Consider the following 43,982-nt stretch of genomic DNA (forward strand, 5'->3'; position numbering starts at 1 on the left):
ACCATATAGACCATCATGTCACCTAACTGAAGCCATTTCACTAGACGGTCCATGATCCATTTCCGGAGTTTGAAAAAAAATCGGGCTCCGGGGCGCGATGTCATCCCACTTCCGTAAGTGAACGAAACTGGGTGAAAATAACCTAAAGACAAAAGCAGGTTTTTTAAACCTTGGTAGGAATAATAATATAAGTGTTCGGGAACATTCAAATACCTCCACTTAAGTCCGGCCAGTTTAGCAAGTAGACCGTACCGGCAAGTAGAGAGGATAAGAACTCCTCCTGGTTTTAAATGGCTCTTAATTTTTTCCAAAGTTTCTTTTGGCCTGTGCAGGTGTTCAATAGTAGCCCAAAGAGTGATGACATCAAACTGGTTTTGGAAGTTCCCATCCCAATCCAGAAAGTTCTCTTGAAAGATATTAAGTTTTAAAGTTTCGCGTGCAAAACGAACGGGACCATCCGCGATTTCAATTCCATACGCATCATAACCCCGATCTTTCTGATAAGCCACAAAGTAACCTGCAGCACAGCCAATGTCCAAAGAAGAAAGTTTTGTTGCCGGAGGTAACTCACTAATTCTCTTTTTTTCCCAGGAAAAAAAATCCAAATCATTTAGGTTGAGTTGAAAAACCCGAGATATCTCGGTACGCAATTTGTCGGAGTAATAATTGTCATACCCACGTTCTGTCCTTTGGGTAAAATAAGAATCATCATAGTATTTTTTTACGTCAAGGAAAGTTGGTTGTGGGTTTACTTGCACAAGCCCACAAAACTCACAAGAAACGATAGAAAAAGACTCACCCAGTGGGCTTTCTTTGGTATAAATGGGACGGAAGCGATTTTGGCCACAGGTATTGCAGGGGATTAGTTCCACAGAATATCTATCGGACAGTTTTGGCAAAAACGGAAGTAGTTAGGAATCGAACCAAGTGGAGAAAAAAAGCCAAAGCACAAAGGACAAGGATGATACTGGAAGAAGTAGGAAAGTAAATCAGTTCTCCATTTCGTTCGATTCCAACGAGGGAGATGAGAAAACCGGAAATGGTAGCAAATACAGAAAACAAAACACAAACAATGGTAAGAAGTTTTAAAGAACGGATGAGAGGAAGGAGTGCAAAAACTGGCAAAATCAAATGGGCAATGCTATAAAAAGTTCCGAGTAAGTTCACTGCCACAGTAAGGGAAGCCGCAAGGATGATATAAAATAGTAAGTCAAAAGGAAGAGGATTTCCTACTTGGATTTTGTATTCGTCCCGATCAAAACTGATAAAAAGAAATCTTCTAAAGAAACTTAAATAGAGAATAAAAAAGAAAACAGCGATATAAATTCCAAACGAATCAGCCCGCACTTGGGATGTTAAAATATCCCCAAAAAAAGCGGCCATCAAGTGGTTCTGGACATTCCCACCCAGAGCCAACATGACTTGCGAGGCAGCGGAAAAAAATACAAAGAGAATGCCGAGGATGACCTCTTCTTTCATCCCACGAAGTTTTCTTACATACAAAAGCGGAAATACCAAAATGCAAGAAAATACAATAGGAAAAATTTCTCCTGGCCACTCCATAAACAAGGATAATGCGACAGAAAAAGTAACCGCTTGAGAAAGGGTCACTCCAAAGAATGTCATTCCTCGCAATACAATTAAAATGCCAAGAACCGAGAGAAGTGCCCCGACAAGGCTACCCACTACCATCTGTGGTAAAAATAAAGTCCAACTAGAAAGAATATTAGTCATGGTGGTGGCAGTTAGGAGGCCGTTCTCCACTAGTGATATTGTAGAGTTTTCCTTCGTCTATTTCAAAAACTTCGTCAAACCCAAATCCCCAATCATGTTCCAAACTATGAGTGATAAAAAATAGGGAGCGATTTCCTTCACGCAGGTATTCGGACAAAACTGTTTGGAAAAGTTCTCTGGCATTGTGATCCAAAGAATCCATAGGTTCATCCAAAAATATTAAATTGGCCTTGGTGAGAAGGGAACGAAGGATAAGAACTTTTTGTAATTGTCCCCCACTACAAAGAGAAATTTGTTTTTTTAAAATAGAACTAACGCCCGTTCGCTCAATCAGTGCCATGTCTTCTTCAGAAAATTTCTTTTTAGGAAAAAAACTAAGCCCAATGTTTTTAGGCATAAGGAGTACATCTAACACGCGCAAAGGGAATTCCAAAGACATCCGTTTTGCTTGGGGAACGTAGGATGTTGTGATTTCTTTGGAAAAAGAAATAGATCCCGAAAGTGGAGGTAAAAGATCGGTTAAGGTTCGAAAGAGTGTGGTTTTCCCAGCACCATTTCCGCCCACAAGGGCATAGGTTTTACCGGAATAGATATGCAAATGGATGTCGGATACCACAGGAAATTCCTTTCGGTAACCCACAGATAAAGCATCAGTATGGATAAAGGTTTTGAAACCTTCTACGCTATTTGGTTTTGTCGCTTGCATCACGTATTTTTTGTAACATCAACCGGAGTGTGTCTTCGTAAGTAAGCGCTTCAGGGCTACCACCTACAGAAACCGGCAATGTGACAACCACAGAACCTGGTACTTTTGAGGACACATACTCTGCATACTTTGGATTATGATAGGGACCAATCAAGATAATTTTTATCTTTTCTGCTGTCATATAACTGATGACCTGGTCCATATAACGGACAGAAGGTGGGACACCAGGCCGTTCCTCTATGGTTAAGTTAGCATTGAATTTAAAACGAGAGGCGAGATATACAAATTGGTCATGAAAAACGGCCACTTTTAGTCCAAAGTAAGGTTCCATCTTTTTCATTTCTTCTTTAGTGAGTTGGATGAGACGTTTTTTGAAAGTATTAAAATTCCCTTCGTAGTATTCCCCGTTCAAAGGATCCACACGAGTCAGAGCATTTTTTATATTTTGAGCCATTTGGATGGCATTGATCGGATCATTCCAATAATGCGGGTTTCCATAGATATGCATATCCCCCATGGAACGATCCATCATCACCGTAGGTTCGCCGAGGATTTTCACTCCAAAGGAAGTATCACAATACCCAGGTTGTCCTTTTTGGATTTTGATATTGCGGGATTGTTGTTGGAGATAAGGAATCCACCCAATTTCTAAATCAAGGCCAATCACACAAAGAACATCAGCTTCACTCAGTTTCACAAGAAAGTCTGGCCTTGTCATGACAAAGTGCGGATCATCGGTTCCTCGAATCATTCCGGAAACATCAGCTCTGTCCCCTGCGACTTGTTCGGCAATGTATTTGATATCAGGAAGACTTGTGACGAGCGATACTTTTGCTGAGAGGGTTTGCGTAAAAACTACCTGCAAAAAAACGATAATCACCAATGGAAATATCTGTTTCTTAAAAACTGTTTGCGACATGACTTGCCTCTTTTGTCTTAATAACTATGGGCTGGATGAGAGCCAAGAACTGCAACTGTTTGGATATAAAAACGATACTCTCTCGTTTCTTCCTGAGAAGTTCGTGAGTAGTCTTGGATAAATCTTCTTTCCACAGACCCTCTCACCTTTCCAAATTCAGAACTATGAAATGTCATCTGTAATGACTGCGCCTCAATGGCATTTTTAGCAGGATCCCCATTTTTATCAACAAGGGACTTATCTGTAAAATAGTCATACCTAACTCCAACAGACCATAATTGATGGAATTTAAAATCCAAAAATGCGTATGCTCCCCATTGGTCCTTAGTTGGAGATTTAAACTTTTGAAATGTAACTGGATCCATGTTAGAAGGAAAAACTTCTTGTTGGTACCAACCTTCTCCCATTAACATAATTTCACTTAAGTTAGAACGGTTCCAACGTAACACGGCATCCATCCCATAAAGTAACCTTTGGTTTTTTCTTTCTGTCGTAGGTTCAAATCGAATTCCAGAAAATCCAAATTGGGTTCCCCAGTTGTTACCAAAATAATAAAAATGTTTTAAATGGGCATACATTAAAGGATTATTTTTTTGTGTCCCGCCATCGTGAGAGTGACCCCACTTTCTTCCATTAGTTGCACCTAACACAAGTTCTTGTGTGATAAACTTCCAAGGAAAAAGAATACTGAACTCGGCCCCAGTATCTATTGCTGATTCCCAACCGATAAATTTTTCATGAACAATGGGGGTCATCGTGAAGGCACGATCATGGGCATGGATTTTATTCAACCGGCCCACATCAATAAACATCTGCCCTGCTTTGAGAGAGGTATTAAAAGGTAAAAAAGGAAACTGAACCCAAGCCTCGTGGACTTCAAAATTGTATTTACCGTTTTCGCCGTGGGCTGCTCCCACAAAAGTTCCGCGCATCCACTGGTCCACTGCCCCGTTAAACCCGAATTCGGCGGTGCGAATGTCTAGTTGGTTGTCGATCCTCTCTCCAGTGCCTCGGGGTTTGTTCCGATCCCAAGCACCCACAATGTCAATGGCGGCGTAAGCATCCATCATCAAGTTTTGTGCAGACCTGTTGATCTGCTGGTTTGACTGGACAGGAGAAGAAATACCTCGACTGCCTTCTGTTCCCTTTTCTCGTTTCTCTTGGTCTTGTAAATCCTTCTCTAAATCCGCTTCCCAATCAGAACTAGAAACATTAGATTTAGAGCCAGGATTCGTATTCTTCTTGTTAGTCGAGTCAGAGTCATCCAGTTCCTTTTCCCAAGTTGAGGACTGGGCAAAAAGAAAAGCTGATAACAAGAGGGAGAGAAAAATTCCCCCCATTTGGATTTTAGAAAAACGATATTTCTGTTTCACGTTCTTTTATTTAGTCTCTACTGAATCGAATTATTTAATCCAAGCACGGATGTATAAATGGTGATTGATTGGATTACAGCCTTATTGATTTTTACGCCAATACGTCCATCCGTAATACCACCAGTAATCGTTGCATCTTCTTGTTCAAATTCATAAGTGGAACGATTTGCTAAATTACATGGAATAGACCATCCAAAAATATGACCATTGGAATTTTCCTTATGCACTTCCAAACAGACAGTTTTAGGAACTCCGACAGAAGAACTCCAAGGACTACTAGGAGTTGTAAGGAAAGGAGCCGCAACCGCTCCATCCAACCATTGCGCTACAGTAGGAGACAATTGCACTCCTGGACCGCCAAAACTAGGGGTGGTTTGGATCATAGCATCCACTGTAGAATCCTCTTGGTTCATGATGTAAGTAATTTCTATTCCCGCTTTAGAGTCATTTCCCGTTGCAGAAAGACTAGAAGCATTCGTTACAATTGTTGATCCAGCACTTGTTCCTTGTAATCCACCGCCAAAGGTGACCCCATTGGCGGTAAAACCAAAGGCTCGTAGTGTGGTAGCAACATCGCCAGAACATCCCGTAAAAGTATACCGTGTTCCATTTCCTGAAGCGTCGGAGACCGCAGTAGAACCGCAGCCAGGGGCAACAAATAATGCAGCTAACAACGCGTTGGTGTTATCCTTCTTTTTTTTTGACTGAAAGAGTTCAGCACAATTCATTACAGAGAGAAGGATGGTAGAAAAAAAGAAAAGTTTAGCAAATTTCATAAATACCTCTGTGGAACAATCATTTGCAACACTGTTGCAAATGCAACCACGTTTCATTTAAAAAATAGGTTTTCTGCGTTTTGGTGGAGAATTTTTTGTTTGGCCGAGTCGCTGATCGGTAAATCCAAAAAACGAGTGATGGGATGGTTTAGGTTGTAAGGGATGTTAGGAAAATCCGATCCAAAATAAATTTGGTCTTTGTAGGTTTCTAAATAGGAAACAGATCTGTCTATATCCTCCGCTTTCCCAGTCGCAAGGAAGTCCACAAAGACCATTGTGGTATCAAGGCCCAAATTGGGATAAGTATCAAGTAACGAAGCATAGGCGGATATCTCACTTGCTCCCATGTGAGCTACAATGACTTTTAACTTTGGATAGGTTTCTAGGAATGGTTTGAAGAACTCGATTCCTGTGAACTCACCTGGAAGTGGTGCGGTTCCTGAATGAATGAGAATAGGAATTTGTTTCTCTTGCAAATAGAGAAAGGTATCAGCCAGTTCTGGCCGGCTCAAATTGAGTTTGGAGACTTCGCAGTGGAGTTTAAAACCAAGGAATCCATATTCTTCTACAGCTTTCTTTACATAGGCAAGGACACCCTCTTCTGGATAAAAAGTCCCAAAGGGAATCGCCCCTTTCCAATTCTTATAATTGGTATAGGTCCAATCATTTAAAGAAGAAGCCATACCAGTTTTATGTGCATAGTTCAGAGTGGTGAAACGTTGGATCCCATTATGATGGAGGCGCTCCACCCTTTCCGCTTCGGGCAGTCTGTAGCCTATGGCCCAGTTCACATTGTCAAACCAACGCCAAATCAGTTTCATCACAGTCTCAGGAAAAAAATGAGTGTGGATATCAAAGATATAAGGAATTCCTAAATCACGAATCCGACTTAAGTGGTCGGGTGTTTCCGAATCCAGAATGGAGGGATAAGAATCTCCCCTCCAGGAAAAGGGAGAAGAGATCCGAGTGTCAGGTTGGTTCGAAGATTCAGGTCCCTCTCCTTCTCCCATAAAACAAGCGTAACAGGGAAGAAGAGGAGAAGGATCTACTGGTTTATGCAGTGACGGGAGCTTTTTTCTTTCCACGAATCTTTGTTAGGTTCGCTGCAAGAATAGCAGAACTGTCAAGGATGTAGGCGTCAGTGATAGACTTACGATAGTTTCTTCTTTCTACCTTAGAGCGGCCAATACTTCTTTCGAGTAACAAACTATTGTGGAAACGTGCTGCCGATTCAACCACTTCAAAAGCCAACTCTTCTCGAAGTGGTGTGGAATCAATTTCCGCAAACTCTGCCACAACCGATTCAAATTGTTTGAATAGGTCGTTTAAACCTTGGCTGGAAGCAAACGTTGCCATTTCCGATTTCAAGTATTCACGGTAGATTCCCGTTTCTGTCATTCCAGAAACAATTCCACCAATACAAGCAACGGTTTGGAGTTGCGTGGTTCCTTCGTAAATATTGGTGATTCGCACATCACGATACAAACGTGCTACATCATAATCTTCCGTGTAACCCGATCCGCCATGGATTTGCATCGAATCATAAGCAACAAGGTTTGCCATTTCTGTGATGTAGTATTTAGAAAGTGGTGTGAAAAGTGAGGCAAGTTTTTCCCACTTTTTGAAGGTTTCGTCTTTTTTGATTTCCTTCTCTGCGAGGCCTTTCATCTTTCCTCGTTCTTCTTTCCAACGATACTGATCCACAGCGTAACTTGCTTCATATAAAATACAACGCATCGCAGCCACTTCTCGTTCCATTCTTTCCAACATCTTTTTCACTGCTGTGATGTTGTTTATAGTTTTACCAAATTGAACTCTTTCTTCTGCATACTTTTTTCCTTCGAAGTAAGCAGCAGTAGCAATTCCCATAGCTTGCGCAGCAATATTGAGGCGAGCTTGGTTCATCATGGCCATAGAGTATTTTACAAGGCCTTTCCCTTCTTCCCCAATAAGAGTTCCTGGGCTGTTTTCAAAAACCACTTCACAAGTCGGAGAACAATGAAGTCCCATTTTCTTTTCAATGGATGCAACAAATACATCTTTAGAGTGAACTAAAAAGAAAGAAAGTCCGCGGGCTCCACTAGTTGTGGTTCCTGTTCTTGCGAGTGTTAAAATAATAGAAGGTGCTGATCCAAATCCACAAGCATGAGTGATGAAACGTTTCGTTCCTGTGATCTTCCAAGTTCCATCTTCGCCTTTGATTGCTTTGGTTTGTAAGTTAGGCAGGTCAGATCCGTAGTTTGGTTCTGTGAGTGCCATAGCCCCACAAAGTTCACCGGCAGCCATCTTAGGAACAAATTCATGAATCATTTCTTCTGTTCCAAATCGTTCTACTGTTTCTGCGAGGTTCATACATCCCAGAGTGATCGCAAGAGATCCATCTCCCCGAGATACACATTCAGATAACATCGATTGTACGACAGAAGGAAGACCAAGCCCACCATAATGTCTGTGGATTCCGTAAGGAAGTAGGCCCGCCGATTTGATTTTTTCAACCACATCCAACATTACTTTTGGAAATCCGACTTGCCCGTCTTTGTATTTGAGTCCCTCTTCGTCCATTTGTTTAGAAATTTGAGAGATATCGTTTCCGGCAATATCCCCACCGGCTTCTAAAGTGGATCGGTAAAATTCAATGGCATCTTCATAGTTTCCGGGAGCAAAGGCGAGTTCTTCCTTTCCCGATTTTTGGTATTCTGCAAAGTCTTCGAAACCTTGTTCGTATTGGTCTACCACCTCGTTCCAAGGGGTAAGAGAATCAAAATGATCAATAAGGTCATCGTTATCGTTAAAATAGTTATTGGAAATCATACAGTCGCTCCTTAAGCAGGACTTTCACTCAAAGATCAAACTAGGGAAAAGAATTACAAATAATTTTCCCACCTTCCCCTCTGAACGAAACCTGGGCTTGTTAAGTTAATGGTGTTAGACAAGGACTAACGGATCCGGTTGGCGAGAGTTTGGATGTCCTCAATATGTTCGGCAAGAACTCTAGTATTCTCTGCCACCACTTGAACGGCATCTTCTATACTTTGTGCTGCCCGCATCACTTCCTGGTTTCCCAGTGACTGTTCATTAGCAATCGTTTCCAGTTGAGAAGAAAGCTCTTTTAATTCTTTTTGTGATTCTACAACTCTAGCATTTAATCTTTGCAAGTCGACAAACTTCTCATTAAAATGAATGACCTTATTTTGGATATTTGTCATTTCCTTTTGTTGGTTCTGAGCTAGTTCATTTGCTTCTTTCGCCGAAGTATTTCCTTTTAGTAAATCCGATTTTGATTTGAGAATGGTCTTTGAAATGATACTAGCGTTTGATGCTGAATTGTCTGCAAGTTTAGCAACCTCTTGGGCCACAACAGCAAACCCACGACCATGTTCCCCTGCTCTTGCCGCTTCAATGGATGCATTAAGAGCAAGCAAATTGGTTTGGTCAGCAATCTCTTTCATAATTTGGTTTACGTCTTCTACCTTTTGAAAACTGGAACTCACTTCGCTCAAAATAGAATTTAAGTTTTCCATGGAGTTTGTCACCAAATTACTAAAGTGAGAAGATTCATTAATTTGCGAAGAAATGGTATCAATCTCAACGCGCACTGATTTTACAATTCCCTCTAAGGTTTGGCTTTCTTCATTTAATGTTTCAATTCGATTGTATTGGTCTTTGACAAAGGAAACAGAATTCTCTGTGGATTGCGAAATCTCAGTTAAGGAAGCGGAGATTTCTTCAATGGAAGCCGCTTGGTTTTGGACAAGGCCATTCAAATCATCGGCAAATAATTTGAGGGATGCCACAGATTGGTTCAAACTTTCTCCCGTCTCCACCATGGCTTCTTTTTGTTTTTCCATTACTTTTGAATGTTCTTCTGAAGTGTTTTTTCCGCGAACAGCTTCATCACGAATGGAAGTTAAGAGTCCTACCATTTTGGCGATTGCAACGGAGGCCATCACAAGAAAAAATACTTTTACAATTTCTACAGGTAAAGAAATCGCATAAGCAAGTTTATGTGTATCATTTCGATCCACATATTCCATACCCGCAATCCCAGAAAGAACTAAGGAACCAATTTGTACAAAAACAAGCATTCCTCCCAAAACATAGGTTTGGCGGGAGGAAAAGAGAAACCCAGAATAAAGTAAAATAAAAAAGGAGATGATATAGTTTACTCCATCCTTTAAGGCAGAAGAAGCAATATCCAGATCAATGATGCTTTGTCCCCAAGTATTAGAACCGATGAGAATGATATCTATAAAAACAAACCAAAAAGCATGCGGGTCTTTCCCTTTTTTTAAAAGGATAAATTGTGTAAGTGCTACCATTCCATAAAAGAAAGTGGTGAAGAGCATCATAATGAGTTGGTCTTTATGGAGAGAACCCAAACTCCCGAGAATTCCTAAAATAAAAATCACAAGAAGTGTAGAACGGATAGAATTGATGGTCTTTGTGGCCTTCAGGTAGTAGGGATCCAATTGCATATCGAAAGAATTTGAACTTAGTTCATAGAATGCAAGGATTTCCTCATCTTTTTGGGGTAAAGTCCTAGTTTAAACCCAGCCAGCAAATGCAACAAAATTGCGTTTAATTATTGACAGGATTTCTCTCCCGAAACAAATGCAACTATATTGCATTAAGGAAATCCTATGACAGAAAAAATACCTGTGACCGTGCTCTCTGGTTTTTTAGGAGCCGGGAAAACTACCCTCTTAAACCACATCCTTTCCAACAGAGAAGGATTACGCGTGGCCGTCATCGTAAACGATATGAGCGAAATCAATATCGATGCGCGGCTTGTTGCTTCCGGCGGCAGCTTAAGTCGTACCAATGAAAAATTAGTAGAAATGTCGAATGGTTGCATTTGTTGCACACTTCGCGAAGACCTACTCATTGAGATCACCAAACTTGCCAAAGATGGAAAGTATGATTCCATCCTTATTGAATCCACTGGAATTTCCGAACCTCTACCCATCGCTGAGACATTTACCTTTGCTGACGAATCGGGTGTGAGTTTGTCTGATCTTGTCCGATTGGATTCTATGATTACGGTTGTGGATGCCGTAAATTTTTTAAAAGACTTTCAAAGCCTAGACTCTCTAAGCGAACGGGAATTAGGTGCCGGAGAGGAAGATGAAAGGGACATTGTGGACTTACTTGTGGACCAAGTTGAGTTTAGCGATACCATCATAGTAAACAAAATCAGTCTGTTGTCAGAAGAAAAAAAGAATCGTCTCCTGACCATTTTACGATCCTTAAATGCAGAGGCTGAGATCATCACAACAGATTACAGCAAAGTTCCTTTGGCAAAAGTTTTAAATACGGGTCGGTTTGATTTTGATAAAGCAAGCCAGTCTCCTTTATGGCTAAAGGAACTCCGCGGAGAACATACACCCGAAACAGAAGAATATGGAATCAAAAGTTTTGTGTATGGAAACAGACGCCCCATGCATCCAGAAAGATTTTATCAGTGGTTACATTCTGAAAAACCCGGTGTGGTTCGAGCTAAAGGGTTTGTTTGGCTTGCAAGTAAAATGGACTGGGTTCTACTCTACTCCCAAGCCGGGAACTTATCATCCTATAAACCAGAAGGGTATTGGTGGGCAAGCATTCCTGATGAGGACATTCCGGATGATCCCGATGTGTTAGAAAATCTGCAAGCCCATTGGTTGGAACCCTGGGGAGACAGACGCCAAGAGATTGTTCTCATTGGAAGAGATATGGATGAGAAAAAAATCCGAGCCTCTCTCGACAAATGCCTGCTAAATGATAATGAATACAAAGCTGGGCCGGAAGGTTGGGCATCTCTCGAAGATCCATTTCCTGATTGGGAATGAGTATAAGTTAAGCGACCGCTGCTTTTAATGCAGCGATGTCAATTTTACGCATCTTCAGCATTGCTTCTTGGGCTCGTTCTGCCTTTTCTGGGTCTGGATGCGAAATCAGTTGCAAAAGGATTTTTGGTGTGACCTGCCACCACATACCAAATTTGTCCTGTAGCCAACCGCACATACTTTCTTTACCACCGTCAGCAAGAAGACCATTCCAGTAATAATCGACTTCCTTTTGTGTCTCAACGCTAATCATAAAAGAGACACCCCAACTGAATTGAAACCCAGGTCCTCCATTAAAGGCAAAAAACTTTTGCCCATTCAAAATGAATTCCGCCTGTGTGGGATTCACGACTAGAAATTTAGATTTTTTGAAAATGGATTTATAGAATTTGGCAACTTCTTCGATGTTCGCATTGAACATCAGAAAGGGAGTGATGCTTTGAGTAGGCGAACCAATATATTCCACTTTTTTCACACCAGGATTTGGCTTTTTCGAACTAGATTTCTTTTTTGCAACGGCCATGGTCATCTCCCTTTTTTCGAACTGATTTTACGGTGTCCACTCAACTGACTCAAGACAAGAATAAGTTTTTTCCTTAAGTCAGTTTTTCGTAATGAAGAGTAATTTCCCGATAGAAATCATATATCTTTTGTTGCATAAAGATACAGCTGCAAAGTATAATTTAGTTTGGTAGATAGGGACCACCCGTCTCCCCCCATCCCCATTGGGGCATAGGTTCGTTTGTATCCATGGGATTGTCGATAAGCTGTGAATTAATGACGGCAAGCCTTGTCCCCCATTCTACGTATCCAACAAATGCAGAACGAAACTCAGGATCACTTTTGAGACCAACTTCATCAGCAGTTTGTAAAAGTAGATGAACCCAACGTTGCCTCATCTCTTCCGTTAACATTTTGCCAATGTGTTTTCCGATCATAAGAGAATGGCTTCCCCCATCATTAGAAGTATAAAATGGACCGCCTCCAAAAACCTCTGCGACAAAATGCGATACATGTTGGATATGTTCCGGTGACATATTTCCGAACACATTCCCGAGTAATTCGTCTTTCAAAACTTTGTCATAAAACTGAGTGAACAAAACATCAAAAGTTTTTATATCGCCTGCCCATTCGTATAACGTTGGTATTTTTTTCATAAATTCCCTTTTTACAGATATTTATCATTCAATGTATTCTATTTTTCGAAACGAATTTCTAAATAATAATTCTAAATTAGCAATAGCTTATGAATTCGTCTGTTTCTGGGCCTTCGATAAATTTTCAAAACCTGTGAATCCTAGGACGAAAACTGCAAAAACAACCAACAAGAAACCAGTAATGTTCATAATGTTTGTGTCGATAGAGTCAGAAGTAAATACGATATCGATGGTTCCGTGAAAGAGAGCCACCATTAAGATACTTCCGCGTGAAGAATTATAAAGCCAGGTCAAAAGAATGGCACCGGTAAACAAGGACATAAACCATCCTATGATTCCAAATAACTCCATTGCCATAAAACCAGGTCTATACAAAAAAAGCGGAGCATGCCACAAAGCCCATAAAAAGGTAAGGATCACAGTTGAATAAAATGCATTCCAATTTTTTTGTAACTTCGGTAAGGCGTATCCCCTCCATCCGGTTTCTTCCCCAAATCCATAGACAATGGTATTGTATAAAAAGAAGGAAACAAAACCAAACTGAGGGAACTCGCTACTCATTCCTAATCCATCGAAACTAAACTTTGAGTTCATAAAATAATTGATGATGGTTGCTAATAAAAGAAGTAGGAAGGGACTAAAAACCGCTATCAAATACCAAAACCAATGCACCTTCCACTGAAACATTCGTAAAAGTAAATTTTTTACACCAACATTTCCATGTTCTAGTTTGTTTAAAATAAACGCAGCAGACAAGGGCCCAAATGCTCCCCATGCATGATGAAAAGGCAATACAGGTAAAAAATGAATCCCAAACTTTGGCAAATACAAAGGAAGCCAAATGGTCCAAGAGACCAGATATGCTAAACAAAAGTATAACACTAACGATCTATAATATTCCTTCATGCGATCCTAATTGTTACAAAACAAAACCATTCCTAAAAATTATAATTTTCCCTTCGCCCAATGATTCCAATCCTTTGCTGTACGAAACTTTTGCCCTGTTACAGCGGTTAATGCATAGTAGCTAAGTTTACGTTTTTCGGAATCATCTCCGTTAGCAAATGTCAATAAAAGAGGAATGGATTTTTTATCTTTGCGTTTGGCAATTTCTTCCATAGCGGGCCGGTATACGTCCGCATCCTTAGACTTTGTTGCTTCTTCGATGATGAGGCGGGCTTCTTCTGTGGGAATCAAAGCCACTGTGGATAGAATTTGCGGAGCCATTTTGGGTCTTTCGGAAAGTAGTTCTTTTAGTTTAGGCAAACTCGATGGATCCGCAATCGAACCAAGGGCTTCCAAAGCATAAACCATAAGTTTTGCATCTCCCATGTCCAAAGCCTTGATCAAATCAGGAACGGCTTCTTTGGCACCAAGAATTCCGAGGGCCCAAGCAGAACCATAAGGTCCCTCTTTCGCACCTGACAATAAAACCTTTCTAAGTACGGGAACTGAAGTTTTATCACCAATCCAACCGAGAGCTTCTGCAAAACTATCTCGTTCTGGAGTGGATTCTTTTTCTAATAACTCTTCAATGCGAAGTCTTGCTTCTTTAAACCTTTGGCGGCCAACAATCTTTGCGGCACTCCCCCAGTTTTTTGTATCCTTTCCATTTAACAACCCGAAGGCTAACTCTGCCGCTTCTTTGGATGGAATCGAACAGAGGACATCTGTAACATAGAGTTTGGTTTCTGGGTCATTTGACTGTAAGGCTTGGAATACTTTGGGAACAACTGATGGATTCCCAATTTCAATCAGAGCCATCGATGCATTTTCTTTTCCTTTACTGTAAGGAAGGTTTAGTGCTTTCACAAGTACATCATTTGCCTTTTTTGCTTTGATTCTTCCAAGAGCAAGGTATGCCGCTGCAAGGGTTGGAGATTCGTCTTGTGTTTGAGTGAGTCGGAGTAAATAAGATTCAGACGCCGAAATTTTTAGTTTTCCAAGTGCCATGGCGTAGGTTTTGTCTTTTTCCCGATCTTTATTTTTCGATGCTAAATTTAAAATTTGAGAACCGACTGCGTTGGCACCAATTTGTACCAAGGCATCCACAACTTGTAAGCGAAGGGTTGCATTTGCATCATCTAACAAAGGATAAATTCGGTTTCCCACTGATGGATCTTTCAAACGAGTCAGCGCATCCAAATAAACATCCTTTGGATTTTCGGTATCGGACCACATCAAATTGGCAATTGCCGTAGCAGACGATTTGTCCTTTAGGTCTCCAAGCGCAATGGCAGCACCTGCTCGAACCCCAGGTTCCTTATCAGATAAAAGTTTTTTTAATTTAGGTATGGCTGATCTTTCTTCCCGACTCCCCAACTGTACTGCCGCTTGGGAGCGAGTAAAGGAATCAGTAGAATTCAGGTTTTCCAACAGTTCTTTTGTGGTTTGTTCTTCTGACACAATTTCCTCTGTGGAACCTGAATCTTCCTTCGGGGGAACGGGATCACAATTTAAAATGAGAGTAAGGGCGAAAAAAAAAGGAACCAAAAACAAATACTTTTGCATGCCAGACAAATTTATAAATTTAAAAATCTGCCTACAAGTTTTAATTCAAAAGAATCGATCGATTTTTTTTCTCTCGATTCCGCCCATATATTTTTTAATATAGATCCTTACAAAGATTGTAAAAAACGAACGAGACTATTTCTTTCGGATTCACTTAAAGCAAGAAAATAGTTTTTACTTTTCTCTGCTTCTCCCCCATGCCAAAGGATCGCTTCTTCCAGTGTCCTCGCTCTTCCATCGTGCAAATACCTGGCCTTCACATTGACAGTTTCCAATAATCCAATTCCCCAAAGTGGGGCAGTCCTCCATTCGCTTTCCGTGGCCAATCCATCTCCCTTTCCATCCGACAAACCTTCTCCCATATCGTGCAAAAGTAAATCGGTGTAAGGGCGAATCGTCTGATTAGAAAGTTGGGTATAGGCTGCATTATTAGAGGTTACCATTTTTTGCGTATGACATTTGTTACACCCGGCAAAGAAAAATTGTTTTTTTCCTGCCAAAATTCCTTCCACTTTTGCGTTCCGCCGAACTGGTACGGCAACCAGTTGCATATACTTTGTAATGGCCACGATTTTCTCTTCCGAAACTTCCGGGTTACCACCACCTACTGCATTGGAACATGCCGTCTGATTTGCACTGCAGTTTTCGTTAAAAAACATAGGGCTAGAAATCCCAATGTCACCCGAAAAAGCGGCAGAGTTCTGACGTTTGAGATTTGGTGCATTTGCCTTCCAACCAAATCGACCCATCAACTTTCCACTTCCAGAGAGATCAAAAATAGAATTGGCTCTACCAGAGATTCCATCTCCATCTAAATCACCTGGATCAGCAAAAGAGAGGATTTGATCCTCCGAAACTGCTTCCAATAACCCAAGTCCAATGACTTGTTGTGTGATTCTAATCGATGTTTTGTGATCAGATGCAAAGGCACCATAACCAAGTGCGCTAAATACTAATTTCGGTTTTCGAAGTGAATAAGGTAAACCATCGTTAAAATTACCAGCGATAATATCATATTCTATATGTACATTTCCCTCAGCAGTAACACCAGCAATAGAATTCGGTTGAAATTGTGTTCCATAAACAGGTTCTGGATCATTCCCCTTACTACCAACACCTAATCGAACCAAGGTGGAAACCAATCGATCTCCATCATCTTCCAATACTCTTCCATTTCCCGCATGACATCCTAAACAAGAGTTGGTATGAAAAAAAGGACCAAGCCCATCGCGGTCAGGCAAAGTGGACGACTGGCCTGGTGCCCATGGAACTTCAAAAACCGCTTGTCCCACTGTGAAATCCGAAATGGTTGTTAAAGGAGAATTTTTTCCAAACTGAAGAAAGGCACGTGCATCAGTTACAAAACTAGTCATTGCCTTTCCGCCAGAAAGTTCCTCTCCTTCTTCGTATTCCCAAGGGAATCGTTCTGATTGATGCAACCCAAGTAAGGCAAAACATGAACCATCATCACAAAGTTTTTTCTCTTTCGGACACTCTAAAGCTGAAGTTATGTTTCCAACTTCGGGAAAAGTAAACCCAGTAGAACAAACGTTTGTTTCCACGAATGCACATCCATACATGGAAAAAACGAAAACTAACAAAAAAATATTTCTCATCTAAATGAATTAAACCAATATAAATACTACTTAGGAATCGTGAGGAAAATTGGTGTTGTTGCCGCCCAAGTTTCTTGGAGATCCGATCGGCCAACAGAACCTTTGAAGTTCCAACCCCATCCATACAATGATCCTGATTTGAGAATGGCAAAATTATGCAATGCCCCACACCCGAAGTATTGGATATCTTTAACACCCACAACAATGTCTCCTGGTGTATAAAGTTTTGCAGGGGTAGTAAGACCAGTTCCTAAATTTCCGCTGGCGTTGGCTCCCCAACCTTTCACAGTCCCATCACTTAAGATGGCAAAACTTTGAGTACCATTGGCCCAAACAGAAACTACATTATAAAGGCCAGTCACCAATGTCGGCGTTGCCACAGGGCTTGGTGAACCACTGCCACCAGTCCCTAACTGACCACTGGCAGCTAGACCCCAAGAGTAAACAGTACCGTCACTTTTTAAGGCGAGTATATGGTCTCTTCCGTTTGCAATATGGATGATTCCTGAGAGTGATAAAACTTTTTTAGGAGTCGAGTTAACTTCTGAGGCTGTTCCCAAAGTTCCATCCCCCAAGTTTCCATATTGGTCTCTACCCCAAACATAAACATCACCTGACTTAGTTAAGGCGGCAGTATGTTCTGATCCTGCAATGACTTGAATGATGTCGGTAGGAAGCCCCGTCACAGTTACAGGATTTGCAGAATAAGTTCCTGCTCCCCCAGTTCCATTTCCCAATTGGCCAACAGAGTTAGAACCAAAGGTAACAACAGTTCCATCTGATTTTAAAACCACAGCATGATCATAACCATAAGTTCCCATTACAGCACCACTAATTCCAGGAACTTTACGAGGAGGGTTTCTTGGTCCGGCATCAGAAGTAGAAGCCTGTAAATCCCCTGTATTTCCCATACCTAATTGGCCACTGCTATTAGCTCCCCAAGTCCAAACGCTTCCATCATCTGTGATTGCTAGGGAGTTGTTTTGGTTAAACCCGATCGAGGATACATTGGAGATCGTTGATAACTTGGTAATTGTAGGATTCGTAAGGTCTCCGGTGGATGTTCCAGAACCCAATTGGCCATAATTATTTCTACCCCAAGTATAAAGACTTCCATTCACCACATAACCAGAGTGAGATCCTCCAGCAGTAATCCGATTTCCAAAATAAGTGAGGATGGTTTTCTTTGCAGAAACTCCCGATTCATTTTTGCAATGGATTTGGATTTTATTGGCACCTAATAATGGTTTTATAGAAATCGATGGATTGGATTCGCCTTTATTTACTTGGAAATTTTGTTTCTCCATTTTGTTTTGCAAAACCTGACAAGTTAAAGAATCCGTTGTTTTGACATTTACAGCCAAATCATAAGTTTTAATAATACTTCCATCTTTTGGTGAGAGAATTTCAAACTTTGACCCAACATCTCGTTGGTTCGCCAGCGAAACAAGAAAGATCGTATCTGTTAGGTGAGAGATATCCTCAATGGAAGGTTCCAAATTTTCCGAAGAGGCAATTTTAAATGTTCCAAGCAACTTACCAGTGTTATCCTTCACAGAAATATCAAAAGTACCATTTCCGAGAGGGAGTTGCCAAGTTCCCGTTTCCGTAGTTGTAGCAAGAGCTTTCGAGGAAGCACTTTTGAAACTGGCTGCCACCTCCAGCTCCAAACTGGCATTTGGAATAGGATTACCTGCCCCATCCGTAAGTGTTCCCGATAGGTTTGAGGAATTTTGGACAAACCCTAGGAGAGCAAGTCCACTGGTGTCTTCCGACTTTGGTTTACAAAGAGAAAGAAAGCCGAATACGGTCACGATGAGTAGGAATGTTTTGAGGATTTTTCTGTTTCTGTTCATGGATTTTCTTCTTATTCGAGTCAGACCCATAGATGATAACGAGTCTCATTTTCATCTATTTTTTGAACGTTGTTCCTGTCAAGCACAGAGAGAAATTTCTAACAGAAGAAGGTTTTGGGGATGGGCAAAAAAAAGAGGACAAACTGTCCTCTTTGGCGGAAACTAAGGCCGAATGGCAAAAGGAAATAACTATGAATTAGGAACCTGACTTCTCACTTCTTTTAAACTCGCGAGTTCCTTTTTCCAAAGACTAAGGTCTTTTTCGGCAGATTGTTTTACTTCCCCAGAGGGATGTTTGTTTTCCATCCAATACTCAACCATCTGAATTCTCGACTCTAACTCATTGATTTTAAAATCAAAGTAGGCTTTTTGAGTTTTTACAGAGGGTCTTTCCTTGGCTCCAGGCTCTTCTGCCGAAGGTTTGTCTGCCCATTTCTCTTTGGAAATGGATGCAGAAAAACTTGCATCCATCGCAGTAAAAGAATCTAACATTTCGAGTTGTTCTTTTTCTTCCACTTCCGACATACGGGTTCTGATTTCACGAGGAATGTAGAAATTCTTTGGATATTTCGCCGCAAAATCTCTCCATTCTTCTTTGATCTCTTCCTTACGATTTGGTTTTTTCTCCAAAGCAAACGGCCAAAGTATCTCAGCCTGTGCCAATTCCAATTCTTCTGGATTGGGAGCGTCGGCAAACTCTGGATCGTCAAACAACGATTTAGCGTGACTTTCTGAATTCCCGAAATCGGAATCGACGACATCTGCCTGTTTATTTGTTTTATGTGAAGAAAACTTCCATACAACAAAGGAAAACAATACTAACAGAAATCCACAAACCGAAATGATACCTATAAACCGTTTACTCATCGTTTAACCTCTTATGTAAAGATTGACACTACCCAAGAAATCGCCTGACCAAAGATATTTTCTGTCAGGAATTTTTTCAAATCCACTGGATTTCTATTAAGGGTGTCATAATACCAAGCAGTGTATTCACTTACTTGCGGAATTGAATATCCATAACGAGTATTAATCGCTTTGATCAATTCATTTGCAAAGAGAGAATGTCCATACATGTTAGGGTGAACACCATCTAAACCAAAAACTCCCGGTTGGTTGGGAAGTGGCCAATTAGCTCTTGCGTTTCCTGGAGACCAACCATCAGCACTACGAATAGGTCTTCCATTTTCTTTTAAATCATCAAAAATCACACGCAAATCGGCTACTGCAAAACGCATAGTAGCAGCTTGTGCTTTGATTTCGTTGTTTAACATATTTAAGAAAGTAGAAATAGTAGCGATCTCACTTGCATCAAGAACTTGATTCGGATCGGAAACGGAATTTCTAAAGAATGCTTTGAGTCCAGTGTAGTTTGCACGTCCATTTGGATCGTTATATTTTTCAAGGAAAGCAATCGCAGTTACGTTGGGAACTGTAAATAGAACTCCCCCTTGTAAACTCCCCATAACAGACATTCTACGGAAAAATTCACGAATGTCTCTTTTAAATCTAGTTTCATCCAAACAGTCAGTGGATGTATGAAGTGCAGTACAAAGAACGTGGTTTGCTCCAGCCGATCCAAATAGGAAGGTTGGTTTTACTTTTTCCATAACTTGTGCTTGTGTTCCCGCATCACGAAGTCCAAATCTATGGAACTTGTCTGGTTCTTGACAATCAGCAACAGTCACCCAACGGTAAGTATACCAATACCATTTTGCCCAGTACCATTCTTTGGCTTGTTTGGTAGCATTGATGTCTTCACACTTACCTGAAGTTTTGAGAAGAGTTGTGTATTCTGCTCCGGTAATCCCTGCATGTGTTGGCAAAGATACAGTAGATGCATTTCCACCGATGATACTCTCAGCGATACAGAAAATACCGCAATCCCACTTGAGTACATCTTCAAGGTTTACGAATGGTCCTTTCAGAACATTGTAAGAGATAGAAGCTCCTGCTTGTTTACTGACAAGAACGGGATAAGCCCAGTCTTGTGTTTTTTTCTCAACCGTAACACCAAAGAAACCTTGGCTCAGGGAATCCCCTACGGCACCCACACGTTGGAACATTTGGCTTTGGGTTTGTGCAGAGAGAGACCCTGCGAAAACCAAGGACAATGCTAGCCCGAATATTTTATTTGCGTTCATATTTCCTCCCAATCGAAACATTTTTAACATATTTTAAACAATTGCCATAGATTTGTGGCTTTTTGAACGAGTGTCAAATAATTTATTTCCGAACCACTGAGATTTTTTGAACGAAGTTCATTGAATGATCAGAAATTCGGTTCCTGATATATATCAACCAAAACCTAAATAAAACCATTTGCCGGGAAAAGAGCCTCGAAGAACGTTGTTTAAACAATAATGAGAACTAATCTCATTCGCAAGGAGAACTTCCCTCAATGATATCGATGCGAATTCTTACCTCCGTACTAGCCCTCGGCCTTTTGCTGAGTGAATGTACTCCCAAAACCGATGATTCTGAGAAAAATCTATTGGCGGCGGCCTTAGCCCTAGCGGCAAATGCTCCAAGCCAGTCGGCATTTTTAGATACCTACTCTCAAATTGCCTTCCAAAACTATAGTGATGCCTATACAGATGTGGTGGCCCTCCGAGATAAGGTAACTGCCCTCACAACCACCCCAACTGCGGCTAATCTACTGGCAGCAAGAACGGAATGGAGAAAGGCCAGACGTAGTTATTTACAAACGGAAGTCTTTCGTTTTAGCAAAGGCCCCATCGACAACCCAGCACTGACAAACGGAGTGGAATTGGAACCACTTATGAATGCTTGGCCCTTAGATGAAGGGTACATTGATACAGTGATTCTTGCAAACGCAATCACGAAACAAGGGTTAATTGATGCCAACGGAGGAGAGTGTACTGGTGGAACTTGCCCCGATGGTGATACAGCAAAAAATATTTCTGTGGGTTGGCATGCCATTGAATATCTGCTATGGGGAGCTGATACAGCTGGCAATACAACACCGGGAACATCCATTACGGATGCTAACTTTGCTACAGCCAATGGAAGCGGAAGTGCCGCTGCAAAACGGTCTGCTTATCTATTGTATGCCACAGAAATTCTGGAATCTCATCTCCTTCAGTTAAAGAATGCTTGGGATCCTTCGCATTCCACTTCCTATGTTTCCAAGTTCAAAGCAAGTTCCACATCCTTTGAAAATATCATTCGTGGGATTGCCAGATTTTCTGGTGGCGAATGGGGTGGCGAAAGGATGACCGGAGTGTTTGGTGGTGAACAGGAAGAAGAACATTCGTGTTTCTCCGACAATACCAAAGCTGATTTTTACTATGATGCCAAAGGATTGGATAATCTATTTCATGGTTCTTATACTGGTTCTAAAACCATTAGCGGTTATGGGTTAAAAAATTTACTAGGTGGTGAGTCAAATTACATCGGTGAACGGATTGTCACAGCAGAACGATTTTGCCTAAATGAATTCCAAGAGACGGTTTCCTTAAATCAAACTTGTAACAGTTCCATCATAGCGAGTCGTTTTGATACAATGATTGCGACGGTCAATTCGACACAAAGTGCGGACTATAAAATTTTCCGATATGATATCCAACCAGCGGTTCAAGAAATTGCAAAAGCTCTCCAAAGGTCTGCTGCTAATTTTGGATTCTCCATTGGAGATGACGGTTTAGTTCTTCAATAGAAAAATATATAAAAATGAAATCAAAACACCTTATCCTACTGACGATTTTCTTTCTCGTTATCAATTGCAAAAAAAAATCGAATGATGACGCCACTACTGCCCTAATCCTTGCTGCCATTTTATCCTCTTCCTCCTGTTCTTCGGGAGATTTTTTAAATGATCCCTGTGAACAATACAGTGGTGGAGAAACTACCACCTTTGACTCAACAGAGTCTGCCTTTGATTTAGAAGCCGCCAATGTGGTTGATTCAAAACGCTCCATCGACTTCCAAGATGGAAACGCTAACTTCAATCGCACCTGGCTCCCTGCTGGAAATTCTTCTGTCGCTGGACTTGGGCCTGTATTTAACAATCGCTCTTGCCAAGGTTGCCATGTTAAAGATGGAAGAGGTAGACCGCCGGCTGATGGAACAAGCCTATCTTCTATGCTCATTCGATTGAGTGCTGCCGGCACAAACCCGACTACGGGAGGCCCCGTTGCTATGACCAATTTTGGGACCCAACTGAATACTGAAGGAATTTTGGAATTCGGAACGGGAACACAAATCCCCAAAGAAGGAACTGTTACCATCACTTACACAGAAGAGGCAGGGAGTTTTCCCGATGGAGAAACTTACTCACTACGTAAGCCAAGTTATGCGATCACTTGGAATGTCGGTGGTGGTGCCACCCAAATCAATGTAGCAAATCCTGGACAACCTTATCACCCAATAAACAATGCTGCCGGCACTTACTACATTTCGCCACGAACTGCGCCTATGGTTCCAGGCCTTGGGTTACTCGAAGCCATTCCTGAATCAACCATTCGATCTTTTGCTGATGTATCAGACTCCAATGGTGACGGAGTGTCCGGAAAACCAAACCTTGTTTGGGATACAACCCAGGCAAAAGCATTTATCGGAAGGTTCGGATGGAAGGCAAACCAACCCAATTTGAATCATCAAAATGCCAGTGCCTTTCTTGGGGATATTGGACTCACCACCCCCGTTTTTCCATCGGAAAACTGTGCTACAGGACAAACTGTTTGTACGGCAAGTCCTACTGGAAATGGAACTAATCCAGAAATTTCAAGTGATCGTTTATCTCGAGTGACTTTCTATACAAGTTTAGTGAGTGTTCCCGGAAGAAGGAATTGGAAAAACGATGACGTAAAAAAAGGAAAAGAATTGTTTATAGAAATCGGTTGTTCTTCCTGCCACATTCCTAGAATTAAAACGGGAGACCATACGATTAGTGAAGTTGCCAACCAGGAAATTAGACCATATACCGACTTACTCTTACATGATATGGGAGATGGACTTAGTGACTTCCGTTCCGATTTTTTGGCAACAGGGAATGAATGGAGAACCACTCCACTTTGGGGACTTGGTCTTGTTGAACGAGTCAATGGCCACGAACTTCTGTTACATGATGGAAGGGCAAGGGGTGTCCAAGAAGCAATTCTATGGCACGGCGGCGAAGCAGAACAAATTAAAAACAAATACAAACAGTTACCGAAAGAGTCTCGGGCCAAGGTAATTAGTTTCCTAAAATCACTATGAAACCAAGTAAACTTTACACAAAATTTCTAGTTTATGGTTTCTATATACTGTTATTGAACTGCGGAAGCCCTTCGGACAATGCTTCTAAAAAAGCACAAATCCTCGGATTGGTCGATACTTATCTAAGAACATATACAACCTCAAACCTGTTATTAGATATTTCAAATAATTTAATCATCCCCAAGTATACAAACTTAGATAATAAAGTTTTGTCGTTACAGACGGCAGCTGCAACCTATACCGCAAACCCTGATGCCACCAACTTAACTTTAGTTAGGAATGCTTGGACCGAAACTTATTTAGCCTACAAACAAATTGAGTGGGCATATTTTGGGCCGGCTAACATCCCTAATAATGTCTATTTATACTTGGATAGTTTTTCCAGAGCCTTCCCTATCGACCCAACGTCCATTGAATCGAAAATCACATCAAACTTAGCACCGAATGGATTACGGGTGGATGGTTTGGACGCAGTAGAATATTTACTTTTCAAGGATAATGTCAGCACAACTAACACAGCTTTTGCTGATGTTAACCGAAGAACTTACTTAACAAAGCTCATCCAAGATATAAAAAACCAAACAGGCCTGCTAACTTTTCAATGGGATAAATCAAGAAGTTCTTCTTTCTATTTTTCCTTTACGAATGCCGGAAAAGGCAGTCGCGACTATCCCAATACGAAAGACGGGCTCACTGAAATCACAAACCAAATGGTATTTTTCTGTAACACCATTGTTGATATAAAAATTGCAGAACCTTCTGGATTACGAGCAACCAACTTAGGTGTAAAAGATATCACCAAGGTGGAAACACCTTATGCAAATTTGTCTTTGGATTCTCTTTTACAAAGCCTTCAAGGTTTTTCCGATATTGGAGAAGCGGGATTTTATAAATTTCTCGGACTTCGAAGCGAAACAGTTGTTCCAAGACTAAAAGAACAAATTCGAGTCACAACAGCATCTGTTACCTCTTTAAAATCAAAATATGGAACGTTCCAAAATGCGATTACTACTGGCAATAGTGACGTGGAACTTATGTTAACCGAATTTAAAAAACTTAGAATATTGATTAGCACAGAAGTGATCAGTTCGCTGGGTGGAACCATCGGAGTTAGTTCGAACGATGGCGATTAAACATTTATTACAACCTGTTTCTTCGCTTTCGCTTCATTTTTTTAGAATTGGATACGGATTTGCAACAACCATTCTAATCTTTAGATATTTCTATTATGGGTGGATTCATACTTATTTTATCAAACCCACATTTTTCTTCAAACATTTTGGTTGGGATTGGATTCATCCACTACCACCTATATTCACTTATCTTTTATTTGGGATTTTACTTATTACGGCATTTGGAATTTTCCTAGGATATTGTTTAAGAATCAATCTATTTGTATTTACGATTGGATTTACATGGTTTCATTTTTCAGATGCAACTATTTATTTGAATCATTATTATTTGGTCTCTCTTCTCGGTTTTTTGTTATGGTTATCACCTGTTAGCAAATCCAACTACCCAACCTTCCAATGGCGAGGTTGGATACAAAATGCAAAACCCATTCCTAAACTTTGGTTGTATGCATTTCGTTTACAAATGGGTCTTGTGTATTTTTTTGGAGGGATCGCAAAACTCCAACCAGATTGGTTATTCGAAGCACTTCCACTAAAACTTTGGTTGTATCAATCAGAAGGAAAATTCCCCCTACTAGATCCTATTCTGGGTCTTCCTGTTACTGCATTTGCTTTCTCTTGGATTGGCGTCATATTTGATTTATCAATTCCATTTTTACTGTGCACAAAAAAGTTTCGGTTTCCGGCATGGTTTGTTGTTCTTTTTTTCCATTCCTTTACATCGTTTTTGTTTCCCATTGGAATATTCCCCATTGTGATGAGCCTTTCTTCTCTGATCTTTTTTGCACCAGACTGGCCACTTTTTCTAACCAATAAAATTCTAAAAAATAAAACGAAACTTTCAAACGAAGTAATCCCAAAAACTAAAACCGTTCATTTCGGCTTCAAAGAATATCTTTTAATCACCTATCTTACGTTACAGGTCACAATTCCATTTAGACATGTATTCTATCCTGGGCAAGTGATTTGGACTGAAGAAGCTATCAAATATTCTTGGCAAGTGATGGTTGCAGACAAAGTTGGTTCAGCAGTCTTCTGGATTCAAAACAAACCCATAGACCCAAAAGAAATACTCACAGATTACCAATATAGAATGATGACCATCCAACCTGAACATATCCTTCAATTTGCGAAATACTTACAGCAAAAGGAATTTGAAAAGTCGGGAACAAAGGATGTATCTGTCTATGTTCAGTCAAATGTTTCTATCAATGGTAAACCAGCTCGCCCCTTATTCTCACCTAACGAAGATCTCACTAAGATCAATGTAAATTTCTATCCCTTAAAAGGACTCATTCGATGAATTTTCGATACTTACGCGCATTCGTTCTATTCTTTCTAATGCTCTCGGGCAGCATAGAAATCCTTTCCCAAAACAATACAGAGGAACAGGAATCAAAACCTCAAAAAAATGAAGGGATTCACGTCATAGGGAATAAAAAAGAAGACCTAAAAAAAATCCCAGGATCTGCATACATTATCGACAAAAAATACCTCGAAGAAGCTTCCCCCACAGATCCGGTGGAAGCACTCAGGAGGTCTCCCGGTGCTAGTGTTCGGTTCCAAGATGCTGCAGGTCTCACACCAAACATTGGTTTTAGGGGTGTGAGTAACGAAGAGTCGAGGAAAACTCTAATCTTAGAAGATGGAATTTTAACATCTCTCTCTCCTTATGGCCAACCGGAAAGTTACTATTCACCTTCCATTGAAAGAATGGAAAGGATTGAAATTATCAAAGGTTCTGGATCTATTTTATATGGACCCAATACAATTGGAGGGATTGTCAACTTTGTCACCAAACGTCCGCCAGCTGAATCCACCTTCTATACAAAAAACGTAGGAGGAGAAAATGGTTACCTCTCGACTTATAATTCCTATGGAAAAAGTTTTGGATCAAGCGCTTTCGAAGTATCATTATTGAGAAAACAAGGAAATGGATTTCGAAATTATCAAAACTTTGATGTTACCGAGGGCAATGTCAAATGGATTCAAGACTGGAATGAAAACCATAGCACAACGATTAAACTAGGGTATCATGTGCAAAATGCACAGTCTACTTATTTAGGTTTATCTCAAGGATTGTTTCGGTTAGATCCGAAAATCAATCCTGCTGAATTTGATGAAAAACAATTAAATAGAAACCAATCCATTATTTCTCATAATTGGAAACTATCTGAGGAACATACGCTTATCATTCGTGGATATTTTTCTCAAGCAGAAAGAAATTGGGCCCGCCAAGATTTTTTATCTGGAAAAACCGCTACAGGTGGATATCTAAATGCTCCCTTAGATACACTCCGCACCTATTCGCCAGGTATTATTGGAAATCGTCCGGGTGATACCATTTATATGCGAGATTCCTATACAAGTCGTGATCAATCCTTTATGGTGGGTGGAATAGAAACCAAACTGGAATCAAAATTTTCTACCTTTGGACTGAAACATGAAACAGACATTGGTGTTCGAATGCACGGGGAAAATAATTTAACACAAACCAATGTAAAAAAGACCGATGATCCTTTGGGTTATCTGTCCAAAGCAATCATTCAAGAAGATTCTTTGGTAAACAATCTAGTGCAACCTTCCCTTCCTAACTTCAATCTAAACAGACAAGAACGTAAGATTGAAGCCTTTGCAGCTTACTTCCAGGATCGAATCCAACTTTCAGAAAACTGGAAATTAATACCAGGTGTGCGTTATGAAGAGGTAAGACAAAAGGCCATTACAACACGAAGACAAGCAACCGCCGAAGACTACAGATTAGGTGCAGTTTTACCGAATGATGTATCCGTAAATCGCCGAAGTTCTAGTGAATCGAGAACTCATATCATTTTACCTGGACTTGGAATTACCTATGACATTACTAAAAAATTTATATGGTTTTCAGGTGCTCACAAAGGTTTTTCACCACCTACGTTTGGAACCTCATTCAGCCCGCAAGGTAATGATTACCGCCTAAAACCAGAAACATCCACAAACTATGAAACGGGAATCAGGGGTGATCTTACTTCCTATTTGTATACAGAACTTGTTGGATACAAAATGTATTTTCGAGACCAAATCATTAACGTAAATGAGGTAGGTGGAGAATATGGAATTAGACCAGCAAATACCGGTTATTCGACCCATACTGGAGGAGAATCTGTCATTGTTTGGGATCCGGCGAAAATGCAAAAGTCAGAATGGAGAGTTCCCATCGAACTAATATACTCTCGTATTGAAGCAAAAACAAGAAGTTTTAATCCATTTCCTGTGTCACAAACCAGTGACGGAAAAGAGATTGTAGATTTTTTACCAGCATATACGGTCAATAATTACCAATATTTACCTACTGATACAACAGGTAATTATCTACCTTACGTACCGAAAGAAACAATCACTACTGCAGTAAGTGTTTCATCTCCGCAAGGATACTATGGTCGATTAGAATACCAATATATTGGAAAACAATATTCAGATTTACTAAACACAAAAGACGAATCAGAAGATGGTAATAAAGGAATCATACCAAAAGTGGAACTATGGAATACCAGTTTAGGATATCGTTCCCCTGATAAATGGTCTGTGTTCATTAACGCAAAAAACATTCAGGACAAACAATATGTTTCAGGAAGACTACCAACTGGCATCCAACCTGGTCCGTTTCGTCAAATCAATGTCGGATTCACACTGGAACTATGATCTTCCAGAATACCAACAATTTTTGTTTTAGGTAAATCGAGAGAACCATACAGTATAGACGAAAATTTAGTTTCAAAATTTGAGTTTGAATCTGCTAACCCTACATATTGGCGAATAATGTCCATTTCTTGTTCGTCAACAATGACTTCACGTATCATCAAATATTCGATAAAGTCCAATCGATCAGAATCATCCGCAATAAAGAGGCCATCTCTTAGAACATCTGCTAACCGATCGACATTTCGACGACTTGGCGACTTTTCTCTTTCCTCTTTAGGGGAAAATTCCTTTAGTTTATTATTTGCATATTCCTCCCATCGGTGAATTGTCTTTAGATTATTTTCCAATTGAAACAAAAAACCGGGAACAGAATCTTTTTGATCAAACACAACCAACATCCGCAAGTATTGATACAAATTCGGATTTCGATATAACAAACGTTTGCAATGAATGGAATCAATTTTCTCAAATATACGAAGGAAAGATTCGGTATTTTGCTCCGTTGTTCCCGAAGACTCAAAATATTGCTCCCATTGTTTTGCATTCAAATTACTGAGTAAGTTTAATTGAAAAGTCACATCCTTTCCCACGAGAGGTTCGGAAAGCAATAACTCTAAACTTTTCTCTGAATTAATAATCTTGGCCCATATCGAAAAATAATAATCTGGAGTGATATTTTCTGTTTTGAGATACTTTCCAAAACCGTAATAAATAGCTTTGCAAATTAAATTCGAAGGCATGGATTGATGATTGATTAACTCTTTTAAAACATCTTCCTCTCTAAGTATCCAACAATAACTACAGAAATACTCAACTAACTCATCCACTTCAAAAAGAATTTCTAAATAGTCTTGAAGATAAGGAGCAGATAAAAGAAACTCAAAAGAATCTTTAGCATGTTGAGGGGAACTTTTTTTCCAATAATCATAAACCAATACTTGCATTTGCGATCTTCAACCCATAGAAGAAGACGAAAGAAACTATAGATTATACAAAATTGAATTTCAAATTAGCTATATAATTAGAGAAAATATAGAGATATCGAAAAAACACAAGGGCAAGTACGAAAGGAAATCTAAGAATGATTGGATTTAGAAGTATTTTCCTACACGGTCAAAATTACCAAGTGCGGACAAAATCGTTGTCTCCTCCCACACATCCAATACGGCCCCATTTCCACGCATGTAAACCAAAACATCACCTCTGTCCTGAGCCGGAAGTTTCTTTAATTCTCGTAGCACTAAAGACAAGCGATCTGGATCTCGTTTGTTCGGCGATAAATTTGCTTCCGATTTAAAATCGAATCTTTCGCCCAATCCTTGGCAGAATGTTTCCCATACATGGATGGAATCCAAAATTGATTCCAATCGAACCCGATTTTCCATTTCCTTCGGAGTTTGATCCACACTTTTTTTGATACCTGACACCATCATCATACGTAAATAATAATACAGTGTGTGACTGTTCAAAAGTATTTTACGAATTTCATTTTCGCGAAGGTTAGAGAATATTCCTAATAAAGCCTGCATTGTCATATTCTTTCCTTCTAATATATCAAAATAGGCTTCCCAAGTTTGTGGATCCAAATTTGATAAAAGATGGATCTTTAGTGTAGGATCGCGGTCCATTTCTTCAGCGAGAGACAATATCCGCAAACTCTGTGCGGAATCAAATAAAGATCTGATTTGCAAAAAATAGGCATTGGAATCGAAGTTACCCGACAAAAACTGTTTACCATACCCAAAATAAATAAACTTCATTAGAAGTTCCGGCGTTAAGTTATCGTCATTCAAAAACCGTTTAGAACCTTCTTCGGAGCGAAGAAGCCATAAATACTCGAATACCAAATCGCAAAACTCTTCTTCTGCTAACATATGGTCAGCCAAAGATTTCAGATCTGATCCTTGTTCGATAGACTGGAAGAAATCTAATAATTCATTAGGAGATGCATTTTTCCAAAATTCAGATGCCTTCCATCGCATGTTTATGTTGTATGCGGTTTGGAGGGAGTGTCAATTGAATTTTAGAAAGATTCAATTTTGATCATATTAATAAACATTCCAGTAACTACTTCGTAACAAATTGCCACAGATCTTACCATTAGTACCGGGATCGATGACTAAAATTTGATCAATTGTATGTGGAATTGTATATATCTTCCCGTTAGGTGCTAAAACTCCATCTCCCCACTTGTTTCCCCCAGAAAGGCCAGGGTTATAAGTGGTGGATGTTAGAGTGTTGGGGTCAAAAGAGATGAATTCATTGATATCCGCAGGGATTGTATATATTTTGCCATCGGCAGCTAACATACCACCACGCCATTTTGCAGTATTTACGACGGGTGATGCCCACAAATTTATCGAATCAGTATTGGGGTCAATAATCAAAAAATCTGCTGCATTGGATGGAATGGCAAAGATTTTACCGTTAGGTGCAACGACCCCGTGCCTCCACTTCCCTGATCCTGTATTTGGAGAAGGGATCACATAACTTCTTTCTGAAAAAGGGTCTAGGACAAAAATAAAATCGATATCAACTGGGAACGCATAGATCTTTCCGTTAGGTGCAAGAACACCCCCTTCCCACATATTCCCAAGTCCCAGAGGAGATGGGATGGTTCGTACTTTGTCTGTTTGTGGGTCAATCACAAGAATTTTATTAGAACTATTGGGGATTCCATAAATCAAACCATTGGATGCGAGCACCCCACCTCTCCACTTATTAACGCCAGTTTCCGGAGATGGAATCATATAACTTTGATTTGTTGTCGGATTGATTACAAGGATTTGACTAGCATCTCTTGGAATGGAATAAATTTTGCCATTCGGTGCAAGCACAGCACCTTCCCATTGTGCCAATCCGCTGACCCCTGTAGGGAAACCAGAAGCAACGTTGGTGGTTGGATCAATGACAAGAATATCGGATTGGTTATACGGTATAGAGTAGATTTTTTGATCATCGGCAAGAACTCCGCCTAACCATTTTGCCGTGCCCGTATAGGAAGGAGTAAACGTAGTGAAACTGACTCCATTAGATCCGAGTAAAGCCTGTTTACTTAGTTCCGCCGAGACATACTTCCAACGCCTAGGTTGGATGATAGCCAATGGATCCATTTCGCAAATAGACCGATTCGGTGCAATGGAACCACAATACTCTCTATCATCATCGACGAGAATCCGTGCTAAGTAAAAATCCCGAAAAGACTCCGATTTTGGATCACAACCATTTCCTAAGTTTGGAAATTTACAGGATACAATCAGACTACTAATTGAGAGTAAAGAGACAAATAAAACTGATGTAAGATAGTGTTTCAATCCGGCTTAACTCTTTCCCCGAATGAGAATAGAGAGGAACCTATAATTTGTCAAACGAAAGAAATTTACTAAAGATTGAAAACATAGAACTAAAATATATTGGGGAGATCCAATTACATTTTAGATTCGTAGCCAACGATAATTCATAAAAAAACTAGTTGCTGTTGTAGTTGAATAGAATATATTTTAAACAGAGTCAGTTCAGAAACAAACGCTTACCTATGAAAATCCAGAGTTATTTCCCCTCCCCAGAACTACTCCCTTATGTGCAAAAATATCTGATCATCGAGTCGGAGAATGGAATCGAAAACCAGATTCTACCAAACCCCCATCTTGTATTATCATTTCAACTAAGAGGGACTCTCCGTTCTTTGGAATCAAATACCCTTTATGATTTACCTCGTGCTGGCATTGCGGGTTTTAGAAAATCTGCAAGAAAAATTATCTATTCCAAAAACTCATCCGCCCTACTTGTTATCCTTACAGAGATTGGTGCTTGTGCATTTTTTAAGGAACCCATTTCAGACTTCTATGGGAAAACACTTAGCTTAGAAGGATTAATTCCTAAACTAATACTCCAAAATACCGAAGAACAACTGTTTGATTGTAAAAATAACATTGGGCGAATTTCCTTAATCGAGAATTTTTTACTACAAAATCGAAAGGAAAGAATGTTAGATCCTATCCTTCGACAAACTCTTTTTAAGATACAGAAATCAAATGGAAATATTAAAATCAAAGATTTAAAACAAGGTTTACCGATCAGCTTAGATTCCTTAGAAAAGAAATTTAAAGATTCGATAGGTACTACTTTAAAACACTACTCAAATCTTTTGAGATTACGGTCAGCGATAACGTCTTATTCGGGAAAAACTAACTTAACAGACATTGCTAACGTTGCTGGTTACTTTGACCAATCCCATTTCAACAAAGAATTTAAACTCTATACTGGCATTTCGCCAAAAGTTTATTTCCAACACCCGCAAAATTGGTAACCAGATCTCATTTTCTGATTTTTTACAATTTTAAATCTCAACTCTATTGTATCCTATCTATAAACAAACTTTAGAAATTAAAAGGATACTATGAACCAAATTCTTATCGATCGATTCAATTTACCCAAAGAATCAAAAGAAGCTTTTTTAGAACGAGTGAAAGTCAATCGTGACTTTATCAAAACCATAGATGGATTTTTAGGAGATGAAGCCTACATTTGTGAAAAAAACGGAAACATCCAATTTGTCACCGTAGCCACTTGGAAAGACCAAACCAGTTTAGAAAATGCCAAGGCATTGGTTTTTTCTGAATACCAAAAACAAGGATTTGTTATGCCTGAATTTTTGGCTCGCCATTCAATTCAGGTAGAACGGGAAATTTACGAAAGGGTTTTATAACCATAATTGAAAAATGAGGCTTTGAACGAGAGTATTGCCGGTTTCTACTCGCGCTGTCCGATAAGGTTCCGAAATTCCGATGTCTTGTATCTGCAGATAGATTGCGCAAAGATGAAAACTTTTGAAAGAAAATCGGGGGGTTTGGGAAGGTTCTTGTTTGAGTTAGGAAATTGTGGTATAGGGGATTTTCGCAACTGCCCACGAGCCACACCCCTCCACCCAAACTCGGGCGGGGGTTTGTGAATTCACGCCCAAATTATGTCTCCTTCGCGATTTCTTTTCATGCCCTAACCACTTCCCTCCACCCTAACATCCCCGATGCGAGGTTTAAAAGTGCCAATGGTTGTTTCAGCTTCTGGCCAACTTTTACAATATACAACATAGAGAGACAACAATCTCAAGTGAAAGGTAATTGGTTTCCTTGATAAAAGGAGGTGAGACTTTCTGAAATACAAATCCCTATAATATTTTCATACGGAAAATATTATGTGACTTCACCCTCTTTAGGACAAGTCGGGACGAGTTCCCAAACTCAGAATGGTGAATCTAATTTAGTTTTTGATTCATAAAAAATTTTAGTTAATATGGGGGTCTTAGCTATTCAGGGTTATGATCGCAAAGCGACCGCTACCGCAAACCTACTATCTCTCTCGAGATTTTCCTATTTGGTATGCGTTACACCCGACCTTAACGACGGAAAGCTCTGATTAAAATCCTTCAGTAATCTCAGAATGAATTTCTTTGGAGATTGGTTGAATTAGGCTTTGTCTCTCTTGTTATCGAAAAAAATAAATAAGTAAAAAGGATACTCCTTCTTTAGGAAAAGAGAACCATAAGTCTTCCATGTTTATTATGGAAAGATAAATGTCGAAGAAAACGAGTCAACTTATCGAATCGCGAAAAATTTAGTCGCCTTTAAGCCAACAGACTCCCTATCATGGGCAATCTGTCGCGAATTGGGAACTTCAGGTTTGGATTTGGGACTTGGACGAAAGGTGAAAGGCTTTCCTAAGTGGCGAACCTTTGGAAAACTTTTGCCAAAATCCTCCACGATGAGCCAGAAAAAGTATGTTCACAAAGAAAAATTGGCTCCACGCATTACCGATCTCAAGAAAATCATTCAGGCCACAGTTTTTTAATTATGAATAGCGAACAGGGCATAGATCTCACTTTACTCCTTTGGAACAGCGCAATTACCATTCTAGCTGTAGCTCTTGTTTGCTACCTGGCAAGTTTTCGCCAAACCATTCTTTTTATGCTAACGATGGTCTTTGCAATGTTAGCTGGTATTCAATTTACCTGTGATCCACACCATGATCCTATTGAAATCATGGGTTTTATCAAGCTCATGCTTCTACTGCCTCTTGGCTTGGGAGCCGTGCTTGCCTTTTCTAGTTTTTCTGAAGATAGACAGCAAAGGTTCCTGCTTTGGTTTTCCCATTATATCAACTTTGCTGTGGTGGCTAATATCTTTGTAATGGTTTTTACTCCCGGTGGCGACACCTATCGCGGGCTTCTGAGCCGCATTGTATGTCTTACTCTCCTCGTCTGGTTGCTTCAGGAAATGGCAAAAGAACGTTTTCAGACAACCCTATTTGATCGCAGATTTTTTATCTTTAGATCCTCACCATTACAATGGGTCTATTGTCACGCTGCTTATCGTCTTGCACTCCTATCGCTGCCAACCTTTGATAGTTTACAATACCTGCTCCTTGAACCTATGAGTCTTTTCATCATGTTTGTCCTCTATCGCTTGCACAAAAAGCGCTACGTTCTCAACTATTATTTTGGTTTTGCAGACACACTCGTAGTCACAACTCTGACGGTGCTTGCACGGTATCCGGTTCTTCCCCCGTTCGAACTCAAAGGACCCTATCTCAGCAATCTAACACAAAATCAATGGGACATGGTTTTTATACCCATTCAGCTTATCGTAATCAGTTTTGCATTACGGGCTATGTTCAAAAATCTCCATACTCCAAAAACATCCATTGAGTAAGCGAGGTTTGCAAGTTAACAGTGATTTTGGGCGAGTCCCCAAAAATTTAGTTTGTATCAAAGACTTCATTTATTGCTAAACAGCAATTCAACTCATAATTTGGGGTCGGGCTATCCAGGGCTTCGGTCGCATAGCGACCGCTAACGCGCCATTACTATCCCTCTCGCGTACAATTTGTCTTATCCAAAGACTTCCCAGGAGAGAACAGCGATTCGCTGTTTATCAATTACAAAACAACTACCTCATAGACTAAAATTGCTTTTGATTTCCCTTTTACGATCACTCGATCAATTTCTCGAACCTCAAAACCATCTTGACTTGTATATTTACCTTCAATTTGTCCGAATGTGGTCTCTGATATGAGAATAGAACACCCGTAATGTTTTGTCAATCCTTCGATTCGAGAAGCTAAATTCACATTGTCACCTATCACAGTATAATCCAATCGTCGATCAGAACCGATATTTCCAACGATCGCATCCCCCGTGTGGATTCCAATGCCAACTTGTAAATTGTCTTTAGTGAGATCCATCTTTTGATTTAGTTTGGACAGTTCACGAATCATTTCCACGGCTGTTTTCACTGCACGAAGCGCATCATCATCATTTTTGAAAGGAGCACCAAATACAGTCATAATTGCATCACCGATAAATTTATCAATGGTCCCATTAAATTTAAAAATCACATCTGTCATTCGAGATAAATATTCGTTTAAAAATTGAACTACTTCTTCTGCAGACCTTAGTTCTGAAAATTTAGTAAAGGATCGTATATCAGAAAAAAGAATGGTCACTTCCTTATTTTCTCCACCTGGTTCTAGCTGAACTTTATTTTTGTAAAACTCACTCACTAGTTGCGATGGAAGGTATCTTTCCATCATTTGTTTTGCATTGGCCTCTTTCACCATTTCGATATTCGAAACAGTTGTCACATAACCGACTCCAAGGATCATTCCGAGTCCAATCATCATTGGAACAATATCGAATGGATAGCCTTCCCCTAACCCGATTGAGATGACCAGAAAATAAACAAAAGCCAAAAAAGCTCCATAAATTGTGCCTGCCTTTGAATGTCTCAATAAGTTGAACTGGTAAATAAAAATTGCACTAGTCATCGCAATAAAGTAGATTAGACCATTTTCCTTTTGGATTGTCGGATCTAAAAAGATCATAAGCCCTATAATAAAATAATCCAAGGTTATTGTGAAAAATTTTAAGTACGGTTGATAAGGAAAAAAATTTACGATAAACAGTACGATACTAGCAAACAAGAGAAATATAAAATCTAATGTTAATGTGATGAAACTTGGAGTTACAATTGTATAACTGATCAAACCAAAATATGATAAAAAATCCATGCTGGATGTGAGTGAAAATAATACAAATCGAACAAGTGCCACTGTTTTTTCGTTTTTCATCTCTCTGGAAATCAGAATCTCTTCAACTAATGATTGTTTCATTTATTTCTCCACCTCGGTAAGTATCAAAAATTCTAACCCTGTGTCTGTTCCGAATTTTTATTTTTTCCAAATCGAATTCCGCATCCCAAAAAAAATCCCATTCGAATCTCGGCTGATTCCATAATTCTCACAGCTTCTATCAATACCAATGATCATTGGTTCTACTTTTTTCGCTCACTAGAATCCTATCCGCAGCCAAACCACGAACATTTTGGGAATAAATTTTCGGGAATTGGAAAGTTTGTTTTGGAAGGAGTGGATTTGTGTTAGAGGGAAATTTGCCACCTTCCCACGAGCCACACCCCTCCACCCTAACTCGGGCGGGGGTTTGTAGATTCGCGTTTTGATTATGTCTCATATTTTGTGATTTTTCGTGTAAAATACAATCGCCGTTAAGCAGACTGAATTCCCATTATGAGTATTTCGTGGGAGATTCCGGGCCTTACTTCTATATATGGGGATCTGATCCTGGAAACCCCTTAGATAATTCCTATGTGGTAAAAGGAAGGTGAAAGCCCATCCTTTTACGAAATGGGTAAATTATGCAGATACGACATACTGAAAGACGATTCTATTTTATCTTTCAAAAAAAGAAAAGATCGTTTCTTTAAATTTCGGTTTTAAAAATCACTCGCTTCACAATCAGTTTATGGTTATTCGCAACTAGCAGTCATCACTCTAATTGAAGCTGTAGTGTGTCCGATGAAACAGCTGCAATAGTTTGCACTTGCCGGAGTTCGTCGGTTCCAATTGAGTGTTTCATTTTGACAACTTAAGTCCTCACCTTCGATCATGGCAGAAGCCAAAGCCCCCAGCATAACCAAAGAAATAGAATCATTGTTATCCGACTTGGGATTGCAAGTAGCTGCGGAATAAATCAGCATACTTGATAAAAGAACATAGCGAAGATTTTTTTCATCTTAGACAACCCTATATAAAGGTAACGCTCCCAGTTTGAATATTCTAATTAATGTCAAATCCCAATTTCGCAATTAACAATAATTAGTAAATAATGAGGGAATAAAGTGTTTCACTACTACATTGATTATTTTGAATATTTTGTATAAGACTTTGCTACAGATGGATCCAAATGATTCGAACTCCGCTTCTGACCGCCAACAAACCTCAACAGTAAAATTTGTCTGATAGATACAATAGAATCTCATTTAAGTCGACTGGTTTCCTAAAATATGTTTTGTGTTGCGAATATCGGAAATCTTTTCTGAATTTAGTGTCTCTACCATGTTAAAATTCTTTTCAGTTTCCTAAGTGGTTCATTTTATCGTTAGTTACAGATGAATGAAGTAAACAAAATCCGTTATAACCCAAATGGTATAAATGGCCACTATGAAAGTTATTTTGTAAGGGCAAACCATTCGATCGGGAAAAAGGCGTTTTGGATTCGATATACAATCTTTTCTCCGAAAGGGGATGCTACAAAAGCAATCGCTGAACTTTGGGTAATATGGTTTGATGGGATCACTCAAAAACATGTTGCGGTAAAGAAGGAAATTCCCTTTTCAAAAGCGCATTTTTCGAAGGATGAATTGAATGTTTCTATTGACGATTCCATCTTAACGGAGACAGCTTTAAGCGGTGTTGTTGAAACTGCTACTGGAAAAATTAAATGGAATTTGAATTACAGTGGAGGTGAAAAACCATTACTAGTTTTTCCTGAAAATTTGTATCAAACCCCTCTACCAAAAGCAAAACTATTAGTTGGAAAACCTTTGGCTGTGTTTACGGGAACAGTAGAAGTAAACAATGAAGTTTTTGAAATTAACAATTGGATTGGAAGTCAGAATCATAATTGGGGTGTAAAACATACTGATCATTATGCCTGGGGACAGGTTGCCGGGTTTGATAATTCTCCTGAAAGTTTTTTAGAGGTTGCTACAGCGAGATTAAAGTTTGGCCCAATTTGGACTCCATTTATGACTGTTATAGTGCTTAGACATAAAGGACATGAGTTTAAATTAAATGGTATTTCGCAAGCATTGAAAGCAAAAGCAGATTTCGACTATTTTAATTGGCATTTCAATTCATCAACAAAGGATATTGAGATCACCGGTTGGATAAAGGCAAATGAAAATGATTTTGTTGGTTTAAAATATTACAATCCACCGGGAGGAATTAAGAATTGTTTGAACTCGAAAATCGCTACATGCAATATCAAAGTGAAGTTCAAAAACTCGGATGGTAAAATAATTGAAGATATGTTGACTACATCCTCACGTGCCGCTTTTGAAATTTTAACGGATGATACGAATCATGGAATTCCTTTAGTTGTCTAGTTTCACTCTAATATCAGGGAATCTTCCCTGATAAAGAGTCTATACCGTGCAAAGGAGTGTTCCCTTTATAAAAAGAGGTGATCCAACAGCAAATACCAATACTCCAATGGAAAAATGAATCCCTTCTAAATTGTAGAAAAATGGATCGAGCATAAACCTTCTCAATCCTTAAAAAAAATCAAGAAAATTTCACTTCCATGATAGCAGAAGTAAGAAAAAACTTGCTAGCCTTGATTAGTTTGATTAAATTTCCTAACGAATGTTAGTAATCTTTTATCTTAGAATGAGTGTCTTAGGAAATCTAATGGGAAAAAGACAATTTTTGTTTCGTTCATTTTTGACCAAAAAGTGCGTACTGATTTTGTTACTCATCAGTTATGGAAGCTGCAGGCAATTAACATTGAATAACCCCTGTGATCAAAAATCGAAAAGTTATGCAGAGACCTTGTTATTAGCAACCCTATCGGAAACTCCCATTCCCTTCTGCGGGTTCCGTGTCAGTAGTGCACCAAAACTCTGGGAAGCCCAAGCTTATCTCAAAGCATCCAATGCAGAGGCAAATGATTTTTTTGGGTTCTCAGTCGCCATCTCAAGAGATACCATCGTGGTCGGGGCTTCTGGAGAAGCAAGTAACCAAACTACCATTTCTAATGGACCAACGGCAAGTGGAGATAACTCAGCGCTCCGGTCAGGTGCAGTCTATGTATTTCAAAGATCTGGTAATTCATGGACACAAGAAGCATACTTGAAAGCTTCCAATGCAGAAGTTGACGATCGATTCGGGATTTCTGTTGCGATCGATGGAGACACGATTGCGGTCGGGGCAAATGAAGAAGATAGCAACCAAACAACGATCACAAATGGACTTCCCGCGAGTAACGACAATAATGCTTCGAATTCTGGCGCTGTATATGTCTTTCAAAGGACAGGTTCCACTTGGGTAGAACAGGCCTATATCAAACCTCCGAATACGGGTGTAGACGATCAATTTGGAGTATCGATTTCTATCTCTGGAGATACCATTGCAGTTGGTTCTTTTCTGGAGGATAGCATCCAAACAACAATTACAAATGGACCAACGGCAACTGGAGATGACTCAGCAACCCAATCTGGTGCCGCCTATGTCTTCCAAAGGTCTGGCTCAACTTGGTCACAACAAGCCTACCTCAAAGCTTCCAATGCACAATCAGACGACCGATTTGGTGTAACGGTTTCTATCTCTGGAGACACAATCGTAGTAGGTGCCAATTTAGAGGATAGCAACCAAACAACGATTACAAATGGAGCCACTGCTAGTTCAGACAACTCAGCAACCCAATCGGGAGCCGCCTACGTCTTCCAGAGGACAGGTTCCACTTGGGTAGAACAAGCTTACTTAAAGCCACCCAATGCAGAAGCAAACGATCAATTCGGTCAGCGTGTCGCCATCTCAAAGGATACAATTGTAGTCGGGTCATTTTCTGAATCAAGTAACCAAACAACGATTTCCAATGGACAAACAGCAAGTACGAATAACTCAGCTGCCCTATCTGGCGCTGCTTATGTTTTCCAAAGAATCGGTTCTACATGGACACACCAAGCCTACCTCAAGGCTCCCAACACAGAGGCAGATGATCGTTTTGGTATCTCACTTGCGATTGAGGGTGATACAATTTTGGTCGGAGCCATTTTTGAAGATAGTAACCAGACAACGGTTACGAATGGACAAACTGCGAGCGAGGATAACTCTATCACCAATGCGGGTGCTGTTTATGTTTTCCAACGATCTGGATCCAACTGGTTCCACCGAGCCTATATCAAACCACCGAATCCAGATCTAGACGATCGGTTTGGCAATGCTGTTGCCATTTCTGGCGATACCATGATTGTGTCAGCGAACCAAGAGGACAGCAATCAAAACACAATCACAAATGGACCTACTGCAAGCACAAATAACTTAGCTACTAATTCCGGTGCAGGCTATGTTTTTATTAGAAAATAAATGAAACAACTAATTCCCTACCAAAAAGAAATCCTTCTAGTCTCGATGACAACTTTTGTCTTAAGTTTTGTGTATCTCATTTTTCTTCGTCCAATCTCAAACGGAAACGAGTACACACAAATAACCAATGAAGTGGATAAACGAGGACTCTCTCCTTACCACAAACGAGAAGTGAACTTAACCATTACAAAACACAAACGACAGATTCAAATCTGTTATAATTTATATCTAGAAACAAAACCAAAAATCGAGGAAGGCAAAGCCCAATTCGATTGGCAGATCGAACCAGATGGTGACGCAACAAAAGTAGAGCTCATCCAATCCGATTTTACATCAGAATTACTATTGAATTGTATCCAAAAAGAAATCAGTTCGTGGGAATTTCCTCCCCCACCTGACAGATCTCGTAACACCTACGCAGAATATACATTTAACTTTAAAAAGGGAGTTTCTATTCAAAAATAATGAGATGTCGCTCCAAAGATGATCAAGATAGTAATGATAAAGCTATATTTAACAATCGATAACTTACTTTTACCACATTCAATCGTTTCCATTAGAATTCTCTTTTCATCTCTGGAATTCCAAAAACATTTACATGTTTAATAAGAATCTAAACTAAGTTTTTATAGAATCATAGTGAATGAAGACAACACATTTGTAAGCGAAGGCATTCTAAAACAAATAGCTTATACGCTTTCGGAAAACTTAGTTCCCCTAATGTAGGAGCGAACTTGTTGTAAATAAAATCAGCGATTTAGGAAAGTTTGTTTTGGAAGGAGTGATTTGTGTTAGGGGAAAAAGGTGGCAACTGCCCACGAGCCACTCCCCACATGGCCTAACTCGGGTGGGGGGTTTATGGATTCGCAGTTGGATTATGTGACATTCTAACCCTGCCTAAGAAAACACATTTGATGGACCACAAGGTAAAATATAGTCCCCTTAAAGCCTGTTAGCTTCCTACATAGGGCACCGAGTCGCAAAGACTGGGAAGGGTGCAGTTTTTATGGACTTGATCCTGGAAAATCCCTCACCATAGTCCTATGTGGTAAAGTAAAATACATTGTAGTTTAAGGAAACATTCAGCCGAGCCAATTCCATCTTCGTAAATTTACTATGATAGGATCAAATTTCTCAATGCCCTCCTCCTCCGTGACCACCTCCACTGGAACCACCGCTACTCCCGCCACTTCCACCTGATGAGGAATGCCCTCCTCCTCCCGACGAGGAATGGCCACCACCTCCAGAACGACTACCTGACCGATTGGAGGAAGTTGAGCGGGATGAGGTAAAATGATTTTTCGAATCACAACTGGAGTAACAACCCATATAAAGGACAGGACAGGTAAGATTCACTTGATTGGTATTTGTAGAGGAACTTTGCATAGTGATAATATAACAAAGTGCTTGGTTAGCAACACACTTTTGCCTACAACTATCGATCGAATGATTGGAAAATGTATTGGAACATCTAACAAACAACAACAAAAACAAACATGAAATGAATAAACTCGGAGAAAAATGGAGAATCTTCATTTAGCACCTTTCTCCATCAACAACCTAACAATCTCTTCCCTTTCGGAAAAGAGAATTTCAGACAAGGCAGTGTGACCTTCATTCGTGACTAAATTAGGATTTGCTCCTGCATCGAGTAATATCTTAACTATTCTCGGATAACGATTATAAGATGCCATCATTAGGGCAGTATGTCCATTTCTGGTTTTTGCATTTAATTCGACTTTCATGAAAACTAATAGTGATGCAATTTCAGTGTGACCTTCTTTAGAAGCAATCATAAGAGGTGTTAGCCTTTCAAATGTGTCTTCAGGTCTATTAATATCGTATCCTAAATTTATTAGTTGTCTGACTCTTTCCGTATTACCTATTGCAACCTGGTAATAAAGATTGTGAAATCGATCTTCTGATCTCGTTTGAACATTCGCACATTGAATGGTCAATAGGAGAAAACTGAATACAAGGTAAACTGTTCGTTTCATGATTGTATTTTCGCATGACACAAACCGTTTCAAAATAGTGGATTTCCGCAAATGTGGGAAACTACTAAGTGTAATATGGAATCATAGAGATATTTTCGTTTACTTTTATTAATACAGAACTATCCGAAAATAATTTATGCAAACAGAAGTATGATAGAAGGAAAAACAGAATCTAAAAATTCATTCCATTTTTTTATTAAATCATCTACTGCATACTACAGTTACAACATGATAGAGACCTGACCAACTGAACTGGTTAACCATTCCAAATAAAATATAGTCGCCTTTAAACTAGCGCTTATTCTGTGCATTGTGTCGCAAAGACTCGGCATGGATTCTATCTTTGTAGGGTCATCACCGTGCAAGATGGCAAAAAGGTGAAAAGATCTAGAATAAAATTTCCAAAGCGATCAAGGTTCTTTTCAAAAACGATAGGTTGTGGTATAGAGATTTCCGCCACCTTCCCACGAGCCACACCCCTCCACCCTAACTCGGGCGGGGGTTTGTAGATTCACTCATGCATTATGTCACTGACTCTAAGCCAAATCAATCGAAGGATGGTTCCTTAATCGGACACCGAAGGCTGAAACCTTTCCGCTTGTCGAAGCGTGACCCCATATAAAAACCCCGCTTGTTTTAGCGAGGTTTGTGAGTGAACAATGGTATTGGTCTTTGACTAACTTTTACAAAATTCTACGTAGCGAGACAACAATTCTAACGAAAGGCGCGATTTCCTTTATCAAAAGATTCTTTATTTTAGTGTTAATTTGGGGTCGGGCTATCCAGGGCTTCGGTCGCCAACCGCGACCGCTAATGCGCCCCTTCTATCCCTCTCGCTGGAAACTTAAGACCCTCACGTTCCAAAGTTAAGCTACCTCTAGTAAAGCGAAACAGATCAAATGAAATTTTATCGAAGTTTTTCGTTCATTTTTTTTGAAATTCCTCTTATCTTTTACCTTCCTATTCAGAGAGCCTAACATCTCTCCGAGGTTTTCTATTTTCATTTCTTCAAAAACAATAAAACATTCTTATTCACC

35 protein-coding genes (1 of these 35 running past the window's edge) are annotated in these 43,982 nt (G+C 39.8%); 12 read left to right on the forward strand and 23 right to left on the reverse strand.

Features of this window, described 5'->3' with window-relative positions; all coding sequences use genetic code 11:
* The 9 genes from LEP1GSC195_RS08240 to LEP1GSC195_RS08280 all read right to left on the reverse strand — a co-directional run.
* Positions 1-872, reverse strand: partial view of a class I SAM-dependent methyltransferase gene (locus tag LEP1GSC195_RS08240; RefSeq protein ID WP_015681139.1) — the 5' portion only. It extends 10 nt beyond the left edge of the window; only the first 872 of its 882 coding nucleotides appear in the window; it begins with the start codon at positions 870-872; its stop codon lies off the left edge, out of view.
* A gap of 7 nt (positions 873-879) precedes the next feature.
* Complete coding sequence (locus tag LEP1GSC195_RS08245) at positions 880-1,734, reverse strand: metal ABC transporter permease (RefSeq protein ID WP_015680660.1); 855 nt, start codon at positions 1,732-1,734, stop codon at positions 880-882.
* Complete coding sequence (locus LEP1GSC195_RS08250; RefSeq protein WP_015682743.1) at positions 1,727-2,440, reverse strand: metal ABC transporter ATP-binding protein; 714 nt, start codon at positions 2,438-2,440, stop codon at positions 1,727-1,729. Before LEP1GSC195_RS08250 ends, LEP1GSC195_RS08245 begins: the two co-directional genes overlap by 8 nt.
* Positions 2,418-3,359: a metal ABC transporter substrate-binding protein gene (locus LEP1GSC195_RS08255; protein WP_015681643.1), complete on the reverse strand. Its 942-nt coding sequence runs from the start codon at positions 3,357-3,359 to the stop codon at positions 2,418-2,420. The genes LEP1GSC195_RS08250 and LEP1GSC195_RS08255 overlap by 23 nt, the downstream gene beginning before the upstream one ends.
* A gap of 17 nt (positions 3,360-3,376) precedes the next feature.
* Entirely contained in the window at positions 3,377-4,732 is a 1,356-nt protein-coding gene (locus LEP1GSC195_RS08260) for a TonB-dependent receptor (RefSeq protein ID WP_015682084.1), read from the reverse strand.
* Positions 4,733-4,749: 17 nt separating this feature from the next.
* Positions 4,750-5,508, reverse strand: a complete 759-nt coding sequence (locus tag LEP1GSC195_RS08265; RefSeq protein WP_015682637.1) for a hypothetical protein — start codon at positions 5,506-5,508, stop codon at positions 4,750-4,752.
* A 53-nt stretch (positions 5,509-5,561) separates the two neighbouring features.
* Positions 5,562-6,518, reverse strand: a complete 957-nt coding sequence (locus LEP1GSC195_RS08270) for an amidohydrolase family protein (protein ID WP_015682224.1) — start codon at positions 6,516-6,518, stop codon at positions 5,562-5,564.
* A gap of 43 nt (positions 6,519-6,561) precedes the next feature.
* Entirely contained in the window at positions 6,562-8,319 is a 1,758-nt protein-coding gene (locus tag LEP1GSC195_RS08275; RefSeq protein ID WP_015681570.1) for an acyl-CoA dehydrogenase family protein, read from the reverse strand.
* Between the two features lie 125 nt (positions 8,320-8,444).
* A complete protein-coding gene (locus tag LEP1GSC195_RS08280) occupies positions 8,445-9,983 on the reverse strand; it encodes a methyl-accepting chemotaxis protein (protein ID WP_015681250.1) in 1,539 nt (512 codons plus the stop codon).
* A gap of 165 nt (positions 9,984-10,148) precedes the next feature.
* On the opposite strand from LEP1GSC195_RS08280, the gene zigA reads away from it, so the two are divergent.
* Positions 10,149-11,336 carry a zinc metallochaperone GTPase ZigA gene (gene zigA / locus LEP1GSC195_RS08285; RefSeq protein WP_015680737.1) on the forward strand — a complete coding sequence of 396 codons (1,188 nt, stop codon included), beginning with the start codon at positions 10,149-10,151 and terminating at the stop codon, positions 11,334-11,336.
* A gap of 7 nt (positions 11,337-11,343) precedes the next feature.
* Here the strand turns inward: zigA and LEP1GSC195_RS08290 are convergent, their stop codons facing one another.
* The 8 genes from LEP1GSC195_RS08290 to LEP1GSC195_RS08325 all read right to left on the reverse strand — a co-directional run bounded on the left by LEP1GSC195_RS08290 (position 11,344) and on the right by LEP1GSC195_RS08325 (position 20,647).
* Positions 11,344-11,856, reverse strand: coding sequence for a VOC family protein (locus LEP1GSC195_RS08290; protein WP_015682604.1), 513 nt, complete (start codon positions 11,854-11,856; stop codon positions 11,344-11,346).
* A gap of 160 nt (positions 11,857-12,016) precedes the next feature.
* A complete protein-coding gene (locus LEP1GSC195_RS08295; RefSeq protein WP_015682073.1) occupies positions 12,017-12,490 on the reverse strand; it encodes a group II truncated hemoglobin in 474 nt (157 codons plus the stop codon).
* Positions 12,491-12,577: 87 nt separating this feature from the next.
* The gene (locus LEP1GSC195_RS08300) at positions 12,578-13,396 is read right to left on the reverse strand and encodes a type II CAAX endopeptidase family protein (protein WP_040506567.1); all 819 of its coding nucleotides are present in this window, start codon (positions 13,394-13,396) and stop codon (positions 12,578-12,580) included.
* 39 nt (positions 13,397-13,435) lie between these two features.
* A complete protein-coding gene (locus LEP1GSC195_RS08305) occupies positions 13,436-15,001 on the reverse strand; it encodes a HEAT repeat domain-containing protein (RefSeq protein WP_015680927.1) in 1,566 nt (521 codons plus the stop codon).
* Positions 15,002-15,108: 107 nt separating this feature from the next.
* The gene (locus LEP1GSC195_RS08310; RefSeq protein ID WP_040506569.1) at positions 15,109-16,617 is read right to left on the reverse strand and encodes a di-heme oxidoreductase family protein; all 1,509 of its coding nucleotides are present in this window, start codon (positions 16,615-16,617) and stop codon (positions 15,109-15,111) included.
* Between the two features lie 26 nt (positions 16,618-16,643).
* On the reverse strand, positions 16,644-18,473 hold the full coding sequence (locus LEP1GSC195_RS08315) for an RCC1 domain-containing protein (RefSeq protein WP_015680568.1): 1,830 nt from the start codon (positions 18,471-18,473) through the stop codon (positions 16,644-16,646).
* Between the two features lie 189 nt (positions 18,474-18,662).
* Complete coding sequence (locus LEP1GSC195_RS08320; protein ID WP_015682350.1) at positions 18,663-19,340, reverse strand: hypothetical protein; 678 nt, start codon at positions 19,338-19,340, stop codon at positions 18,663-18,665.
* An 11-nt stretch (positions 19,341-19,351) separates the two neighbouring features.
* Positions 19,352-20,647, reverse strand: a complete 1,296-nt coding sequence (locus LEP1GSC195_RS08325) for a hypothetical protein (protein ID WP_015681638.1) — start codon at positions 20,645-20,647, stop codon at positions 19,352-19,354.
* A gap of 227 nt (positions 20,648-20,874) precedes the next feature.
* Here LEP1GSC195_RS08325 and LEP1GSC195_RS08330 point away from each other — a divergent pair, with 227 nt between their 5' ends.
* Genes LEP1GSC195_RS08330 through LEP1GSC195_RS08350 form a run of 5 tightly spaced genes read left to right on the forward strand, consistent with a single transcriptional unit; the run spans position 20,875 to position 28,507 of the window.
* Positions 20,875-22,152, forward strand: coding sequence for an imelysin family protein (locus LEP1GSC195_RS08330; protein WP_015680833.1), 1,278 nt, complete (start codon positions 20,875-20,877; stop codon positions 22,150-22,152).
* Positions 22,153-22,166: 14 nt separating this feature from the next.
* Positions 22,167-23,693 (forward strand): di-heme oxidoreductase family protein, encoded by a 1,527-nt coding sequence (locus tag LEP1GSC195_RS08335; protein ID WP_015681774.1) that lies wholly within the window; start codon positions 22,167-22,169, stop codon positions 23,691-23,693.
* Entirely contained in the window at positions 23,690-24,826 is a 1,137-nt protein-coding gene (locus LEP1GSC195_RS08340) for an imelysin family protein (protein WP_040506571.1), read from the forward strand. The genes LEP1GSC195_RS08335 and LEP1GSC195_RS08340 overlap by 4 nt, the downstream gene beginning before the upstream one ends.
* On the forward strand, positions 24,816-26,129 hold the full coding sequence (locus LEP1GSC195_RS08345; RefSeq protein WP_015680516.1) for an HTTM domain-containing protein: 1,314 nt from the start codon (positions 24,816-24,818) through the stop codon (positions 26,127-26,129). The genes LEP1GSC195_RS08340 and LEP1GSC195_RS08345 overlap by 11 nt, the downstream gene beginning before the upstream one ends.
* Positions 26,126-28,507 (forward strand): TonB-dependent receptor family protein, encoded by a 2,382-nt coding sequence (locus tag LEP1GSC195_RS08350; protein WP_015682046.1) that lies wholly within the window; start codon positions 26,126-26,128, stop codon positions 28,505-28,507. The genes LEP1GSC195_RS08345 and LEP1GSC195_RS08350 overlap by 4 nt, the downstream gene beginning before the upstream one ends.
* On the opposite strand, the gene LEP1GSC195_RS08355 is transcribed toward LEP1GSC195_RS08350, so the two are convergent.
* The 3 genes from LEP1GSC195_RS08355 to LEP1GSC195_RS08365 form a co-directional block, all read right to left on the reverse strand.
* A complete protein-coding gene (locus LEP1GSC195_RS08355) occupies positions 28,474-29,451 on the reverse strand; it encodes an LBF_1199 family protein (protein ID WP_015682292.1) in 978 nt (325 codons plus the stop codon). The genes LEP1GSC195_RS08350 and LEP1GSC195_RS08355 overlap by 34 nt on opposite strands.
* A 147-nt stretch (positions 29,452-29,598) precedes the next feature.
* The gene (locus LEP1GSC195_RS08360; protein WP_015681200.1) at positions 29,599-30,489 is read right to left on the reverse strand and encodes an LBF_1199 family protein; all 891 of its coding nucleotides are present in this window, start codon (positions 30,487-30,489) and stop codon (positions 29,599-29,601) included.
* Positions 30,490-30,555: 66 nt separating this feature from the next.
* Positions 30,556-31,821, reverse strand: a complete 1,266-nt coding sequence (locus LEP1GSC195_RS08365) for an NHL repeat-containing protein (RefSeq protein WP_015682166.1) — start codon at positions 31,819-31,821, stop codon at positions 30,556-30,558.
* A gap of 221 nt (positions 31,822-32,042) precedes the next feature.
* Here LEP1GSC195_RS08365 and LEP1GSC195_RS08370 point away from each other — a divergent pair, with 221 nt between their 5' ends.
* The 3 genes from LEP1GSC195_RS08370 to LEP1GSC195_RS08380 all read left to right on the forward strand — a co-directional run bounded on the left by LEP1GSC195_RS08370 (position 32,043) and on the right by LEP1GSC195_RS08380 (position 35,214).
* Entirely contained in the window at positions 32,043-32,816 is a 774-nt protein-coding gene (locus LEP1GSC195_RS08370; protein WP_015682712.1) for a helix-turn-helix transcriptional regulator, read from the forward strand.
* Positions 32,817-32,906: 90 nt separating this feature from the next.
* Complete coding sequence (locus tag LEP1GSC195_RS08375) at positions 32,907-33,215, forward strand: antibiotic biosynthesis monooxygenase family protein (protein WP_015680905.1); 309 nt, start codon at positions 32,907-32,909, stop codon at positions 33,213-33,215.
* A 1,012-nt stretch (positions 33,216-34,227) separates the two neighbouring features.
* Positions 34,228-35,214 (forward strand): hypothetical protein, encoded by a 987-nt coding sequence (locus LEP1GSC195_RS08380; protein WP_232227739.1) that lies wholly within the window; start codon positions 34,228-34,230, stop codon positions 35,212-35,214.
* Between the two features lie 226 nt (positions 35,215-35,440).
* Here LEP1GSC195_RS08380 and LEP1GSC195_RS08385 read toward each other — a convergent pair whose 3' ends face one another.
* Positions 35,441-36,673: an adenylate/guanylate cyclase domain-containing protein gene (locus tag LEP1GSC195_RS08385; protein WP_015682727.1), complete on the reverse strand. Its 1,233-nt coding sequence runs from the start codon at positions 36,671-36,673 to the stop codon at positions 35,441-35,443.
* 1,295 nt (positions 36,674-37,968) lie between these two features.
* Between LEP1GSC195_RS08385 and LEP1GSC195_RS08390 the strand changes: the two genes are divergently transcribed.
* From LEP1GSC195_RS08390 to LEP1GSC195_RS08400, 3 genes are all read left to right on the forward strand, one after another.
* A complete protein-coding gene (locus LEP1GSC195_RS08390) occupies positions 37,969-38,967 on the forward strand; it encodes a tocopherol cyclase family protein (RefSeq protein ID WP_015681768.1) in 999 nt (332 codons plus the stop codon).
* A gap of 304 nt (positions 38,968-39,271) precedes the next feature.
* Entirely contained in the window at positions 39,272-40,948 is a 1,677-nt protein-coding gene (locus LEP1GSC195_RS08395) for an FG-GAP repeat protein (RefSeq protein WP_015681647.1), read from the forward strand.
* Positions 40,949-41,413, forward strand: a complete 465-nt coding sequence (locus LEP1GSC195_RS08400) for an AgmX/PglI C-terminal domain-containing protein (RefSeq protein ID WP_015682312.1) — start codon at positions 40,949-40,951, stop codon at positions 41,411-41,413. It abuts the gene before it with no gap.
* A 669-nt stretch (positions 41,414-42,082) separates the two neighbouring features.
* Here LEP1GSC195_RS08400 and LEP1GSC195_RS08405 read toward each other — a convergent pair.
* Positions 42,083-42,484, reverse strand: coding sequence for a hypothetical protein (locus LEP1GSC195_RS08405; protein WP_040506573.1), 402 nt, complete (start codon positions 42,482-42,484; stop codon positions 42,083-42,085).
* Positions 42,481-42,945 carry an ankyrin repeat domain-containing protein gene (locus tag LEP1GSC195_RS08410; RefSeq protein WP_040506575.1) on the reverse strand — a complete coding sequence of 155 codons (465 nt, stop codon included), beginning with the start codon at positions 42,943-42,945 and terminating at the stop codon, positions 42,481-42,483. Before LEP1GSC195_RS08410 ends, LEP1GSC195_RS08405 begins: the two co-directional genes overlap by 4 nt.
* Positions 42,946-43,982: the final 1,037 nt, after the last annotated feature.

It is taken from the genome of Leptospira wolbachii serovar Codice str. CDC, assembly GCF_000332515.2.
Classification (GTDB): domain Bacteria; phylum Spirochaetota; class Leptospiria; order Leptospirales; family Leptospiraceae; genus Leptospira_A; species Leptospira_A wolbachii.

Bases quoted from the DNA above. Each gene is read 5' to 3' on its own strand.
- LEP1GSC195_RS08250 (WP_015682743.1), bottom strand. From the start codon at position 2,440: ATGCAAGCGACAAAACCAAATAGCGTAGAAGGTTTCAAAACCTTTATC.
- LEP1GSC195_RS08360 (WP_015681200.1), bottom strand. From the start codon at position 30,489: ATGCGATGGAAGGCATCTGAATTTTGGAAAAATGCATCTCCTAATGAA.
- LEP1GSC195_RS08275 (WP_015681570.1), bottom strand. From the start codon at position 8,319: ATGATTTCCAATAACTATTTTAACGATAACGATGACCTTATTGATCAT.
- LEP1GSC195_RS08320 (WP_015682350.1), bottom strand. From the start codon at position 19,340: ATGAGTAAACGGTTTATAGGTATCATTTCGGTTTGTGGATTTCTGTTA.
- LEP1GSC195_RS08280 (WP_015681250.1), bottom strand. From the start codon at position 9,983: ATGCAATTGGATCCCTACTACCTGAAGGCCACAAAGACCATCAATTCT.
- LEP1GSC195_RS08390 (WP_015681768.1), top strand. From the start codon at position 37,969: ATGAATGAAGTAAACAAAATCCGTTATAACCCAAATGGTATAAATGGC.
- LEP1GSC195_RS08335 (WP_015681774.1), top strand. From the start codon at position 22,167: ATGAAATCAAAACACCTTATCCTACTGACGATTTTCTTTCTCGTTATC.
- LEP1GSC195_RS08270 (WP_015682224.1), bottom strand. From the start codon at position 6,518: ATGGGAGAAGGAGAGGGACCTGAATCTTCGAACCAACCTGACACTCGG.
- LEP1GSC195_RS08330 (WP_015680833.1), top strand. From the start codon at position 20,875: ATGATATCGATGCGAATTCTTACCTCCGTACTAGCCCTCGGCCTTTTG.
- LEP1GSC195_RS08395 (WP_015681647.1), top strand. From the start codon at position 39,272: ATGGGAAAAAGACAATTTTTGTTTCGTTCATTTTTGACCAAAAAGTGC.
- LEP1GSC195_RS08370 (WP_015682712.1), top strand. From the start codon at position 32,043: ATGAAAATCCAGAGTTATTTCCCCTCCCCAGAACTACTCCCTTATGTG.
- LEP1GSC195_RS08325 (WP_015681638.1), bottom strand. From the start codon at position 20,647: ATGTTAAAAATGTTTCGATTGGGAGGAAATATGAACGCAAATAAAATA.
- LEP1GSC195_RS08315 (WP_015680568.1), bottom strand. From the start codon at position 18,473: ATGAACAGAAACAGAAAAATCCTCAAAACATTCCTACTCATCGTGACC.
- LEP1GSC195_RS08265 (WP_015682637.1), bottom strand. From the start codon at position 5,508: ATGAAATTTGCTAAACTTTTCTTTTTTTCTACCATCCTTCTCTCTGTA.
- LEP1GSC195_RS08255 (WP_015681643.1), bottom strand. From the start codon at position 3,359: ATGTCGCAAACAGTTTTTAAGAAACAGATATTTCCATTGGTGATTATC.
- LEP1GSC195_RS08385 (WP_015682727.1), bottom strand. From the start codon at position 36,673: ATGAAACAATCATTAGTTGAAGAGATTCTGATTTCCAGAGAGATGAAA.
- LEP1GSC195_RS08295 (WP_015682073.1), bottom strand. From the start codon at position 12,490: ATGAAAAAAATACCAACGTTATACGAATGGGCAGGCGATATAAAAACT.
- LEP1GSC195_RS08400 (WP_015682312.1), top strand. From the start codon at position 40,949: ATGAAACAACTAATTCCCTACCAAAAAGAAATCCTTCTAGTCTCGATG.
- LEP1GSC195_RS08375 (WP_015680905.1), top strand. From the start codon at position 32,907: ATGAACCAAATTCTTATCGATCGATTCAATTTACCCAAAGAATCAAAA.
- LEP1GSC195_RS08310 (WP_040506569.1), bottom strand. From the start codon at position 16,617: ATGAGAAATATTTTTTTGTTAGTTTTCGTTTTTTCCATGTATGGATGT.
- zigA (WP_015680737.1), top strand. From the start codon at position 10,149: ATGACAGAAAAAATACCTGTGACCGTGCTCTCTGGTTTTTTAGGAGCC.
- LEP1GSC195_RS08355 (WP_015682292.1), bottom strand. From the start codon at position 29,451: ATGCAAGTATTGGTTTATGATTATTGGAAAAAAAGTTCCCCTCAACAT.
- LEP1GSC195_RS08410 (WP_040506575.1), bottom strand. From the start codon at position 42,945: ATGAAACGAACAGTTTACCTTGTATTCAGTTTTCTCCTATTGACCATT.
- LEP1GSC195_RS08350 (WP_015682046.1), top strand. From the start codon at position 26,126: ATGAATTTTCGATACTTACGCGCATTCGTTCTATTCTTTCTAATGCTC.
- LEP1GSC195_RS08405 (WP_040506573.1), bottom strand. From the start codon at position 42,484: ATGAAGATTCTCCATTTTTCTCCGAGTTTATTCATTTCATGTTTGTTT.
- LEP1GSC195_RS08305 (WP_015680927.1), bottom strand. From the start codon at position 15,001: ATGCAAAAGTATTTGTTTTTGGTTCCTTTTTTTTTCGCCCTTACTCTC.
- LEP1GSC195_RS08290 (WP_015682604.1), bottom strand. From the start codon at position 11,856: ATGGCCGTTGCAAAAAAGAAATCTAGTTCGAAAAAGCCAAATCCTGGT.
- LEP1GSC195_RS08340 (WP_040506571.1), top strand. From the start codon at position 23,690: ATGAAACCAAGTAAACTTTACACAAAATTTCTAGTTTATGGTTTCTAT.
- LEP1GSC195_RS08300 (WP_040506567.1), bottom strand. From the start codon at position 13,396: ATGAAGGAATATTATAGATCGTTAGTGTTATACTTTTGTTTAGCATAT.
- LEP1GSC195_RS08245 (WP_015680660.1), bottom strand. From the start codon at position 1,734: ATGACTAATATTCTTTCTAGTTGGACTTTATTTTTACCACAGATGGTA.
- LEP1GSC195_RS08345 (WP_015680516.1), top strand. From the start codon at position 24,816: ATGGCGATTAAACATTTATTACAACCTGTTTCTTCGCTTTCGCTTCAT.